This is a genomic window from Rathayibacter sp. AY1F4, assembly GCF_002931775.1.
In the GTDB taxonomy this organism is placed as follows: Bacteria; Actinomycetota; Actinomycetes; order Actinomycetales; family Microbacteriaceae; genus Rathayibacter.
Genome location: NZ_PSVE01000010.1, coordinates 1 through 57,292 on the forward strand (window position 1 = coordinate 1; position 57,292 = coordinate 57,292).

The following is a 57,292-nucleotide window of genomic DNA, read 5'->3' on the forward strand; positions in this document are numbered from 1 at the left end:
CCGGGGGCGGAGGGGCGGCGGGGCGGACGGGCCATGGGCGGGTGCCTCCTCGATCGCGGCGGGGGAAGTGGAGCGGCCCCGGCGCCCGCACCGAGGTGCTGGGCTCCGGGGCCGGTCCGGCGTGCCGAGACTACGCGGAGAAGCGCGGGAAGGCGGAGCGACCCGCGTAGGTCGCCGCACCTCCCAGGATCTCCTCGATGCGCAGCAGCTGGTTGTACTTCGCGACGCGGTCCGAGCGGGCCGGGGCGCCGGTCTTGATCTGGCCGCCGTCCACCGCGACCGCGAGGTCGGCGATGGTGGTGTCCTCGGTCTCGCCGGAGCGGTGCGAGAGGATCGCGGTCATGCCGTTGCGCTGGGCCAGGGCCACGGCGTCGAGCGTCTCGGTGAGCGTGCCGATCTGGTTCACCTTGACCAGGATCGAGTTGCCGGCCTTCTCGGCGATACCGCGGGCGAGGCGCACCGGGTTGGTGACGTACAGGTCGTCTCCGACGAGCTGCACCTTGTCGCCGATGGCCGCGGTGAGGTGGGTCCAGCCGGCCCAGTCGTCCTCGTCCAGCGGGTCCTCGATCGAGACCAGCGGGTAGTTGGCGACGAGGTCGGCGTAGTAGGAGGAGAGCTCCTCGGCCGAGAGCTTCTTGCCCTCGAACGTGTAGGCGCCGTCCTCGTAGAACTCCGAGGAGGCGACGTCGAGCGCGAGCCCGATGTCCTTGCCGGGGGTGAAGCCGGCGGCCTCGACGGCCTTGAGGATGAAGTCGAGCGCCTCGCGGTTGGTGGGCAGGTCGGGGGCGAAGCCGCCCTCGTCGCCGAGGCCGGTGGCGAAGCCGGCCTTCTTCAGCTGCGCCTTGAGCGCGTGGTAGATCTCGACGCCCCAGCGCAGGCCCTCGGAGAAGGACTCGGCGCCGAGCGGGACGGCCATGAACTCCTGGATGTCGACGCCGGTGTCGGCGTGCGCGCCGCCGTTGATGATGTTCATCAGCGGCACGGGCAGGGTGTGCGCGTTCGGGCCGCCGACGTAGCGGAACAGGTCGAGGTCCGACGACTGCGCGGCGGCCTTGGCCACGGCGAGGCTGACGCCGAGGATCGCGTTCGCGCCCAGGCGGGACTTGTTCTCGGTGCCGTCGAGCTCGATCAGCTCGGCGTCGACGAGGCGCTGGTCGGTGGCGTCGAAGCCCTCGATGGCCGGGCCGATCTCGTCGATGACGGCGTCGACGGCCTTCTGCACGCCCTTGCCGAGGTAGCGGTCGGAGTCGCCGTCGCGGAGCTCGTACGCCTCGAACGCGCCGGTGGAGGCGCCGGACGGGACGGCCGCTCGCGAGGACGCGCCGTCCTCGAGCAGGACCTCGACCTCGACCGTGGGGTTGCCACGGGAGTCCAGAATTTCTCGGGCGACGACTGCCTCGATAAGGGCCACAACTATCTCCTCTTGACGGGTGGGCTCCCGGAGACGGGAGCGGTCGGGAAGGAGTCTACTGACCGCCTCCGAAGCGCAGGAGACCGCGGCCGGTCGTAGACTCCCAGGGCCCGATCGCCGGACGGCCCGGGCGCACCCGCCGACCCGGAGGTTCCCCGTGACCACGACCGCCGCCGACCACGTCGACCGTCTCACCGCCGTCGTCCCGGACTTCCCGAGCCCGGGCATCCTGTTCCGCGACCTCACGCCGGTCTTCGGCGACGGCGAGGCCCTGCGGGCGGTGGCCGACGCGCTGATCGAGCCCTACCGCGGCCGGATCGACGCGATCGCGGGCGTGGAGGCGCGCGGCTTCCTGCTCGCCGCGGCGGCCGCCTACTCGGCCGGTCTCGGCGTCGTCACCATCCGCAAGCCCGGCAAGCTGCCGCGGGCCGTGCTGCGCGAGCAGGCGACCCTCGAGTACGGCGAGACGATGCTCGAGGTGCACGAGGACGCGGCGCCCCGCGGCGCGCGCCTGCTGCTGGTCGACGACCTGCTGGCGACCGGGGGCACGCTCGACGCGAGCCGCCGCCTGATCGAGCGCGCCGGGTGGAGCCTCGAGGGGATCGCGGTGGTCATGGAGCTCGACGGGCTCGGCGGCCGCGAGGTGCTGGCCGGCCACCGCGTCAACGCGATCGTCACCGTCTGACCCGGCCCCGTCGCTCCGCTCCCCCTGCCCTCCCCCTTCCCGCGAGACGCCACCCGGGTACGCGACCCGTCGGGCGAGCCCTCGTCGAGTGGCACTTCGCGGGGGAAGGGGCGGAGTCAGGTGAGGGAGAGGGACATCCGGGAGAGGACGAAGGTCTCGAGCACCTGCACGAGCATGTAGAGCACGAGCGAGACGCCGGTCACGAGCACGACCGCCGACCAGACGTCCGCGAACCGGGCCTGGGCGGACCAGGCGTTGATCGCCCCGCCGATGCCCGCACCGGTGGAGAGCCACTCGGCGAGCAGCGCGCCCGTGATCGCTCCGGGCACCGAGATGCGGATCGCGGCGAAGAGCGAGGGCAGCGAGCCGGGGATGGCCACCTTGCGGATCGCGGTGAGAGTGCTGCCGCCGTAGACCGCGACCACGTCGAGCATCTGCGGGGAGGCGTTGTTGAGGCCGAAGGCGATCGTCACCAGCGCGGGGAACAGGACGACGATCCCGCCGATCACCGCGACCGAGGCGATCGAGCCGGTCCCGAAGACGAGGATGATCAGCGGCGCCATCGCGATCAGCGGCACCGAGCGCAGCAGCATCGCGAACGGCATCAGCGCGTGCTCGATGCCCTTCGACAGGCGGAACAGGATCGCGCCGAGAATCGCCACGACCAGGCCGGCCGCGAAGCCGATCAGTGCGTCGCCCATGGTCACGGCGAAGAGGCCGCCCAGCTCGGCGCGGTGCTCCGCGGCCTTCGCATCGGTCACCAGGTGCTGCCAGACGTCCCACGGGCCCTTGACCACGTAGGGCGAGACCCCGCTGAAGAGGACCACGCCGATCCAGATCGCCAGCACGATCACGATCGTCGACAGGGCGACGAGCAGGCTCTTGCGCAGGCTCTTGAGAGTCGCGCCGAGGGCGGCCGTGCGCAGCTGGCGCCGCAGCTCGTCGACCGCGAGGATCGACGTGGCCGTGGACTGCTCCGTGCGGTCGGGGACGGTGGTCGTCATGGTCATGCCCGCTTTCCGGAGGACCAGGGCGCGATGAGGCGCCCGATCAGTCCGACGATGCCGTAGCCGAGGAGCGCGACGCCCGCGCAGAGGAGGAAGAGCGCCCAGACGCGGGGCGAGTTCAGCGAGACCTGCGCCGCGACCAGGATCGGGCCCACGCCCGTCTCGATCTTGCCGAAGTACTCGCCGAGGATCGCGCCGAGGAAGGCCGCGGGCACCGCGATCTGCAGCGCCGACAAGATGTTGGGCAGCGCCGCGATCAGGCGGACCTTGCGCAGCTGTGTGAAGCGCGAGCCCCCGTAGACCGTGACGACGTCGAGCGCCGCCTTGTCGGCCGCCTTCAGCCCGAGCAGGCTGCCGACGACCGTGGTGAAGAACACCGAGAGGCCGGCCAGGAAGATCGCCGTCGCGCTCGCCTTCCCGGGAGCGTCCGCACCACCGAGGATCAGCAGCACGATCGCTCCGATGGCGACGATCGGCACGCAGTAGGTGATGACCGCGAGCTGCGAGACGACCCCCTCCAGCCAGGGCAGGACCAGCACGAGCGCCGAGAGCACCAGCGCGAGGAGGTTGCCCCAGAAGTAGCCGACGGCCGCCTCGCCGATCGTGACGGAGAAGTTGCGCCAGTAGAAGCCGGCGCCGTCCTCCATCGCGGTCTGCACGACCTGCACGGGAGTGGGGACGGGCGCGTAGGTCGCGGCGCCGGTGGGGGCGGTGACGAGCGCCACGATCCACCAGACGGCGACGATCGCGGCGACGCCGATCAGCCCGGTGAGCCACGGAGGCAGGGACAGGGTGCGGCGCGGGGCCGCGGGGAGCGTGGTGGCCACGGTGCCTCCTAGACGCGGTCGTCCGCGGCCGCGCCGCCGTCGCCGAACAGCAGCTCGGAGGCCTGGTCGACGTAGGCGTGGAACTCGGGGGTGCGCTGCATCTCGGGGGTGCGCGGGCGGGGGAGGTCGATGTCGATGATCTCCTTCACCCGTCCCGGGCGCGGGCTCATCACCGCGACGCGGTCCGAGAGGAAGATCGCCTCCGAGATGCCGTGCGTGACGAGGAGCGTCGTGGCGGGCTTCTCGGTCCAGATCCGCAGCAGCTCGAGGTTGAGCTTCTGCCGCGTCATGTCGTCGAGGGCGCCGAACGGCTCGTCGAGCAGCAGGACCTCGGGCTTGAGGATCAGGCACCGCGCGATCGACACGCGCTGGCGCATGCCGCCCGAGAGCTGGGCCGGCTTGGCCTTCTCGAAGCCGCGGAGGCCGACGAGGTCGATCAGCTCGTCGATGTAGGACTGGTCGACGCTCTTGCCCGCGATCTCGAACGGCAGGCGGATGTTCGCCATGACGCTGCGCCACGGCAGGAGCGCGTGGTCCTGGAAGGCGATGCCGAGCTTGTTGTCGCGGCGCAGCTCCTGGGGAGTGCGGCCGTCGACCCGGATGGAGCCGGACGTCGGCTCCTCCAGTCCCGCGAGGATGCGCAGGATGGTCGACTTGCCGCACCCCGACGGGCCGAGCAGGGCGAGGAAGCTGCCCTGGTCGGTGTGGAGATCGGTGTCCTGCAGCGCCGCGACGCTGCGCGAGCCCATCCGGAACGTCTTCGACAGGCCGTGGATCTGGATGCCGGTGCCGCCGGCACCCTGGTCGCGCAGGGTGCCGGCGTCGGTCGTGTCGGTCACGAGTGGTGCCCTTCGTGGATCAGGATCAGGCCGCGTACTTCATCAGCTCGGGGTTCTCCTCGTAGACCTCGTCGAGGAGGGTCAGATCGAAGAGGTCCTCGGCCGTGACGTCGATCCCGGCGCCCGCGAGGGACGCGATGGTCTCGGACTGCAGCGTCTCGGAGATGGTGAAGAGGCCGTTCGAGACCGTCTCGTCCGAGACGACCAGCTCCTCGGCCTGGATGGTGGCGCCCTTCTTGGAGGACTCCTCGTTGAGGCCGAGGTCCTTGCCGTAGTTCTCGACGGCGAGCATCGCGCCCGCCTCCGGGTCGTTGACCGCGTCGGTCCAGCCCTTGATCTCGGCGACGAGGAACGCCTTCAGAGCGTCGCGCTTCTCGGCGATCGCCTGCTCCGACACCGAGAAGGTCTCGGCGACGAAGGGGAGGCCGTTGTCGGCGAAGGGCAGGTTGACGACCTCGTAGCCCTCGGCCGCGACCGTGATGGCCTCGTTCGTCAGGTAGGCGATGAAGCCGTCGACGGTGCCGTTGACGAGGACGGAGGGGTCGTACTCGACGGGGACGACCGTGAGGTCGGACTCGGAGAGGCCGTTCGCGGCGAGCAGCGCCTGGAACAGGGAAGTGTTCGAGGCCTGGACGCCGATCTTCTTCCCGGCGAGGTCGGCCGGAGTGGCGATGTTCCCGGCGGTCTTGATCGAGAGGACCGTGAAGGGGTTCTTCTGGTAGGTCGCGCCGATGATCTTGAGCGGGGCCTCCTGCTGGGCGATCGCGGTGCCGATCGAGACGGCGTCGCTGAGCGCGACGTCCGCGCTGCCCGAGAGGAGCTCGGCCACGCCCGTCGAGGGGCCGGGGGTGAGCGTCACTCCCGCCAGGCCGGCCTCGGTGAAGTAGCCCTTCGAGTCGGCGAAGAACTCGCCCGCGAACTCCTCGTTCTTGATCCAGGAGAGCTGGACCTTGAGGGTGCCGAGGTCGCCGCCGTCCGCGGCGGACGCGCCGGAGGAGTCGGAGGCGCAGGAGGCGAGGACGGAGGCGCCGCCGATCGCGAGGCCGGCGACACCCGCCAGGCGGAGGAGGCTGCGGCGGTCGAAGGCCGGGAGGGAGCGGAGGGGCGACAGGGTCAAGGGGACTCCTCGGGTGGGGATCGTCAGGGCTGCTGCGGTGCGGTGCGCGGGGTCGCGACGGGGTGCCCGTGCAGGCGCGCCAAGCCGCGCCGATCGGGTGCCTCGACGCTATCCGGGGGAGATTTCTCGGGTGTGTCCGCAGATTTCGCGGGTATTAAGGCTCTCACGGATCCGACAAGAATCCGACCAGATCGACATGATCCTCTGACGGATCGGCTGAGACCCTGTTCAGGCCTGACAGGACGGCCCCGTCCCCTCCCCCGGGCGCGGCTCAGCGCGGGCAGCCGGCGACACTCACCCGGCGCCGCCGGCGCGGATCAGCCGAGATCCTTGAAGGAGAGGTCGGCGGCGGAGGCGGCATCGCGCGGAACGAGAGCGAAGCGGGTGAAGCCCGCGGCGGCCGCTCGGTCCAGCAGCGGGGTGAGGTTCTTCGCCCGGCGCTCGAGGCGCACGCGCGAGCCCCGGGCGATCAGCTCCTGCTTGAGCGCGAGCAGCAGCTCGGGCGCCGCGTCGCGCTCGTGGACGAGGACGACGGCGTCGGGGCGCTCGACGACGGCACCGCCGATCAGCTCGACGATCCGCTCGAAGCCGATCGAGAAGCCGCAGGCCGGCACGTCCTGACCGAGGAAGCGGCCGATCATCCCGTCGTACCGCCCGCCTCCGCCGACCGAGGAGCCCGAGGACGGGTGCGCGATCTCGAAGATCGTGCCGGTGTAGTAGCCCATGCCCCGCACGAGCGTCGGGTCGAAGCGGAGCGAGACGCCGGCGGGCAGCGAGCGCAGCGACCGGGCCAGGGTCTCGAGCGCGAGCACCGCCTCCGGGTCGATGCCCTCGGGCAGCACGTCGAGGATCGCGGACTGCTCGAGCGCCACTCCCCCGGCGGCGACCGCCTGCTCGATCCGCGCGAGGTAGCCCCCGAGGACCGCGGCCGCGTCCGGCCCGTCGGCCTCCAGCTCGGCGACGACTCCGGCGGCGCCGATCTTGTCGAGCTTGTCGATCGAGATCAGCGCCGGGCCGAAGCGCTCGGGGGCGAAGCCGCAGTGCTCGAGGATTCCGGTGAGGATGCGGCGGTCGTTGATGCGGATGGTGCAGTCCTGGAGGCCCAGCGCGTCGAGTGCCGCCGCGGTCGCCGTGATGAGCTCGACCTCGGCCAGCTGCCCGGGCTCGCCGATGATGTCGATGTCGCACTGCACGAACTGGCGGTACCGCCCCTTCTGTGGGCGCTCGGCGCGCCACACCGGCGCGATCTGCACCGACCGGAAGACGGCCGGCAGCTCGGCGCGGTGCGAGGCGTAGAAGCGGGCGAGCGGCACCGTGAGGTCGAAGCGCAGGCCGAGGTCGGCGAGGGCGGACGCGTCGTCGACCGCCGCCAGGTCGTCGCGGGTGAGCCCGCGGCGCAGGACGCTGAAGGCAAGCTTCTCGTTGTCGCCGCCGAGCCCGGAGTGGAGGCGGTCGAAGTCCTCGACCACGGGCGTCTCGATCTCGTCGAACCCGTGGGAGGCGTACACGCAGCGGATGACGCCGAGCGCGTGCTCGCGCTTCGCCTTGTCGGCGGGGAGGAAGTCGCGCATGCCGCGGGGCGGGGTGATCGGGGAGGCCATGACGGCGATTCTCCCAGATCGGCCGGGGCGGGCCGGCGGGCGCCTCAGTCCGCGCGCCGCTCCTGCTCCACCGCGCGGATCTCGTCCTGCAGGTCGCGCGTCGCCGTGCGGAGCGCACGCTCGGCGTCGAGCCCCTGGGCGCGGGCGGAGGCGACGATGGCCAGCAGCAGCGGGCCGAGATCCTCCTCCGACTCAATGGGCAGAGGGCCCTGGCCGGCGTCCACGACGCCCAGCGAGGTCGCCTTGCCGATCACCTTGTCGGCGAGCGCGAGGGCGGGCATGCCCTGCGGGATCCCGTCGAGCACGCTCGTGCGGTGCGGCTTCTCGGTGCGCTTGAGCTCGTCCCACACCGCGATGACGTCGTCGGCCGTCTCGGCCGTGGCATCGCCGAACACGTGCGGGTGGCGGCCGACCATCTTGGCGTTCATGTGCGCCGCGACGTCCTCGATGGTGAAGGGCTCGGCGCTCTCGGCCGCCAGGTCGGCGTGGAAGAGCACCTGGTAGAGGACGTCGCCGAGCTCCTCGATCAGGTCGGCCCGGTCCCCCGCCTCGATGGCGTCGACGAGCTCGTGCGACTCCTCGATCAGGTAGCGCACGAGCGACTCGTGGGTCTGCTCGGCGTCCCACGGGCAGCCGCCCGGGGCGCGGAGGACGTGGACGGTGCGGATGAGCTCGTCGAGCCGGGGATGCGCGGTCACCCCGCCATCCTCGCATCCGGTCCGGCCGCCTCCGCTGACATCGGGGCGGCGCGGGCGCCCGGGAGCCTCAGGCCCGCGCGAGACGCCGCCGCGCGACGAGGAGGCAGCCGCCGGCGACGAGCGGCACCGCGGCGAGGAGCCCGGGTGACGCCGCGACGGACACCGCGGTCGAGGCGCTGACCAGTGCACCCGCCAGGTTCCAGAGGACCACCGCGACTCCCGCGCCGTCCCCGATCGGGAGCGGCACCGGGCTGAGCAGCTGCGGCGGCAGCGGACCCCGGGTCGCGTCCATCGCCCGCGCGGCGACGGCGGCGACGGCGGTCGCGGCGGCCACCGGCACCGCCGCGCCCGGGAGCAGCAGCGAGGCGGCGAGGGCGCCGAGCATCGCGACTCCGACCGCGAGCACCAGCGGGAGGACGGCGTGCAGGAGGAGCAGCTCGAACGGGCCGGGGGCGAGGAGCGCCGGCTGTCCCGCTGTCGCGGCGGCGTGACGGAAGCCGTCGCTCCAGACGCCGGCGCCGAGGTAGGCGAGCACGCCCGCCGCGGCGGCCGGGAGCGCGAGGAGGGAGGACGGCACGACCGCGGTGAGCACGGCGGCGGCGCCGGCGGCGGCCAGGGCGACGACCGCGACCGCCGAGCGGCCGGGAGTGCGCAGCGCGCCGATCGCGTCGCGCACCGGCACCGCGAGGGCGAACGGGGAGAGGCGGACCGCTCGGAGCCCCCGCCCGATCGCCGGGAGGGCGCGGTACCCGTCGAGCGACTCGGCGAGGTCGCCCGTCGCTCCGAGCCGGGCGGTCGCCGACCACTGCCGGGCCTGGGCGAGGAGCCGAGGTCCGCGCGCGGCGTCGAGCAGCCGGGGCGCCGCGGCCAGGAGGACCGCGGCCGACGCGAGCAGCACGGTCGCCGCGCGCACCTCCTCCGCTCCGCTCACGGCCGAGGAGAGGAGGCCGCCCGGCGTGGGCCCACCGGGCACGAGGGCCCCGAGGACCGCGAGGGAGGCGAGGATGCCCGCCGCGAGCGCGGGGAGGCGCGAGGGCAGGCACTGACCGGCGAGCCAGGCGACGGCGAGGAGGCCGGCGAACGCGGCGCCGCCGGCGACGGCCGCGAGGAGCGGCGCGGCGGCGGCGAGGGCGAGGAGCGACGCGACGGCGGAGCAGCACGCCACGAGACCGGCCGACGCCCGGACCAGGGGTCGGCGGAGCACCGACCAGCGGCGCAGATCGGTCGCGAGCAGCACGGCCGTGGTGTGCGGCTCGCCCACCGCGGGTCCGCGCACCCGGCCCAGGAGCACGGCGGCGGGCAGGGCGAGACCCGCGGCGAGGGCGATCAGCGGCTCCGGCGCGGCTCCCGCCTCGGCGGCGAGGAGCGCGAGGGCCCGGGCGACGGGGAGGACGACGACGAGGACGGTCATCGCGGCGAGGTAGCCCGCGTAGGCGCGCGGACTCGGCGGAGCCGCGGCGCGGTGCCGGTGCAGAGCCCGCACCTCGGCGACGCGGGCCCCCTCCGCGCGCGTCACGCCCGCTCCAGCTCGACGACCCGCGCGCCCAGGCCCTCGATCAGCACGGGGCTGTGGGTCGCGACGACGAGCGCCCGGGACGCGGCTGCGCGCCGCAGCACCTCCGCGACCAGCGGCACCCGCTCGACGTCGAGCCGCTGCTCCGGCTCGTCGAGCAGCAGCACCGCGGAGGGACGGGCCAGCACGAGCGCGAGAGAGAACAGCTGCGTCTGCCCGGAGGAGAGCTCGTGCGGGAAGCGGCGGGCGAGCGGAGCGAGCGCGAGCGCGTCGAGACCTGCCGCGGCCTCGCGGCGGGCGTCGGCGACCGGCGCGCCCCACGAGACGGCGACCATCGCGAGGTGCTCCTCGAGGGTCAGGTCCCGCTCGAAGGGCGGAGTGCCGATCAGTGCGGCGACGGCGCGGCGGTGGGCGGCGGAGCGCTCCTCCGGGGCGAGCCCGGCCACCGCCACGACTCCCTCGCTCGGAGCGGTGAGGCCGGCGATCACCCGCAGGAGCGTGGTCTTGCCGGTGCCGTTGCGGCCCGTCACCGCGACGCGCTCCCCCGCCTCCACCTCGAGCGAGCACGGGGCGAGCAGCTCGACCCCCGAGGCGCGTACCGCGACCCCGCGGACGGCGACCAGCGGGCCGGCGAGCGGCTCCGGCTCGCGGGGGCGTCGGGCGGCGAGGAGCGGCATGCCCTCCATCCTGCCAGCGGGCCCTCCCGCAGCGGCGACGGCCGCCGGAGCGGGACGGCGCGCCGCCGGGGAGCGCCTCCCCGAGGACCTCAGACGGTGACCGGCTCCGGGAACAGCGCGTCCAGGAGCGACGCCACCCACTGGATGAGCGCCCGGTCGCCGAGCGGGACGCCGTCGAGCACGGGCATCGGCACGACGACCGCGTCGGCCTGCTGCAGGTACTTCGCGGTCGGGTACATCCGGCGCAGGCGCACCTGGATCGAGTCGGGCAGGTGAGCGGGAGCCACGCGGACGTTCGAGCCCATCGCGACCACGTCGCTGAGGCCCGCCTTCTGCGCGCGCATGCGCAGCCTCGACACCAGGATGAGGTTCTCGACCGCCTCGGGCAGCTCGCCGTAGCGGTCGGTCAGCTCCTCGACCACGAGGTCGATGCTCCCCTCCTTCGCCGTCGGCGACGACGCGGCCGACAGCTTCTGGTACGCCTCCAGGCGCAGCCGCTCGCTGTCGACGTACTCCTCCGGGATGCGCGCGTCGACGGGCAGCTCGAGCCGCAGCTCGGTCTGCCCCTCGGCGACCTCGCCGCGGAAGGTGTCGACGGCCTCGCCGATCATCCGCAGGTAGAGGTCGAAGCCCACGCCCTGGATGTGCCCGGACTGCTCGCCGCCGAGGAGGTTGCCCGCACCGCGGATCTCGAGGTCCTTCAGCGCGATCTGCATGCCGCCGCCGAGGTCCGAGTTGGCGGCCAGCGTCTGCAGCCGGTCGTGCGCGGTCTCGCTCAGCGGCTTCGTCTCGTCGTAGAGGAGGTAGGCGTAGGCGCGCTCGCGGCCGCGGCCGACCCGCCCGCGCAGCTGGTGCAGCTGCGAGAGACCGTACTTGTCGGCGCGGTCGACGATCAGCGTGTTCGCGTTCGGGATGTCGAGGCCGGTCTCGACGATCGTCGTCGACACCAGGACGTCGAACTTGCGCTCCCAGAAGTCGACGATGATCCGCTCGAGCTGCGACTCGCTGAGCTTGCCGTGCGCGACCGCGATCCGCGCCTCGGGCACCAGCTCGGCGAGCTGCGAGGCGACGCGGTTGATCGTCGAGACGCGGTTGTGCACGAAGAACACCTGGCCCTCGCGCAGGAGCTCCCGGCGGATAGCGGCCGACACCTGCTTCTCGGAGTAGGGGCCGACGAAGGTGAGGATCGGGTGGCGCTCCTCCGGCGGGGTCGCGAGGGTCGACATCTCGCGGATGCCGGTCACCGCCATCTCGAGCGTCCGCGGGATGGGCGTGGCGCTCATCGAGAGGATGTCGACGTTCTTCTTCAGCGCCTTGAGCTTGTCCTTGTGCTCGACGCCGAAGCGCTGCTCCTCGTCGATCACGAGCAGGCCGAGGTCCTTGAAGACGATGTTGTCGCTGAGGAGCCGGTGGGTCGCGATGACCATGTCGACGGTGCCGTCGGCCAGGCCCTCGATCGTCTCCTTCGACTCCTTCGCGCTCTGGAACCGGCTGAGCGCCCGCAGGTGGACGGGGAAGCCGGCGAAGCGCTCCTGGAACGTCTCGAGGTGCTGGCGGACGAGCAGCGTGGTCGGCACGAGCATCGCGACCTGCTTGCCGTCCTGGATCGCCTTGAACGCGGCGCGCACGGCGACCTCGGTCTTGCCGAAGCCGACGTCGCCCGAGAGCAGGCGGTCCATCGGGATCGGCCGCTCCATGTCGGCCTTGACCTCGTCGATGACGGTGAGCTGGTCGGGGGTCTCGGCGAACGGGAACGCCTCCTCCAGCTCGCGCTGCCAGGGGGTGTCCGGCGGGAACGCGTGCCCGCGGGAGGCCATCCGGGCGGAGTAGAGCTTCACGAGCTCGACCGCGATGTCGCGGACCGCGCGGCGGGCCTTGCTCTTGGCCTGCGCCCAGTCGCTCCCGCCCATCTTGCTCAGCGCCGGAGCCTCGCCGCCGACGTAGCGGGAGAGCAGGTCGAGCTGGTCGGTGGGGACGAGCAGCTTGTCGCCGGGGAAGCCGCGCTTGCTGGGGGCGTACTCGAGCACCAGGTACTCGCGGCGGGTCTTGATCGCGTTGCGGCCCCCGCTGGAGACCTCGCGCTGAGAGAGCTCCACGAACCGGCCGATGCCGTGCGTGGCGTGCACCACGAAGTCGCCGGGCGTGAGCTGCAGCGGGTCGACGACGTTCTTGCGGCGCGACGCGAGCTTCTTCACCGCGCGGGAGTCGTAGCCGACGGTGCGGCCGTAAAACTCCGTGTCGGTGAGCAGGGCGAGCTTCGCCTCCTCCACCTCGAAGCCGTGATCGACGGAGGCCTGGACCACGTAGGCCAGACCCGTCTCGAGCCCGGCGGGGAGGTCGGCGACGATGCGGGCGGCGACCTCGTGCTCGGCGAGGACCTGGTCGGTGCGCTCGACCGTGCCGGTGCCGGGCGCGGTCAGGACCACGGTCCAGCCGTCGGCCAGGCGCGCGCGGACGTGGGCGAGGGCGCCCTCGACGCTCGCTCCGAAGCCGGGGACCGGCTCGCCCTCGACGCGGACGGCGAGGATCTCGTCGATCCCGAGCTCCTCCGGCAGCACCTCGGCCTCGCCCGCGGCGGGGCCCTGGCGGAACGTGCTCATCGTCCACCAGGGGTGGTCGGGAGCGTCGGCGCCCGGGGCGCTGAGCTTCACGGAGTCGCGGAGCGCGCCGAGCGAGATGAACTCGCCCGAGGCGAGGTCGATGGGGGCCTCGGCGCCGGCGGTCGCCGCGCTCCAGGCCGCCTGCAGGAACTCGCGGTTCGTCTCGGCGAGGCTGATCGCCCGCGTCGCCACGCGCTCGGGGGCGAGGACCGCGACGGCCGCCCCCTGGGGGAGGTAGTGCGAGATCGGGACCAGCCGCTCGAGCAGCGCGGGGGCGAGCGACTCCATCCCCTCGACCGGGATGCCCTCGGCGATCTTCGCGAGCATCGCCGACAGGCTCGGGAACTCGTGCAGCATCTCGCGGGCCCGCTGCCTCACCGCGGGCACCAGCAGCAGCTCGCGGCTCGGCGGGAGGACCACCGAGTCGGCCTCGCCCGGGAGCGAGCGCTGATCGGCCACGGAGAAGCCGCGGATGGAGTCGACCTCGTCGCCGAAGAAGTCCACTCGGCTCGGATGCTCGGCCACCGCCGGGAAGACGTCGAGGATGCCGCCGCGCACGGCGAACTCGCCGCGGCGCGTGACCATGTCGACCCGGGCGTAGGCCAGGTCGACCAGCTCGGCCGAGATGCGGCCGAGGTCGTAGCCGCGGGCGCCCTTCACGAGTCGGATCGGCTCGATGTCGGCGAGGTTGTCGGCGACCGGCTGCAGCGCCGCGCGCACGGAGGCGACCACCACGAGGGGCCGCTCGCCGGACCACTGCTTCATCCGCCGCAGCGCGTCCAGGCGCCGCCCCACGATCTCGGCGCTCGGGCTGAGGCGCTCGTGCGGCAGCGTCTCCCAGGCCGGGAACTCGACCACGTCCGCGTCCGGCAGCATGCAGCCGAGGGAGGCGCGCACGTTCTCGGAGTCGCGGCCCGTGGCCGTGACCACCAGCGCCGCCTGCGGGCGTCCCGCCTCCGCGCGCCTCTCGATCAGCCCCGCGAGCAGGGGGACCCGGAGGCCATCGGCCACCGAGAAGTCGGCGTCCCGCACCGCGTACGCGAGAGCATCGTCGAACGTGGAGGCGCGCGACAGCGCCGAGATGATCTCGTTGAGGGGCACGGATCCAGTTTACGGCCGCCCCGCGGGCCGACCGCCGAGGGAAACCCGAACCATCGAGGAAGCCCGGGGCTGCGGTCTCCCTCGCCGTCCGGGGTCCCCTCGGTGGAGGGCGGGTCAGGCGCTGGTGTGGAACTTCAGCTGGGCGGCGGAGAGGCCGGAGTCGGCGATGAGCTCGACGGCGTCGGCGGCGTCCGAGACCAGGATCGGGAGCGCCTCGCGCTCCGGGCCGGCGAAGTCCTTCAGCACGAAGTCGGCGGCCTGCTGGCGGCCAGGCGGGCGGCCGATGCCGACCCGCACGCGCAGGAACTCGGCTCCTCCGGTCGCCGCGAGGATGTCGCGGATGCCGTTGTGCCCTCCGTGACCGCCGCCCTGCTTGAGGCGCAGGCTGTCGAAGGGGATGTCGAGCTCGTCGTGCACGACGATCAGGTGCGCCGGGTCGACCGAGTAGAAGTCGAGCAGCTGCGCCGTCGGCCCGCCGGAGAGGTTCATGAAGCTGTTGGGCTTGCCCAGCACGAGCTTCGGCCCGCCCGGGCGGAGGAAGCCCTCGGCGACCACGGCGTTGGCGCGGTTGTGCCGGCGGAACGAGCCGCCGATCCGCGTCGCGAGCTCGTCGAGCACCATCTGGCCGACGTTGTGCCGGTTGCGCGCGTACTGCGCGCCCGGGTTGCCCAGTCCGACGACCAGCCAGGTGTCACCCATGTCGTTCCTCTTCCTCGGGGGCGGCGGAGGGACTCCCCCGCCGGACGCGGAACGGGCCCGCCGCGGCTGCGAGCGGGCCCGTTCCCGGGGTGGTGCGGACTACTCCGCGGTCTCGGCGACGACGTCGCCCGAGGCCGGGGTCTCGTCGTCCTCGCCCAGGTCCTGCTCGACCTCGGCGGTGACGTTGACGATGAGCACCTCGGCGTCGGTGACCAGCGTGGCGCCCTCGGGGAGCGTGACGTCGGCGGCGGTGATCTGCGTGCCGGCCTCGAGGCCCTCGACGGAGACGACGATGTTCTGCGGGATGCGCGTGGCGTCGACCTCGAGCGAGAGGGTGTTCGACTCGATCGAGACGAGGGTGCCGGGAGCGGCGTCGCCCTCGACGTGCACGGGGATGTCCACCTCGACCTTCTCGCCCTTGTTGATGACGACGAGGTCGATGTGCTCGATGATCTGGCGCACCGGGTCGCGCTGGATGTCCTTCACCAGCGTCGTCTGCGCGGCGCCCTCGATGTCGAGCTCGAGGATCGCGTTCGCCTTGCGGGTGAGGAGGAGCACCTGGTGGCCCGGGAGGGTGAGGTGCTGGGGCTCGGTGCCGTGGCCGTAGAGGACCGCGGGGATCTTGTCCTGCGCGCGGATCTTGCGGGCGGCGCCCTTGCCGAACGAGGTGCGGACCTCGACGACGACCTTGTTGGTCAGTTCAGCCATGATGTTCTCCTTGGGCGGCGCGCACGCCACCGGATCGGGTCGTGGCCTGCGGCCACGGACGGTTTGTCGACTCGAACGCATGTCAGCGTGAGGAGAAGTCCGTGGCGCCCCGTGGGGGCCTCGCCTGCTTCCACCGCGTCGATCACGGATGCACGTGCATCCCTCGCCGAAGTTCAGCTGCCGATCCTACCCGGCATCGCGGCCGCCCGCCAGCAGAGCGGTCGCGCCGCCGGACTCGGAGCCGGACGTCCAGGCGGACCGCCTACCGTGCGGGTATGACGAGCGACGACTTCGGCTCCTACGTCGAGAAGAACGGCTTCCACCGCGACACGAACTACATCCCGACGCGGATCACCGCCGACGGCCGCGACGGGTACCCGGTGGAGGCGGGGCGCTACCGCCTCGTCGTCTCCCGCGCCTGCCCGTGGGCGAACCGCGCCGTGATCGTGCGGCGCCTGCTCGGGCTCGAGGACGCCCTCTCGATGGGCATCTGCGGGCCCACCCACGACAAGCGCAGCTGGACCTTCGACCTCGACCCGGGCGGGGTCGACCCGGTGCTGGGCATCCCCCGCCTCCAGGACGCGTTCTTCGCCCGCTTCCCCGACTACCCGCGCGGGATCACCGTCCCGGCCCTCGTGGACATCCCGAGCGGCCAGGTCGTCACCAACGACTACCCGGTGATGACGCTCGACTTCTCCACCGAGTGGACCGCGTTCCACCGCGACGGCGCCCCCGACCTCTACCCCGAGGAGCACCGCGAGGAGATCGACGAGATCGCCGAGCTGGTCTTCCACGACGTGAACAACGGCGTCTACAAGTGCGGCTTCGCCGGCTCGCAGCGCTCCTACGACCGGGCCTACGACCGCCTCTGGGCGCGGCTGGACTGGCTGGAGGAGCGGCTGAGCACCCGCCGCTACCTGGTCGGCGACACCATCACCGAGGCGGACGTGCGGCTCTTCACGACGCTCGCCCGCTTCGACGCCGTCTACTACAGCCACTTCAAGGCCAACCGGAACCTGCTGTCGGCGATGCCCGCGCTCTGGGGCTACGCCCGCGACCTGTTCGCCACTCCGGGGTTCGGCGACACGATCGACTTCACCCACATCAAGTCGCACTACTACGAGGTGCAGCGGGACATCAATCCGACCGGCGTCGTCCCCAAGGGCCCGGACCTCTCCGGCTGGCTCGTCCCCTCGCGACGCGAGGAGCTCGGCGGCCGCCCGTTCGGCGACGGCACTCCCCCGCCGCCGCCGATCCCGTCGGAGCGCGTCCCCCTCGGCCACGGCGCCTGACCGGTTCCGGTCGCGGTCGTCGCGGCGCGCGCAAGACCGTGCGCGCGCCGCACGACCGATGTGCAGCCGGGAGACGGCTCGGACCCGGGCTCCCCGGAGCGACCCGGGGCTAGCCTTGTCTCGCCCCTGAACGCGAACGTCGAGGAGAACCGTGTCTGACAAGCCCACCGCCACAGCCAACATCGGAGTCGTCGGTCTGGCGGTGATGGGCTCGAACCTCGCCCGCAACCTCGCCAGCCGCGAGGGCAACACGGTCGCGGTGTTCAACCGCTCCTACGGCCGCACCGAGACCCTCATCACGGAGCACCCGGAGGCGGGCTTCGTCGCGTCCGAGACCATCGAGGACTTCGCCGCCTCGCTCGCCACCCCGCGCACCGCGATCATCATGGTCCAGGCCGGCCGCGGCACCGACGCCGTGATCGAGCAGCTGACGAAGGTCTTCGAGCCCGGCGACATCATCGTCGACGGCGGCAACGCGCTCTTCACCGACACCATCCGCCGCGAGAAGGCCGTCCGCGAGACCGGCATCCACTTCGTCGGCACCGGCATCTCCGGCGGCGAGGAGGGCGCGCTCAAGGGCCCGTCGATCATGCCCGGCGGCTCGGTCGAGTCCTACAGGACCCTCGGCCCGATCCTCTCGTCGATCGCCGCGGTCGCCGAGGGCGAGCCCTGCGTCACCCACATCGGCACCGACGGCGCCGGCCACTTCGTCAAGATGATCCACAACGGCATCGAGTACGCCGACATGCAGCTCATCGCCGAGGCGTACGACCTGCTCCGCACCGTCGGCGGACACGAGCCCGCCGCCATCGCCGAGGTCTTCGACGCCTGGAACAAGGGCGACCTCGAGTCGTACCTCATCGAGATCACCGCCGAGGTGCTCCGCCAGGTCGACGCCGACACCGGCAACCCCTTCATCGACGTCGTCCTCGACCAGGCCGGCTCGAAGGGCACCGGCGTCTGGACCGTGCAGAACGCGCTCGACCTCGGCGTCCCCGTCGGCGGCATCGCCGAGGCCGTCTTCGCCCGCGCCGTGTCCTCCCACCCCGAGCAGCGCGAGGCCGTGCAGGCCCGCGTCACCTCGCGCCCGACCCCGGTCGAGAAGTACGAGGGCTTCGAGGACGACGTGCGCGCCGCGCTCTACGCCTCCAAGGTGGTCGCCTACTCGCAGGGCTTCGACGCGATCATCGCCGGAGCCGAGAAGTACGGCTGGGAGATCGACAAGGGAGCGGTCGCCAAGATCTGGCGCGCGGGCTGCATCATCCGCGCCCAGTTCCTCAACCGCATCGTCGACGCCTACGACGAGAACGCCGGCATCACGACCCTCCTCGAGGACCCGTACTTCGCCGAGGCCGTCGCCAACGGCGAGGCCGCCTGGCGCCGCATCGTCTCGACCGCCGCGCTCTCGGGCGTGCCGATCCCCGGCTTCGGCGCCGCGCTGTCGTACTACGACTCGCTCGCCTCCAAGCGCCTCCCGGCCGCTCTCGTGCAGGGCCAGCGCGACTTCTTCGGAGCGCACACCTACAAGCGCGTCGACAAGGAGGGCACCTTCCACACGCTGTGGTCGGGTGACCGCACCGAGGTCGAGCAGGACCCCTCCACGCACTGACCCGCGTCGCACGGGAAGGTGCCCCCGCCCGCAGGATTCTCGGATCCTCGGGCGGGGGCGCCTTCCGCGTTGGGGAGGGAGCTCCCCCGTCGTCAGCGGAGCCAGGCGGTGGCGTCCGGCGGGAGCAGGCGGCCCGTCACCGGGACGCTCGCGAGCAGCAGCTCGCCCTCGGGCAGCTCGACCGGCTCCGCTCCCAGGTTCGTCACCGAGCGCCAGCCGTTCGGGCGGCTGAAGTCGACGACGTCGGCCGCGTCCCCCCGCCACTCCAGGTGCTCCTCCGTCTGCAGCCCGTGCCGGAGCGCCAGCGCCCGGCGGTAGAGCGCGAGCGTCGAGCACTCCGACAGCTCCTCCGCCTCCACGGAGGAGTCGGCGAACCACGCGGGCTGGGGCAGGTGCGCGCCGCCCGGACCGAAGCCGAGCGAGGGCCCGGTGGACTCCCACGGCAGCGGGACGCGGCAGCCGTCGCGGCCGACGTCGACGCCGCCGCTGCGGAAGAAGGTCGGATCCTGCCGGTCGGCGTCGGGGATCCCGGCGACCTCGTGCAGTCCCAGCTCCTCGCCCTGGTACAGGTAGGCGGAGCCGGGCAGGGCCAGCAGGAGCAGGGTCGCGGCGCGGGCGCGTCGCAGGCCCTTCTCGCGGTCGAGGACCGGCTCCGCTCCTCCGCTCAGCAGCCACTGCTTCGCCGGGGCGGTCTCGGCGGCGCCGCGGGGCGGCAGTCCATAGCGCGTCGCGTGCCGGACCACGTCGTGGTTCGAGAGCACCCACGTGGTCGACGAGCCGGACTCCGCGGCGAGCTCGAGGTTGAAGGTGATCAGCCGGCGGAACTCCTCCGCGTCGAGGTCGGCCTCGAGCAGGTCGAAGTTGAACGCCTGGCCGAGCCCCTCCGGGCTCGCGTATCGGGCGCGGCGCGAGGCGTCGACCCACGCCTCCGCCACGGCGGTGCGGGGCGGGTCGTAGGAGTCGAAGAGGGCGCGCCATTCGGCGTAGACCTCGTGCACCTCGTCGCGGTCCCAGAACGGGTGCGATCCGTCCGTGCGCTGCCCCTCGATCTGGGCCGCGGAGGCGAGCGGGGGCGTCAGGTCCTTGACCAGGGAGTGCGCCACGTCGATCCGGAAGCCGTCCACGCCGCGGTCGGCCCAGAAGGCGAGGGTGCGGAGGAAGTCGTCGCGGATCTCGCGGTTCGCCCAGTTCCAGTCGGGCTGCTCCCGGGCGAACAGGTGCAGGTACCACTGGCCGTCGCCGACCGGCTCCCAGGCCGATCCGCCGAAGACGGACTCCCAGTCGCTCGGCGGCTCGGAGCCGTCGGCGCCGAGCCCGTCGCGGAACACGTAGCGCTCGCGCTCGGGCGAGCCTTTCGGGGAGGCGAGCGCCTCCTGGAACCAGGGGTGCAGGTCCGAGGAGTGGTTGGGGACGATGTCGACCACGACCCGGATCCTCGCGTCGTGCAGGCGGGCCGTCATCTCGTCGAACTCGGCGAGCGTGCCGATCCGCGGGTCGACATCGCGGTAGTCGGCCACGTCGTACCCGCCGTCGGCGAGCGCCGACGGGTAGAACGGGCTGAGCCACACCGCGTCGATCCCGAGCTCCCGCAGATACGGGATCCGCTCGATGATCCCCGCGAGATCGCCGATCCCGTCCCCGTTCGCGTCCGCGAAGCTCCGCGGGTACACCTGGTACACCGCCGCCTGCCGCCACCACTGGGCATCCTCGGTCGTGCCGCTCCTGCTGAGTACCGTGTCCGTCACGGGTGTCCTTCCGTTCGTCGTGGTCTGTGGTGTGGTTCTTGCTGATGGGTCAGCCGTCGCGTTCATGCTGATCGAGTAGCCCGCTCAGCGGGCGTATCGAGATCCACCTCCGCCAGGGCTGCTGCTCCGAGGCCGCGTGTCCGGTCACGGTGGGTCTCGATACGCCCCTCCGGGGCTACTCGACCAGCATGTTCGGGGCAGGCTCGTGCGCAGCACGGCACCCTCGCCTCCCGGAGTCGAGCCCGCGGGTCTCGGGGTGGTCGTCTGCACGGCGGAGGAGGGAGGCGTAGCGGAGCTACGGCGACCGACGACAACGCCGCAGACGGCCGCCCCGAGACCCGCGGGCCCTATTTGATGGCGCCTTGGGTGACGCCGGACATCACCCACCGCTGCGTGAACAGGTAGACGATGATCGCCGGTGCCATGGCCATCAGGTAGGACGCGAAAGCGACGTTGTAGTCGTTGCTGAACTGGGTCTGGAAGATCTTCTGGAGCACCGGGAGCGTCTGGAGCGTCGGGTCCGAGGTGATCAGCGACGGCATCATGAAGTCGTTCCAGGAGGCGAGGAAGGCGAAGATGCCGACGGTCGCGCTCATCGGTGCCAGCAGGGGGAACACCAGCCGCCAGAAGACCTGGTTGGTGGTCGCTCCGTCGAGGCGGGCGCTCTCCTCCAGTTCTTCGGGGAGGGAGCGGAGGAATGCTGTGAACAGCATCACGCTGAACGAGAGCTGGAACATGATGTGCAGGATCGCGACGCCGATCGGGTTGTCGAGTCCGGCGAGGCCGGTGAGGGACACCTGCGAGAGAGCGAGCACCGGGAACGGCAGGAACATCGCCGCGAGCAGGTAGAAGAACGACCAGCGGTAGAAGCGGCGGTGCCAGTTGCGGGAGATGGCGTAGGCGGCGAGAGCGGCGAGGACGATGGTGCCGCCGACCGTGATGGCCGAGACGAGGACCGAGATCGCGAAGCCGCGTGGGAAGTCGGTGAGGTTCCAGGCCTGCACGAAGCCGTCGACCGAGAAGGGCGCCGGCAGCGAGAAGGCGTTCCCGTCGACCGCCTGGGCGGTGGTCTTGAAGGCCATCGTCACCGTCACCCAGAGGGGTGCGATCACCGAGAGGGCGCAGACCGCGAGCAGGAGGCTCAGCAGGAGCGCGGAGCGGCGCCGGCGGCGGCCGGGTCGCCGCGCGTCGGCGTCGACGGCGGGGCGGGTGCCCGGGAGGGAGGGGGCGAGGGGGACCTGGCTGGTCATCAGAAGGCCGCCTTTCCGCGCGAGACGCGCAGCTGCACGAGCGCGATCACGAGCGCGATGAGGAAGAAGATCGTGGCGTTGGCCATCTGGTAGGCGTAGTCGCCGCTGGTGAATCCGGAGAAGATCGTCATCGCGACGCTGCGGGTGGAGGTGCCCGGTCCGCCGTCCGTCAGTCCGACGATGATGTCGTAGGCGTTGAGGAAGTTCTTGAAGCCGATGACGAGGTTGATCAGCACGTAGCCGGCGACCAGCGGCAGCGTGATCGAGCGCAGCTGCCCCCAGGCGGAGGCGCCGTCGAGGGCGGCCGCCTCGTAGACGTCACCGGGGATGGAGAGCACTCCGGCGATGTAGATCAGCAACGCTGAAGGGACCGCCTGCCATGCGGTCACGACGACGATCGCGATCCACGCGAGGTCCGGATTCGCCAGCATGCTGCTCGCCAGCGGTGTCGCTCCGATCGACTCGGCGAACGCGGGCAGCGAGTTCGAGAAGAGGAAGTTGAAGACGAAAGCGATGATGATGCCCGACACGACCATCGGCAGCACGAACACCGCGCGGAGGGCGACCTTCCCGCGGATCTGCGCCGTGAGCGCGATCGAGAGCAGGAAGGCGACCACGTTCACCAGGAGCACGGTCACCAGCGCGAATCCGACGGTGAAGCCGTAGGACGCGAGGATCGCGGGGTCGGAGAAGAGGGCGGCGTAATTGGTGAGCCCGATGAACCGCCAGTCGCCGAAGCCGATCGAGTCGGTGAAGCTGAAGAAGATCCCCATCACTGCAGGGAGCGTGATCGCGAGCGTGAAGAGCACGAGCGCGGGCAGCAGGTAGAGCAGGAACGTGCGGTCCGAGCGGTGCCGCTTCGGTGCTCGCGCGGCCGGGCGGCGGGGCGCGGCGGTGCGCTCCGGGGCCCGGACGGGGGTGGAGGTGGCCATGGGTGTCTCGTCTCTGAGAAGGGTCGGATCAGGAGCGGAAGGCGATGCGCGCCCAGTCGGCGTCGATCGTCCGGAGGGTCGCCGCGGGGTCGGAGCCGAGGACCATCCCCTGCACGTAGTTCTGCAGCGGGATGTTCTGCGGCACGAGCTGGGAGGCGCCGAGGCTGAATGCGGCGCGATCGTAGAAGTCCTGGAGCTCGACGAGGGTGGGCTGCTCGACGGCGGGGGCGTCGGTGGTGACTCCGAAGGCGTTGTTGTCGGCGTTGTAGGCGTCGATGATCTCCGGCTGCATCAGGAAGGAGAGGAACTCGCGCGCGGCCTCCTTCTTGCGGGAGGCCTCGGGGATCCACAGCGCGAGGTCGACGTTCACGCGGACCCGGCGCTCGTCAGGATCCTCCGTCATCGGCAGGGGGAACGCTCCGACGGAGAGATCGGGAGCGGTCTTGGCGATCTCGCTGAGCGCCCACGGCCCCTGGAAGTACATGGCCGCCTCTCCGCGGGAGAAGGCGAGGTTGCCGTCGCCGTAGCCGCGGCTGGCGGCGTTGGGGTTGGAGTACGACGCGACCTGCAGCATCTGCTGCATCGGGTCGGCGAAGTCCTTCTCGAACGAGACGGGCGAGCCCGGACCGACGTCGGCCCCCTGCTCCTTCAGCCGGCCGAAGAACGACTCGAGGTCCACCGTGCCTCCGACGGAGTAGTCGAACAGGCCCTGCGAGACCGTCCACGGATCCTTGTAGGTGCTGTAGATCGGCGTGATGCCCGCGGCGGTGAGCGCCTCGCAGACGGCGACGAACTCGGACCAGGTGGTCGGCACGTCCAGGCCCTGCTGGGCGAAGATCTCCCGGTTGTAGAGCACCGCGGCCATCATCAGCGAGTACGGCAGGACGCTGGTGCGGCCGGGGTAGGCGGCGGTCTGCTCGATGAGGGGCTGGAGGTCGGGGTTGATCCGCGCGGCCTCCGGCATGTCGGACAGGTCGCTCAGGGCGCCGCGCTCGACGAAGCGGGCGACCTCGAAGTTGTAGTTCAGGCAGCCGAGGTCCGGCGGGCTGCTGCGGACGAAGCCGGCCGAGAGGTTCGAGGAGAAGTCGTGGACGACGCGGACGCGCGACTGGGCCGCGTGGAAGCGCTCGATGACCTCGTCGAAGTAGCCGATGACCTCGGGCTTGGACTGGAAGAAGGTGATCTCGGTCACGCCGGAGGAGCCGGAGGGCGACGCGCAGGCCGAGAGGCCGAGGGCGGCGGCGGCGGCACCTGCTGCGGCGAGCAGCGATCGCCGGCTCAGGCCGGTGGGGGTGTGAGGGGGCACGTCGTCGTCTCCCGGGTGTCGAGGGAATAATTGCTTCTCCCACTAAATCTAGTGGCAGAATTTAATACGGGATGTACTGTTGCAGCCGATCCGGCCCGGGTCAAGAGGGAGTGTGCCGATGACCGAGAGCACCTTCTCGTCGCAGCGCCGGCGCAGCGCCCTCGAGGTCCTGGACGGCGCATTCAGCGGGGATCCGTTCACCGCCTCCGACCTGATCGCCGCCACGGGGCTCACCCGGTCGACGGTGATCGCCGTCTGCGACGACCTGATCGAGCTCGGCTGGCTCGAGGAGCTGGAGAACCAGCGCGCAGCCGGCGACTACGTCAAGGGCAGGCCCGCCCGGCGCTACGCCCTGCGCCGCCTGGCCGGGGTCGTCGTCGGCGTGGACGCCGGGCAGCACAGTATCGACGTCGTCGTCTCCGATCTCCTCGGCAGCACCGTCGCACGCCGGGTCGAGCCGGTCGACCACGAGCGGATCGAGGACCTCCGGCACGAGCGCCGCCGCGCCGACATCGAGCGCGTCCTCGACCGCGCCCTCCGCGAGGCCGGGGTGGACGACTCCGCTGTGCTGGCCGTCACGCTCGGCGTCCCGGCCCCGGTCGACGCTCTCGGCGCCTCCCCCGCTGACGCCAACGGCTTCTGGGCGGCGATGAACCCCGGTCTGATCGAGCACTTCTCCGCCCGCGGCTGGTCGCCCGTGGTCGACAACGACGCGAACCTCGCGGCCCTCGCCGAGGGCTGGCGCGGCGCGGCCGTCGGCTGCGACGACTACCTCGCCCTGCTGTCCGGGGAGCGCCTCGGCGGCGGCGTCGTCCTCGGCGGCACGCTCCTCCGCGGTGCCCGCGGGCTCACCGGCGAGATGCGCGTCCTCGACCTCGTCGAGGGCGTCGGCTCGGCCGAGGGTCTGGCCCTGCTCGCCCGCACCTGGGCCGGAGAGGAGCTCGCCCGTCGCGACCGCCCGGCCTCCCTCCTCGACCGGTTCGAGCACCCGGGCGCCGAGCAGGTCCTCCACGCCGCGCTCGCCGGTGACGCGCTCGCCGTCGCGGTGGTCGACCGCCTCGCCGACCGCCTCACCCGCATCGCGGCGGCCCTCGTCAACCTGCTCGACGTCTCGCTCCTCGTCGTCGGCGGAGCGCTCGCCTCCTCCGCCGGACCCCTGCTCGCGGAGGTGTCCGACCGGCTCGCATCACACGTGCACGCCCCGGTGCCGCGACTGCTGCCCTCGACTCTGGGCGACCGGGCCGTCGCCCTCGGCGCGGTCCGCGCCGGGCTCGACCGCGTCCGCGCCGATCCGCTGGCCCTCCGGCTCCCCGAGCGGGCGCTCGACGCCCGGGCCGGCTGACCCCTCAGGTCCGGAACGCCCGCGCGATCAGGAGCGCCGCCAGGAGCACCGCTGCGGCGGCCGCCGTGGCCGCCGGGAGGGCGAGCAGGAGCAGCAGCGAGACCGCGGCCGACGCGAGGGCGGGCCCGCTCGCCCCGGCCGCTCCGTGGTCGAGGCGCCGCACGATGGTCGCCACCAGCAGAGCGGCCACGGCGAAGGCGAGCAGCGCGTCGGCGTCGAGGATCACGACCGCGAGCACGGCGACCAGGCAGAGGACGAGCTGGGCCGCCGCCGGCACGCCGGTCCTGCGGTTCCTGGTGGCGAGCACTGCCGGGATCTCCCCTGCGTCGGCGAGACGGACGAGGGCGCGCGCATCCCTCCTCCCGAGGTCGAGGAGCGCGAGCAGGACCGCGATCACCGCGGCGGCCCCGACGAGCCCGGACGCGGGCGTGCCCCGGGTGACAGCGCTCAGGGGGGTCTCCGAGGACGCGAGGACCTCGGGACCGGCCGCCAGGAGCAGACCGGTGCCGAGCGCGGCGGCGGCCGCCGTGGCGATGCCGATGCGCAGCAGGGCGGGGCGGAGAGCCGTCACCGCGCCGGAGCGGGACGTCGGCAGGAGGATGAGGAGCAGCGCCGCGGCGGTGCCGGCTCCCAGCGGCCCTCCGTCGCGCAGCGGGTCGAGCGGCGCGGGGTCCGGAGGGGACGCCAGCACGATCACGGCGGCGGCGGCCAGCAGGACGACGACCGCGCCGACGAGGAGCAGGACCGGGCGAGCGGGGAGGCGCCCGCCGCGCAGGCCGAAGAGCGCGACGGCCACGATCAGCAGGACGGCCAGGGGCCGGGCCGCTCCCCCGAGGACAGACTGGGCCGCGGTCAGGGCCAGCGCGGCCGAGGCGAAGGCGCGCCCGACCATCCCGAGCCACTCGGAGGAGGGGCCGTCGTGGACGGTGCGCCCGGCGTCGGCGACGGCGCTCAGGGCCGCGGCGGCCGCAGCGACGGCGAGCCCGAGGAGCAGCCACCAGCCCGCCGCGGCGGCGGCCGGCGACCAGACCAGGAAGACCGCCGCCAGGGCGAGAGTCGCATCCGAACGCTGGGGCACGGCCTCACCCTAGGCGGTGGAGCCGGGGCGGGACCCGGGTGCGCTCTGCAGGGCGCACCCGGGGCGCGGGGTCCTACGCGTCGCCGTCGAACATCGACGTCACGGAGCCGTCGTCGAAGACCTCGTGGATGGCGCGGGCCAGCAGCGGAGCGATGGGCAGGATCGTCAGGCGGTCCCAGGTCTTCTCCGGCGGCAGCGGCAGGGTGTCGGTGACGACGACCGAGTCGATGAATTCCGAGCTCAGGAGCTCGACCGCCGGGTCCGAGAAGACGGCGTGGGTGGCCGCGACGACCACGCCGATCGCGCCCGCCTTCTTCAGCGCCTCGGCCGCCTTCGCGATGGTGCGCCCGGTGTCGATGAGGTCGTCGACGAGGAGGCAGACGCGGCCCTTCACCTCGCCGACGATCTCGTGGACGGAGACCTGGTTGGCGACCTTCGGGTCGCGGCGCTTGTGGATGATCGCCAGCGGGACGCCGAGCTTGTCGCTCCAGATGTCGGCGACGCGGACGCGGCCCATGTCGGGCGAGACGATGGTGAGGGTCGAGGGGTCGAGCTTCTCGCGGAAGTGCTCGAGCAGCACCGGCATCGCGAAGAGGTGGTCGACGGGGCCGTCGAAGAAGCCCTGGATCTGCGCCGCGTGGAGGTCGACCGACATGATCCGGTCGGCTCCCGCCGCCTTGAAGAGGTCGGCGACGAGGCGGGCCGAGATCGGCTCGCGGCCGCGGCCCTTCTTGTCCTGGCGCGCGTAGGGGTAGAAGGGGGCGACCACGGTGATCCGCTTGGCGGAGGCGCGCTTGAGCGCGTCGACCATGATCAGCTGCTCCATCAGCCACTCGTTGATCGGGGACGTGTGCGACTGGAGGACGAACACGTCGCCTCCGCGCACCGACTCGCCGTAGCGGACGTAGAGCTCGCCGTTCGCGAAGGTCCGCCCCTCGGTCGTGACGAGCTCGGTCCCGAGCTCGTCGGCGACCGCTTCCGCCAGTGCCGGATGCGCCCTCCCCGAGACGAGGACCAGGCTCTTCTTGTTGCTGGCGGTGATGCCGGTCACTGTGCTCCGCTTCCTCCGGTGGGCGCCTGGTCGGATCCGTCGAGATCCGACGCCAGGGCCGCCTCGGCGGCGTCGGCCGCTGCGGTGCCCGGACGGTGGGTCTGCACCCACCCGGCCATGTTGCGCTGCGGAGCGACGGTGATCCCGAGGGCTCCGGCGGGGATGTCCTTGCGGATGACCGTGCCGGCGCCCGTGTACGCTCCGTCACCGATTCTAACGGGGGCGACGAAGACGTTGTGCGACCCCGCACGCACGTGAGAGCCGACGACGGAGGACGCCTTGCTCACCCCGTCGTAGTTGGCGAAGATCGAGCCGGCGCCGATGTTCGACTCCTCGCCGATGACGGCGTCGCCGACGTAGGAGAGGTGCGGGACCTTCGATCCCTCGCCGATGACGGCGTTCTTGGTCTCGACGTAGGTGCCGATCTTGCCGCGGGCGCCGAGCACGGTGCCGGGGCGGAGGAACGAGAACGGGCCGACCTGGGCCTTCGCGCCGATCACGGCGAGCGTCGCGTCGGAGCGCTTCACGACCGCGTCCTCGCCGACCTCGCACGAGTCGAGCGTCGTGTCCGGGCCGATCACCGCGCCGGTCGCGATCACGGTCGGGCCCTTGATCTGCGTGCCCGGGAGGATCTCGACGTCCGGGGCGAGGACCGCGTCCACGTCGATCCAGGTCGTCGCCGGGTCCTGGATCGTGACGCCCTCGAGCTGCCAGCGGCGCACGATACGCGCGTTGAGCTCGAGCGCCGCGGCGGCGAGCTGGGCGCGGTCGTTGATCCCGGCCACGAGCCAGCGGTCCTGCACGGGGACGGCCTCGATCGCGCGGCCGGCGGCCTTGAGCGCGGCGGCGACGTCGGTGAGGTACTTCTCCCGCTGGGCGTTCTCGGTGCCGATCGCGCCGATGACCGACCGGAGCGCGGCCGCGTCGAAGGCGTAGACGCCGGCGTTGATCTCGGTGAGGTCGAGCTCGTCGAGGCTCGCGTCCTTCTGCTCCACGATGGAGGCGAAGGCGCCGTCGCCGCCGCGGACGATCCGGCCGAAGCCGGTCGGGTCCTCGAGCACGCAGGAGAGCATGGTGAGCGCGTTCGCCGCGGCGAGGTGCTCGTCGAGCAGGCGGCGGAGGGTCGGCGCGTCCAGCAGCGGGACGTCGGCGCTCAGCACGACGACCGTGCCGGCGAAGGTTGCCGGGAGCGCCGCGAGGCCCTGCTCGACCGCGCGGCCGGTGCCGGGCGTCTCGTCCTGGTCCACCACCAGCGCGGAGGGGGTGTGCTCGAGGACGGCCTCGGCGACCCGGTCGCGCTCGTGGCGCACCACGGTGACGACGTGCGCCGCGTCGAGCGAGGCGGCCGTGTCGAGCACGTGCCCGAGCAGCGGCCTCCCGGCGAGGCGGTGCAGGACCTTCGGGGTGCGGGACTTCATGCGGGTGCCCTGGCCTGCCGCCAGGATCACGACGGCGAGCGTGCTGTCTGCCATGTTCTTCGCGTTCTCCTCCGTGAGCGCACCATCCTGGTGCCGCTCCGCCACCAGGATTCGAACCTGGACCGGACAGCTCCAAAGGCTGCCGTGCTGCCGTTACACCATGGCGGACCGCGCGATCGCGCGCCGTCCATCCTGCCACCCCCGCGCCCCCGGCCCCGCCTCGGGCGCGGGCGGCCGCCGCTCGGGCGGACGACGGCGGCCCGGGAGGTCCCCGCCTCCCGGCCCGTCCGCCTCCCGGCGTCCCCCGAGCCGCCCAGCCGCCACAATGGACGGGTGAGTGCGAATGACGAGGTCGACGGGATCGTCGACGCCTGGGTCCGGGAGCGGCCCGATCTCGACTTCACGCCGCTCCAGGTGTTCTCGCGGATGCGCCGACTGGCCAAGCAGCTCGAGCGCGCGCGCGGCAGCGCCTTCGGCCGGTCGGAGCTCGAGACGTGGGAGTTCGACGTGCTCTCGGCCCTGCGGCGCGCGGGCGCGCCCTACCGGATGAGCCCCAAGCAGCTCCTCCAGGCGACCATGGTCACCAGCGGCACCATGACCAACCGCATCGACCGGCTGGTCGAGCGCGACCTGGTCGAGCGCCTCGACGACCCGAACGACGGGCGCGGCGTGCTGGTGCAGATGACGCCGTCGGGGCTCGCCCGGGTCGACGCGGCGATCACCCGCCTGGTCGACGCGGAGCAGGAGCTGCTCGGCGCGCTCACCCACGCCCAGCAGGAGCGGCTGGCGCAGCTCCTCCGCAAGCTCTCCCTCGACTTCGGCTGAGCCGGTCGCCCCGGGCCCGCGACGGCGGCCCGCCCACGCGGTACGGGACAGCTGCCGGTGCCGCGGAGAAGAGCGGCGTCAGCCCTCGAGCTGCTCCGAGAGCTCCAGCCAGCGAAGCTCGAGCTCGGCCGTCTCGTCCTCGTAGGCGCGGAGCGAGGCGTTGAGCGCCAGGATGCCGTCGTAGTCGTCCTGGTCGTGCGTCGCCATCTTCTCGTGGACGGTCTTCGTCAGCTGGGTGAGCTTGTGCAGGCGCCGGTCGATCGCCGACACCTCCTTCTCGGCGGTGCGCCGCTCGGCCCCCGCGAGTCCGCTCGCCGGCGCGGCGGAGGAGGAGCCCGACGAGGCCGCCGCGGGCGCGCCCTTCTCGAGCGCGCGGCGCAGGTCGAGGTACTGCTCGACTCCGCCGGGCAGGTGGCGGAACGCGCCGTCCATCACGGCGTACTGCTGGTCGGTGACGCGCTCGAGCAGGTACCGGTCGTGCGAGACGACGAGGAGGGTGCCCGGCCAGGAGTCGAGCAGGTCCTCGATCGCGGCGAGCATGTCGGTGTCGAGGTCGTTGGTCGGCTCGTCGAGGATCAGCACGTTGGGCTCGCTGAGCAGGATGAGCAGGAGCTGGAGCCTCCGGCGCTGACCGCCCGAGAGGTCCTTCACCGGCGTCGACAGCTGCGCGCTCGAGAAGCCGAGCCGCTCGAGCAGCTGGCCCGGGGTCATCTCCTTGCCGCCGATGGAGTAGCTGGTGCGCTGCTCCGCGATGATCTCGCGGACGGGCCGGTGCTGGACCCCGGTCAGCTCGCGCAGCTGCTGGTCGAGGATCGCGACGCGCACGGTGGTGCCGCGCTTCACCCGGCCGCTCGTCGGCTCCACGCTGCCCGCGACCAGGCCCAGGAGGGTCGACTTGCCGGCGCCGTTCACGCCGAGGATGCCGGTGCGCTCGCCGGGCGCGATCCGCCACTCGATGCGGTTGAGGACGGTCCGCTCGCCGTAGCGGACGGTGACGTCGAGCAGGTCGACGACGTCCTTGCCCAGGCGCGAGACGGCGAGCTGCGAGAGCGAGACCGAGTCGCGCACCGGGGGCTCGTCCTCGATCAGCTGGTTCGCGGCGTCGATCCGGAACTTGGGCTTCGCCGTGCGGGCGGGGGCGCCGCGCCGGAGCCAGGCGAGCTCCTTCTTCATCAGGTTCTGGCGCTTGGCCTCCATGGTCGACGCCATCCGGTCGCGCTCGACGCGCTGCAGGATGTACGCCGCGTACCCGCCCTCGAACGGCTCGACGAGGCGGTCGTGCACCTCCCAGGTGGCGGTGCAGATCTCGTCGAGGAACCACCGGTCGTGGGTGACGACCGCGAGCCCGCCCGACGACGCCGCCCAGCGGCGCTTGAGGTGCTCGGCGAGCCAGGCGATGCCCTCGACGTCGAGGTGGTTGGTGGGCTCGTCGAGGAAGACGACGTCCCAGTCGCCGACGAGCAGCTTCGCGAGGGCGACCCGGCGCCGCTGGCCGCCCGAGAGGGAGCCGACCACTCCGTCCCAGGGGACGTCGCGCAGCAGGCCCGCGATCACGTCTCGGGTGCGCGCATCGCCTGCCCACTCGTGCTCCTGGAGCCCGCCGACGACGGCCTGGGCGACGGTGAGGTCCTCGTCGACCGTGTCGGCCTGGTCGAGCATCCCGAGCGTGACGCCGCGGCGGTGCGTGACGCGGCCGCTGTCCGGCTCGATGCGCTGCGCGAGCAGGCGCAGGAGGGTCGACTTGCCGTCGCCGTTGCGTCCGACGATCCCGATGCGGTCGCCCTCCTCGATCCCCAGAGAGACGTCGTCGAAGATCACGCGTGTGGGGTACTCGAGTCGCAGCGCCTCGGCGCCCAGCAGATGTGCCATAGGGATCCAGCCTAGGCGGTGCCGCCTGAGCGGTCCGCCGCGGGTCGATCACAGTGCGGCCGGGTCGCGGCCCCCGGACCTCAGCCCGCGGGTGCCGGCTCCGAGACGGACACCGAGCGGCGGTGCAGTCCCGTGGCACCATCAGGAGCGGGCGGGCGCTCGACCGTGGTCTGCACCGTGCCGTCCGCGTCGGTGGCGCGCACGGTCACGACGTGGTCGCCGACCGTCGCGTCCCACTCGAGGACCCACTGGATCCACGTGTCCGCGGTGACCTGCTCGGCGAGGCGCGCCTCCTGCCAGGCGCCGCCGTCGATCTGCACCTCCACCTTCGCGATGCCGGTGTGCGGCGCCCAGGCGACTCCCGCCACGGCGACCGTCCCCGCCTCGACGGGCTGGCCCTGGCGCGGCACATCGATCCGCGACTCGATCTTGATCGGACCGCGCTCGGTCCAGCCGCGCGTCGACCAGTACGCCAGGTCCTCCGCGAAGGTCGTGACCTTCAGCTCGACGACCCACTTCGTCGCCGAGACGTAGCCGTACAGGCCGGGGACGACCATCCGGACGGGGAAGCCGTGCTCGACCGGGAGCGGCTCGCCGTTCATCCCGACGGCGAGCAGGCTCGCGCGGTCCTCGTCCTGCAGCACGTCGAGCGGGCTGGAGGCGGTGAAGCCGTCGATGCTCCGCGAGAGCACCATGTCGGCGCCGGCGGTCGGCCGGGCGCGGGCCAGCAGCTCGCGGATCGGGTAGCCCAGCCAGAGGGCGGTGCCGATCAGGTCGCCGCCGACCTCGTTGGACACGCAGGACAGGGTGACCAAATGCTCCTCGAGCGGCAGTGCGAGCAGCTCGTCCCAGGTGATCTCGATCTCCTCCTCCACCATGCCGGTGATCTTCAGCGACCAGTCGGCGGGCTCGACCGACGGCACCGAGAGCGCGGTGTCGATCCGGTAGAACGAGGAGTTGGGAGTGACGTAGGAGCTGATGCCGTCGATGTCGTCGAGCACGGCGCCGGCCGGGACGGGCGCGGCGGCCGAGGCGGGAGCCGGCAGGGACACGGCCTCGCGCACGGCGGTGACGGCGGCGGAGGCGGACGTGAGGAAGCGGGCGCCGATGCCGGCGGCGACCGCGGCGACTCCGGCGATCCCGACCAGGCGGAGGAACGACCGGCGGTCCGGGGAGCCGCTCTCGCGCTCCTCGTGCCAGCCGCGGAGGCGGACGGAGGCCGAGCGGAGGACGGCGGCGCCGGCCACCATTCCCACGACGCTCGGCGCCGCGTCGATCCCGGAGGCGCCCTCGCGGCTGACGGCGGCGAGCGCACCGGCGCCCGCGACGACGGCCAGCAGCAGCACGCCGAACGGCGGGCGGCGGTACTCGAGGACTCCCGCGCCGACGGCCAGCAGCGCGATCGCGAGGCCGATCGAGACCAGCAGCACGAGCTTGTCGCCGGTGCCGAAGAGCGCGATGACCGTGTCCTTCACGCCCGGGGGCACGATGTCGATGACGAAGCCGCCGACCGCGACCAGCGGACTGCCGCCCGCTCCGGTGAAGACCGCGACGACCTCGGCGGCCGCGAGGGCGACGACGGCGGCCACGATCCCGGAGAGGATCGCGAAGAGGGTGGCTCGGCGGGACATGAGCGGCACTCTAAGCCACGAGGTCGGAACTTCTCTGCGGACCGTCTGTGGAGGGCGCAGGGCGCGGGGCTCGCGCGCCCCGCTCCGGAGGCACCGCCTCCGCGACTAGGTCGAGAGCAGGCGCGCCCCGTGGACCGGGCCGGAGACCCGCACGGCGCTCAGCCGCGCGGAGCTCAGCTCGCGCTGCAAGTCGGCCGCCGCATCGGCGTCCGGAGCGAGGAACGCCACGGTCGGTCCGGACCCCGAGACGAGGCCGCCGAGCGCTCCGCGGCCCTCGCCGAGCTCGAGGATGCGGGCGAGCCCGGGCTGCAGGTGCAGCGCCGGCGCCTGGAGGTCGTTGTGCATCGCGTCGGCGAGCATGGCGGCGTCGCCGGCGCGGAGGGCCTGCAGCACGTTCGGATCGATGGCGGGGGTCGCCGAGATCGGGCGGAAGTCGTGCAGGTGGCGCTCGCGGTGCCGGTCGAGCTCGCTGTAGACCTCGGGGGTCGACAGGCCCTCCTCCGAGAGGACCAGCACCCACTCGAAGCGGCCCTTGGCGAGCGCCGGGCTCAGTTCGTCGCCTCGGCCGACTCCGATCGCGGTGCCGCCGGTGAAGGAGAAGGGGACGTCGGCGCCGAGGCTCGCGGCGATGCCGAGCAGCTGCTCCCTCGTGCACGCCGTGCCCCAGAGCGCGTCGCAGGCGAGCAGGGTCGCGGCCGCGTCGGCCGAGCCGCCGCCCATGCCGCCGGCGATGGGGACGTTCTTCTCGATCTCGAGGTGCACGCCGCCGCGGTAGCCAGTCGCCCGGGCGAGCGCCCGAGCCGCCTTGATCGCGAGGTTGGAGCCGTCGACGGCCAGGCGGGAGGTGTCGATCGAGCCCGAGAAGGAGACCGAGAAGTCGGCCGCCTCCTCCGCGAACACGTCCTCGTAGAGGGAGAGCGACTGGAACGCGGTGGCCAGCTCGTGGTACCCGTCGTCGCGCACGGCGCCGACCTTGAGGAACACGTTGATCTTGCCTGGCGCCCGCGCGTGGACCCGATTCGACGTCGCGCGGTGGGCCATGCATCCACGCTACAGGGTGGCGGAGGCGCCCTCGTCCGCACCCGGGGCGGGCTCCCCGTCGCCGTCCGCGTCGTCCCCGTCGGTCTCCGCCAGCGACCCGTCGGGCACCGCCGCGCCGCGCACGGGGACCCGCGCCGGATCGAGCTCGCGGCCCAGGCGGACGAAGGCGGCGACGTCCAGCTCCTCGCCGCGCGCGGTCTGCGGGACGCCGGCCCGCTCGAGCGCGACGATCGCCGCGGCGCTGTCGCCGAAGAGGGTCGCGAGCGACTGGCGGAGCATCTTCCTCCGCTGCGCGAACGCCGCGTCGACGACCGCGAAGACGGCGCGGCGCAGGGTCTCGTCGCCCGGCTCCTCGCCGCGGTCGAACGCGACGAGCACGCTGTCGACGTTCGGCACCGGCCAGAAGATCTGACGCGAGACCGCGCCGCCCGTCGTCCAGGAGCCGAACCACGCCGCCTTGACGCTCGGGCCGCCGTAGACCTTGGAGCCGGGACCGGCGGCGAGCCGGTGCCCGACCTCGGACTGCACCATCACCACTCCGGACCGGATGCTGGCGAAGTGCTCGAGGAAGTGCAGGAGCACCGGCACCGAGATGTTGTACGGGAGGTTGGCGACGAGCCGGACCGGCTCCCCCGGCAGGTCGAGCACCTTCATAGCGTCGGCGTGCACGACCGCGAGATCGGCGCCCGGCGCCAACAGCTCGACGGTGCGCGGCAGCTGCTCGGCGAGGCGCCCGTCGATCTCGACGGCCACGACCTGCGCGCCCGCCTCGAGCAGGCCGAGGGTCAGCGATCCGAGGCCGGGGCCGATCTCGACGACGGTCTCCCCCGGGCGCACCCGAGCGAGCTTGACGATGCGGCGGACCGTGTTGGCGTCGTGCACGAAGTTCTGGCCGAGCTTCTTGGTCGGCGTGACGTCGAGCAGGCCCGCGAGGTCGCGGATCTCGGCCGGGCCCAGCAGGCGCGGGATCGCGGCGGCCGTCGGCTCGGCGGCGTGGCGGCCGCTCATGCGAGGGGTCCGACCGGCTCCGTCGGCTCGGAGCCGACCTCGCCGCCCCACTCGCCGTACACGGCCTCCGTGTTCGACGCGATCGTCGCGGCCAGGTGGCCGACGTCGGTCTCGAGGGTCGCGGCCATCGAGCGCAGGGTGTGCGGGAGGAGGTAGGGCGCGTTCGGGCGGCCGCGGAAGGGCGACGGAGTGAGGTACGGCGCGTCGGTCTCGACCAGGATGAGGTGCCGCGGGGTCGCGACGAGCGCCTCCCGCAGCGGCTCGGCGTTCTTGAACGTCACGGTGCCGGCGAAGGAGAGGTACCAGCCCTCGTCCGTGCACATCCGCGCCATCTCCGCGTCCCCGGAGAAGCAGTGGAAGACGGTGCGCTCGGGGGCGCCGACGCGGCGCAGGGTGTCGATGACCTCGCGGTGCGCGTCGCGGTCGTGGATCTGCAGCGCGAGGTCGTGCTCCTTCGCGATGCGGATGTGCTCCTCGAACGAGCGGAACTGCGCGGCGCGGCCGCTCTCGCCGGTGCGGAAGAAGTCGAGCCCGGTCTCGCCGATGGCCCGCACCCGCGGCTGCTCGGCCAGCTCGGCGATCACGGCGAGGGCGGCGTCGAGCTCGCCGCGCTCCTCCAGCTCGGGCGCCTCGTTGGGGTGGATCGCGACGGCGGCCAGCATGCGCGGCTCGCTCGCCGCCTGCTCGGCCGACCAGCGGCTCGTCTCGACGTCGGTGCCGACCTGGACGACGCCGCGGACGCCGACGGTGGAGGCCCGGTCGAGCTGCTCGCGGTGGTCGAGCGGCTCGAGGCCGTCGGCGATCTCGAGGTGCGTGTGGTTGTCGTAGACGGGGACGACGAGCGCCTCGGGCAGCGGCGGGTACGTCAGGTCGCGGCCGGACGAGGCCTCGCGGGAGCGGACGTGCTGGCTGTCGGTCATGCGCTCCAGGCTACCGGGAGGGCTCGCGGGGGCCGGAGTCCCGGGCCGACGAGGGCCGAGAGGCGGCCGCTGAGGCGCCCTGAGCGGATCGGGTCAGCACCCGATCGGATCGGGACAGCCCGCCTCCCGCACCGCCGGGAGGCTGGAGCCATGACAGACACCGAGCTCCTCGCCCCTTCCGCATCCGGCTCCCTCGCCGGACGCCACGCCCTCGTCACCGGATCCTCGAGCGGGATCGGCGCGGCCATCGCCCGCCGCCTCGCCGGGGCCGGCGCTCACGTCCTCGTGCACGGACGCGACCCCGAGCGGGTCGGGTCCGTCGTCCGCGGCATCCGCGCCGACGGGGGCACCGCCTCCGCGCTCGTCGCCGACCTCGCGGGCACGCCGGAGGAGACCCGCGCCGTCGCCGCCCGGGCGCTGACCCTCCTCGACGGGCGGATCGACGTCCTCGTCAACAACGCCGGAGTGTTCCCGGTGGGGCCGACCGCCGACCTCAGCGACGCCGATGTCGAGTCCCTCCTCACCACGAACATCCGCGTGCCGCACCAGCTCGTCGCGGCGATCGCCCCGGCCATGGCCGAGCGCGGGAGCGGAGTGGTCGTCAACATCACCTCGTGGATGGGACGGGTGGGAACGCCCGGGACCGCGCTCTACCCCGCGACCAAGGCGGCGCTGGAGCACCTCACGCGGGCGTGGGCGGCCGAGTACGGCCCGAGCGGCGTGCGCGTGGTCGCCGTCGCGCCCGGCGCGACTCTCACGCCCGGCAACGAGCACGCCGCGGCGATCCTGGAGCAGATGACCGCGTCCGCCCCCGCCGGCCGGCCCGGACGTCCGGACGAGATCGCCCTGGCCGTGCGCTGGCTCGTCTCGGACGAGGCCTCGTACGTCCACGGCACGACGCTCGACGTCGACGGAGGCATCGTCGGCGCCCGCGTCTGACGCCGCGTCACGCGCCGCTCGGAGTCCCCGCGACAGCGCCCGCCGCTCAGTGGATCTGGACGAGCGGCCCGGGGTGGAGCGCAGCGTCGGCCGCGGGGGTCGTCTCGTAGGCGCGGCGGTAGTCGCGCCCGAAGTGCGACGCGCTCGCGTAGCCGACCGCGGCCGCGGCCTGCGCGGCGGTGTCGCCCCGGACCAGGAGCAGTCTCCTGGCCTCCCCCAGGCGGAGCCGCCGCAGGTAGCCCAACGGCGACATCCCGGTCAGCTCGCGGAAGCGGCGGGTGAGCGTGGGCACGCTGGTGCCCGCCTCCGCGGCGAGCGCGCCGAGGGTCCAGCCGCGCGAGAGCGACGCGCTCATCGCCTCGACCGCACGGGAGACGGCCTCCGAGCGGACGGTGCTGGACGCGGCCAGCAGCCGGGGCGCCTGGTCCGTCTGCAGCAGCCGCAGCACGAGCTCGCGCGTGATCGCGGGGGCCAGCACCGGGATGTCGGCGGGGGCGTCGAGCAGACGGAAGAGTCGGCGCAGCGAGTCGGCCATCTCCTCCGTGACCGTGCCGATCCGCGGGGCGGGAGCCCGCGGGGCCGTCCGGGGGGCGAGCGCCGCGATCTCGGCCACCACGAGCGGGTCGAGATGCCAGTTGGCTGACAGGAAGTCGCCGCGGTCGCCGGTCTCCACGACGGCCGCCACCACCGGCAGATCGACGGGGGTGATCAGGAAGCGGCCGGCGCCCCACCGCTCGTCGGAGTCGCCGACCACCGAGCGCTTCCGGCCGGCCAGCACCAGGCTGAGGGTCGGCGGGAACCGGGTGTAGACGAGCTCGGTCGGAGCGGTCACCCGGTGCAGGCGCAGGGCGAGCGCGGCGGCGCGCTCCGGGTGCCCGACGTGGCGCCGGGTGAGCTCGGCCGCCTGCTCGAGAGCGTCGAGGACCTCGCGCGTCATCAGCGCCCCGCCGTCCCCGGAGCGGAGGACCGCTCGCACCCGGCCCCTCGCGTTCGGATCGCGGTCATCGGGCACTCTCCTGCGGATCCTCCGTCGGCGACTCCAGGCCGCGCGACTGCTCCGTCCACGGGTCGAGGCGCGGCCGTCAGGACGCGGGAGCCTCGATGCGCGGGAAGAGCGCGGCGAGCGTCCCGACGGTCGTGCCGACGGGGAGGACCGCCCACCGGCCCGCCTCGCGGATCGGCTGCGCGGTGAGGGCGCCGAGCGACTCCGTCACGCCGAGCGCCTCCCAGAGGGACGCCGTCGCGCGCGGCACGACCGGCGAGAGCAGCACGGCCAGAGCGCGGAGCCCCTCCGTCGCGGTGTAGAGCACCGTGCCGAGGCGCTCGCGCTCCTCGCGCTTGGCGAGTGCCCACGGCTCCTGCTCGGTGATGTAGCCGTTGAGCTCCTCGACGATGCTCCACACGGCGGTGATCGCGTCGTGGATCGCGAGCGCGTCGATCGACCGGTCGGCCGACGCGGCGGCCTCGGCGACGATGCGCTGCACGCGCTCCTCCGCCTCGGTCGGCTCGCCCGGCGCAGGCACGACGCCGTCGTAGTAGCGGTGCAGCATCGCGACGACCCGCGAGGCGAGGTTGCCGAAGCCGTTCGCGAGCTCGGACTGGTAGCGCGCCGACAGGTCCTCCCACGAGAACGAGCCGTCCTGGCCGAAGGTGATGGCCCGGAGGAAGTAGTAGCGGAAGGCGTCGGAGCCGAAGGTGTCGGTGATCTGCTCGGGCGCGATGCCGGTGAGCTTCGACTTCGACATCTTCTCGCCGCCGACCAGCAGCCAGCCGTGGCCGAACACCTGCCGGGGGACCTCGAGGCCCGCGGCCATGAGCATGGCGGGCCAGATCACCGCGTGGAACCGCAGGATGTCCTTGCCGACGATGTGGGTCGCGGGCCAGCGGCGCTCGAACTCCGCCTCGTCCTGGCCGTAGCCGACCGCGGTGATGTAGTTGAGCAGCGCGTCGAACCAGACGTAGACCACGTGCGAGTCGTCCCACGGGACCTTCACGCCCCAGTCGAAGCTGGAGCGGGAGATCGACAGGTCGGCCAGGCCCTGGCGGACGAAGCTGACGACCTCGTTGCGCGCCGACTCGGGCTGGACGAAGTCGGGTCGCTCCTCGTAGAGCGCGAGCAGCCGCTCGGTGTACTCGCTCATCTTGAAGAAGTAGTTCTTCTCCTTCAGCAGCTCGACCGGCTTCGAGTGGATCTTGCAGACGTACTGGCCTGCGTAGTCGCCGGTGCCCTCCTCGAGGTCGGACAGCTGCTTGTACTCCTCGCAGCCCACGCAGTAGTAGCCCTCGTACTCGCCGGTGTAGATCGCGTCCTCGTCGTACAGCTTCTGCAGGAACTTCTGGACGTTGACCTCGTGCCGCGCGTCCGTGGTGCGGATGAAGTCGTCGTTGGCGATGTCGATGGTCTCGAGCAGCGGCTGCCAGGCGGTCCTCACGAGGCGGTCGGCCCACTCCTGGGGGGTCGTGCCGTTGGCGGTGGCGGTGCGGAGGATCTTCTGGCCGTGCTCGTCGGTGCCGGTCAGCAGCCAGGTGTCGTCGCCCGCCTGGCGGTGCCAGCGGGTGAGCACGTCGGCGGCGACCTCGGTGTACGCGTGCCCGATGTGCGGGACGTCGTTCACGTAGAAGATCGGGGTCGTGAGGTAGAAGGAGGCGCCGTCGGACATGGCGACCATCCTATTCACCGCGCGGCACCGCTCCCGGCGTGTGACGGAGGCCGTGGACGACCGGCCGCGATCGCCGCCGGGGAGGGAGCCCTCAGCCGCGGCGGGAGGCGAGCGCCGCCTCGTAGAGCGCGCGGCGCGAGAGCCCGGTGATCTCGGCGACCTCGGCCGACGCCTCCTTGAGCCGCGATCCGGCCTCGACGCGGGCCAGCACGTCGGCCAGCGCGTCCCCGAGCGACGCCTCCCGCGCGGGGGCTCCCTCGACGACCAGGCAGATCTCGCCGCGCAGGCCGTCGGCCGCCCACTCGGCCAGCTCGGCCGCCGTGCCGCGCCGGACCTCCTCGAACATCTTGGTGAGCTCGCGGCAGACGACGGCGCGCCGCTCGGGGCCCATCGCCTCGACCAGGTCGGCGAGCGCGTCGCCGATCCGGTGCGGGGACTCGAAGAAGACCATGGTGCGCCGCTCGTCGACGAGCGCCCGGAAGGTCGAGACCCGCTCGCCGTGCCGACGGGGCAGGAACCCCTCGAAACTGAAGCGGTCCGTCGGGAGCCCGGACACGGCGAGCGCCATCAGCACCGCCGAGGGACCGGGCAGCGCGGTGACCGCGACTCCCGCCGCCACCGCCGCCTCGACCAGGTGGTAGCCCGGGTCCGAGACCGTGGGCATGCCCGCGTCGCTCAGCACGAGCAGGTCCTCCTCGCGGGCCAGCTCCACCAGCTCGGCGGCGCGCTCGCGCTCGTTGTGGTCGTGCAGCGCGTAGAGGGCGGGCCGGTTCTCGACGCCCAGGGCGCGCATCAGCTGGATGGTCACGCGCGTGTCCTCGGCGGCGACGTGGCGGGCGGAGCCCAGCGCCTCCACGAGCCGGCGGGAGGCGTCGCCGAGGTTTCCGATGGGAGTGCCGGCGAGGATGATCATGCCGCCAGTCTCCCAGGCCGGGTCCGGGGCCTCCCGCCGCGGATCGCCGCCGTCCCGGGAGGAGGCGCCCCGTTAGCATGGCCGGGTGACGGACCGACCGCAGCGCGACTTCGACGACCTGCTCCTGGACGCGGCGGGATCGGCGCGCTCGGTCCCGGTGGAGCCCGCCGAGGCGTCCGCACCGCGCGAGCGCACCCCGCTCCCGGACGTGCCGCGCGGCTCCTGGTTCGACGACCTGCACACCCGGCTCGTCGCCTCCCTTGCGCGCCGCCGGCTGTACGAGCTCGGACTGCCGCTGCTGGTGGTCGCCCTGGCCGCGGTGCTGCGGCTGTGGAACCTCGGCCACCCGCGCTCGCTCGTGTTCGACGAGACCTTCTACGTGAAGGACGCCTGGACCCTCTGGAACCTCGGGTTCGAGGGCGCCTGGCCCGAGGACCCGGACCCCGGCTTCGCGGCCGGCGACGTGGACACCTTCACGGGGGCGCCGTCCTTCGTGGTGCATCCGCCGCTGGGCAAGTGGATCATCGGGCTCGGGATGGGCGTGTTCGGCGCGGACGACAGCGTCGGCTGGCGCGTCGGGACCGCCGTCGTGGGGATCCTCGCCGTCGCGCTGGTGATCGTGATCGGCCGCCTCCTGTTCCGCTCCACCCTCCTCTCCTCCTTCGCGGGGCTGATGCTCGCGCTCGACGGCCACGCGATCGTGATGTCGCGGGTGTCGCTCCTGGACGGGATCCTGATGTTCGTCGCGCTCTGCGGGGTCGCGGCGGTGCTGCTGGACCGGCGCTGGGCCGAGCTGCAGCTGGCGCGGAAGGTGGCGGCGGGAGCGCTGCCGAGCTGGGGGCCGGTCCTGTGGTGGCGGCCCTGGCTGCTCGCGGCCGGCGTGCTCTTCGGCCTCGCCGCGGGCGTGAAGTGGACGGGTGTCTACTTCCTCGCGGCGTACGGCGTGTACGCGGTTGTCGTCGACGCGCTGATGCGGCGCCGTGCGGGCGTGCCGTTCTGGGGCAGCGGCGCGATCCTCAAGCAGGGTCCGGTCACCTTCCTCCTGGTCGTGCCGATCGCCCTGATCGCCTACCTCGTCACCTGGACGGGCTGGCTGCGCACCTCCGGCGGATGGGCCCGGCAGTGGGCGTCGGAGGCCCCCGGCAACGCCTGGACCGGGGCTCTGGCGTGGGTGCCGGACTGGGCGCAGAGCCTCTGGCACTACCACGTGCAGATGTACGACTACTCGATCAACCTGCGGGCCTCGCACCCCTACGAGGCGAACCCGCTCACCTGGCTGCTCATGCTCCGGCCGACCAGCATGTACTTCGTCGACCAGGCGACGGGCGTCGACGGCTGCACCGCCGCACGCTGCGACGAGGCGATCACCTCGGTCGCCAATCCGCTCATCTGGTACGCCGGAGTCCTGGCGCTGGTGTACCTCCTCTACCGGCTCGCGCGGTACCGGGAGTGGCGCGCCGGCTTCGTGCTGATGGGGATCGTCGCGGGCTACCTGCCGTGGCTGCTCTACCTCGACCGCACGGTGTTCCAGTTCTACTGCGTCGTCTTCGAGCCCTACATGATGCTGGCGCTGGCGCTGACGGCCGGGATCGTGATCGGGAGTCCGGGCGACGAGCGGAGGCGGCGCACCCGCGGCGTCCTCGTGGTGCTCGTCTTCGCGGTGGCGGCGGCGGCGCTGACGGCCTACTTCCTGCCGCTCTGGATCGGCGCGCAGACGTCCTTCACCTTCTGGCAGGCCCACATGTGGCTGCCCTCGTGGGTCTGATCCGGCGGCTGGGCCCGGGAGTCGCGGCCTGCGCCGTCGCGGCGGTGATCGCGGCCCTGCTGCACGCGACGGTGCCGGCAGTGCCGATGCTGACCGCGGCGGTCGCGCTCGGGATCCTCGTGGCGCAGCTGCCCGCGGCGCGCCCCCTGCTGAGCGGGGCGCTGGCGCCGGGCCTGAAGTTCTCGTCCCGCTCGCTGATGCGCACCGGCATCGTCCTGCTCGGGCTGAAGCTCTCGCTGATCGACATCGCTGCGCTGGGCTGGGGCGCGATCCTGGTCGTCGTCGGGATCGTCCTGGCCACCTTCGGCCTGACCTGGGCGCTGGGCCGGGCGCTCCGGCTGCCCGGGCAGGAGCCGCTGCTGCTCGCGGCGGGCTTCTCGATCTGCGGGGCCTCGGCGATCGGCGCGATGGCCGGAGCGACCCGGGCGAAGGAGCAGGAGCAGGCGACTCCGGTCGCGCTGGTGACGCTCTGCGGCACGCTCGCGATCGCGGTGCTCCCCGCCCTGCAGCAGCCGCTCGGGCTCTCCGACGTGCAGTTCGGGCACTGGGTCGGCGCCTCGGTCCACGACGTGGGCCAGGTGGTGGCGACGGCCCAGGTGGCGGGAGCGTCGGCGCTGGCCGTGGCGGTCGTGGTGAAGCTGACCCGAGTGGTCATGCTGGCGCCGATGGTCGCGGTGGCGGCGGCGGTCACGAGGCGCGGCGGCGGGACCGGCGGGACGCGCCCGGCGATCGTGCCGCTGTTCGTGGTCGGGTTCCTCGCCGCGGTGCTGCTGCGCACACTCCTCCCCCTGCCGGAGGGACTGCTCGCCGCCGCCGACACCGCGCAGACCTGGCTCCTCGCCGCGGCGCTCTTCGCGCTCGGCAGCGCCGTCCGGGTGCGCGCGCTCGTGACGACGGGGTGGCGTGCTCTGCTCGTCGCCCTGGTGTCGTGGGCGGCGATCGCGGCGATGGGACTGGCCGCGGTGCAGCTGGCGCTCTGATCGGCGCTCCGATCCGCTCGACCGCTCCGTCGCGCACGGTCGCTCTGCACTGCGGGGCCGCTCTGTTACGCGATGCGTCGCTCCGGCGCGGCGGTGTCGGCGGCTCCCGCTAGCGTCGATCGCATGGCAGATCGTGAGTACGGCTTCAAGACGCGTGCGATCCACGCGGGCAACATCCCCGATGCGGTGACGGGCGCCCGCGCTCTGCCGATCTACCAGACCAGCGCCTTCGTCTTCGACGACACCTCCGACGCCGCGGCCCGCTTCGCGCTGCAGAAGTACGGCAACGTCTACTCGCGCCTGTCGAACCCCACGGTCGCCTCCTTCGAGGAGCGCGTCGCGAGCCTCGAGGGCGGCCTCGGCGCCGTCGCCACGGCCTCCGGGCTCTCGGCGCAGTTCATCACCTTCGCGGCGCTCGTCGGCGCGGGCGACCACGTGGTGTCCTCCGCCAACCTCTACGGCGGATCGATCACCCAGCTCGACGTCACGCTCCGCCGTTTCGGAGTGGACACCACCTTCGTCCGCTCGAGCGACCCGGCCGACTACGCGGCGGCGATCACCGAGAAGACCAAGGTGCTCTACGCCGAGACGATCGCGAACCCCTCCGGCGAGATCGCCGACATCGAGGGCCTCGCCGCGGTCGCGCACGCCGCCGGCATCCCGCTGATCATCGACTCCACGGTCGCCACGCCCTACCTCGTCCGCCCGATCGAGTGGGGCGCCGACATCGTCATCCACTCGGCCACCAAGTTCCTCGGCGGACACGGCACCACGCTCGGCGGCGTCGTCGTCGAGTCGGGGCGCTTCCACTACTCCCCCGAGAGGTTCCCGCTGCTGCACGACCCGGTGGCCTCCTACGGGGACCTGTCGTGGGACGGCAACTTCGGGGAGTACGGCTTCCTCACGCGCCTGCGCGCGGAGCAGCTGCGCGACATCGGGCCGGTCCTCGCTCCGCACTCCGCGTTCCTGCTCGCCCAGGGCGTCGAGACGCTGCCGTACCGGATCCAGGCGCACGTCGACAACGCGCGCCGCGTCGCCGAGTGGCTCGACGCCGACCCCCGCATCGAGGCGGTCTACTGGGCCGGGCTGCCCGCGCACCCGCACCACGACCGCGCGCAGAAGTACCTGCCGAAGGGACCGGGCTCGGTCTTCAGCTTCGTGGTCAAGGGCGGCCGCGCCGTCGGCCAGACCTTCATCGAATCGGTCGACCTCGCCAGCCACCTCGCCAACATCGGCGACGCCAAGACGCTGGTGATCCACCCCGCCTCGACCACCCACGCCCAGCTCACCGAGGACCAGCTCCTCCACGCGGGCGTCCTCCCCGGACTCGTCCGCCTCTCCGTCGGCATCGAGGACGCGGACGACATCATCTACGATCTCGACCAGGCGCTCGCCCGCGCGGTCGAGGAGCACGGCACCCCCGACGCTCCGACCGAGCTCCCCGAGGACACGACCACCACCCTGCACACCCCGGCCGTGGAGGTCTGAGCATGAGCACCACCGACACCGCCGACACGGTCGTCCAGCTGTCCAACGGGCTGAGCTGCTCGGTCCCGGCGAACTCGCCGCTGGCGAAGATGCTGCGCTCGCAGCGCACCTGGGTGGGCCCCGACGCCCGCAGGCGACTCGACATCCTCCGCCGCGCGAAGACCGTGGCGATCGTCGGCGCCTCGCCGAACCCGGCCCGCTCCTCCTACTTCGTCGCCACCTACCTGCAGCAGTCGAGCGACTACGAGCTCTACTTCGTGAACCCGAACGCCACCGAGATCCTGGGGCAGCCGGTCTACCGCAGTCTCGCCGAGCTCCCGGTCGTGCCCGACATCGTCGACGTGTTCCGCAAGGCGAGCGACATCCCCGCCGTGATCGACGACGTCCTCGCCGTCGGCGCGCCCACGGTCTGGGTGCAGCTGGGGATCTGGAACCAGGAGGCGGCCGAGTACGGCGAGTCGAAGGGCCTGACCGTCGTGATGGACCGCTGCATCAAGGTCGAGCACGCCCGCTTCCACGGCGGCCTGCACCTGCTCGGCTTCGACACCGGCCAGATCTCGGCGCGCAAGACGCTGCGCTGATCCGCCGCCGACCCTCGTCGACGCCGGATCTCCGTGGCGCTTCGTCGCGGGCGCGGCTCGAGCGGCGCACTCCGCCGGCCCCGGCGTAGTCTCAGTGGATGAGCGCCTACGTCTCCGTCCTCGACCTGTTCAGCGTGGGGATCGGCCCGTCCAGCTCGCACACCGTCGGACCGATGCGCGCCGCCCTCGCCCTCGCCGAGCGGATCCGCGACGCCGGGCTCCTCGGCCGCGTGAGCCGGGTGGGCTGCACCCTCTACGGCTCGCTCGGCTCCACCGGGATCGGCCACGGCACCCCCGACGCGGTGGTCGCCGGTCTCGCCGGCCTGGACCCCGAGACGTGCGACCCTGCGCTGGTGCGCGGGGCCTGGCAGCGCCTCGACGCGGAGGGGACGATCCTCCTGGCCAGCGAGCAGCGCCTCGCGATGACGCCCGACGACGTCGTCTTCGAGCCGCGCACGAGGCTGCCGGAGCACCCGAACGCCCTCACCTTCAGCGTCTGGGTCGGCGACGACGCGCTGCCGGTGTGGGAGGAGACCTACTACTCGATCGGCGGCGGCTTCATCCGGCGCGCGGGCGAGCGCGCCGAGCTGGCTGCGCTGGCCCCGCACCCCTACCCCTTCGTCTCCGGGCTCGACCTGCTGGCGACCTGCGATCGGACCCGCTCCGGCATCGCCGAGATCGCCGCCGCGAACGAGCGCGCTCTGCACCCCGGGGTCGACATCGACGCCCGCCTCGACGCGATCTGGGACGCCATGGCCGCCTGCGTCGAGCACGGCCTGGCGACCGACGGCGTGCTGCCGGGCGGCCTGGGCGTCCGCCGCCGCGCCTCGGTGCTGCGCGAGCGCCTCGAGGCCTTCGAGGAGGACCCGCTCGACCGCGCCCGCGCGACCTCGGTGGAGTGGCTCCACGCCTTCGCCCTCGCGGTGAACGAGGAGAACGCCGCAGGCGGGCGCGTCGTGACGGCTCCGACGAACGGAGCGGCGGGCATCATCCCCGCCGTCGGGCACTACTACCTCCGCTTCGTCCCGGGCGCCGATCGCGCGGGGCTGCGCCGCTTCCTCCTCACCGCCACCGCGATCGGCTCGCTCTGCAAGACGAACGCCTCGATCTCCGGTGCGGAGGCGGGCTGCCAGGGCGAGGTCGGCTCGGCCTGCGCGATGGCCGCCGGAGCGCTCTGCGCCGTGCTCGGCGGCAGTCCGCGCCAGGTCGAGAACGCGGCCGAGATCGCGATGGAGCACCACCTCGGACTGACCTGCGACCCGGTCGGCGGGCTCGTGCAGATCCCCTGCATCGAGCGGAACGCGATCGCCTCCTCCACCGCCGTGAGCGCGGCCCGCCTCGCGCTGCACGGCGACGGCGACCACCGCGTCTCGCTCGACGCGGTCATCGAGACGATGCGCCAGACCGGCATCGACATGTCGTCGAAGTACAAGGAGACGAGCGAGGGCGGCCTCGCGGTCAACGTCATCGAGTGCTGAGCGCCCGTGGCGTCCGTGACCGTGCGTGACGCACGGGGGCGCACATGTCGGCGGTCGCGCCTAGCGTGGGGCGGGTGAGCACCTCCTCCGTCCCGTACCTCGCCCGGCCGATCGTCTCGACCCAGTGGCTCGCCGACCAGCTCGGCCGCGAGCACCTCGTCGTCGTCGACGCCAGCGTGCTGCTCGTGCCCGGCTTCGACGGGCGGCCCGGCTACCTCAGCGGCGACGAGCAGTACCTCCTCGAGGGGCATGTCCCCGGCGCCGTGTTCGGCGACCTGCTCGAGCAGCTGTCCGATCCGGCGGCTCCCCTGCCCTTCACCCGGCTCGACCCGGAGCGCTTCGCCGCCGCGACCGCCGCGCTCGGCATCGACGACGACTCGGTGGTCGTCGTGTACGACTCCGCGGTCGGCCAGTGGGCCTCGCGGCTGTGGTGGCTGCTGCGCTCGGCCGGGCACGACGCCGTCGCGGTGCTCGACGGCGGGCTCCCGGCCTGGCGGCGGGAGGAGCGCCCGATCGAGACGGGGCACGTCGAGCCCGCGGTGAGCGGAGGCATCGGCGTGCGCGAGGAGCGGCCGCTCTGGATCGACAAGGCCGGCGTCGAGAGCGTCGTGCGCGGCGAGGCTCCCGGGGCGCTGGTCTGCGCGGACCCGCCGAAGGAGTTCACCGGGGAGGAGGGGCGCCGACCCCGCCTCGGACACCTGCCGGGCTCGCGGAGCGTCCCCGCCGGGCGGCTCGTCGACCGGGCCGACAACACGCTCCTGCCGCCGGAGCGGCTGCGGTCGCTGTTCGGAGACGCTCTCCAGGCCGAGCGGATCGTCCTCTACTGCGGCGGCGGGATCGCCGCGACGGCCGATGCGCTCGCACTGGCGGTGCTCGGAGTCGACACGGCGGTCGTCTACGACGGCTCGCTCAACGAGTGGGCCGCCGACCCCGAGGCGCCGCTGGTGGTCACGGCCGCGTGAGCAGCTCCTCCGGGAGGCGGGTCGTCGGTAGGGCGCAGACGAAGGCCTCGCAGGAGTAGGCGGTCGGCAGCCCCTCCCGCGAGATCCGCCCCTCGAACAGCTCGAAGCCCGCGTCCGCCCAGTCCCGGGCGCCCTCGTCGGACACGCCGACCAGCACGCCGATCCCGGCGGACCGGGCGCCCTGCACCGCCTCCGCCGCTCCGGGGCCCACGACGACCAGCTGCCGCACCGGGCGAGCCAGCCGCGAAGCGAGCCCGAGCACGGCGCCGAAGCCCATCGGCTGGCGGACCGCGCCCGGAGCGATCGAGGCGACGACCGCCTCGGCCGCCTCCCGGTAGCGCTGCGATCCGGTGAGCAGGTACAGCTCGTGCGCCGCGTCCGCCGTCGCCGACAGGCCGGAGGGGGAGGCGCCCTCGGAGGGATCGGCCGCGAGCAGGAGTCCCCGCGCGGTCAGCGCCGGGTCTCCTCCCCCGGGCAGCGCGAACGGCAGCGGGCCGTCGGCCGCGTCGAGCGCGCCGTCGATCAGGGTGCGCGCCGCGACCGCGTAGCGCGGGCGGCCCTCCGCCAGGGCGAGCTCGAGGAGCCCGCCGGCCAGCATCCCGAGGTCCTCCAGCGCCGGGCGGGCCACGGAGACGGCACCGTCGAGGGAGGCGCGCACCGCGACGCGGCCGCCGACGAGGTGCCGCTGCAGCACCGCGTCCGCCGCGCGCCGGGCGGCGTCGATCCACTCCTCCCGTCCGAGCACGCGTCCGGCGCGGGCGAGCGCGCGGATCGCCAGGCCGTTCCAGCCGGTGACGACCTTCTCGTCGAGAGCGGGAGGCGCGAGGCGGGACCGGTCCTCGGCGAGGTAGTAGCCGCCCTCCGAGCGCTGGCCGTCGACGATGCTCTCCGAGTCCTGCGCCGATGCGAAGCCGCCGCCCGGCCGCTCGAGAGTGTTCAGGAGGAACGCGGCGACGCCCTCCGCGATCCCGGTCAGCTCCTCCACCCGGGCGCCGTCGTGCCCGAGCAGGACGGCCGCGACGTCGAGCAGCTGCGCGTTGTCGTACAGCATCCGCTCGTAGTGCGGATCGCTCCAGTCGGCCTGCGTCGCGTAGCGGAAGAAGCCCCCGTCGCGGTCGCGGAGAGGGGACGCGCCCAGCGCGAGCAGCGTGCGCTCGGCGAGCGCCGCTCCCGAGGGCCGCGAGGCCAGGAACCCGAGCACGGGAGCCACCGGGAACTTCGGGGCGCCGCCGAAACCGCCGTGCACCCGGTCCTCCTCGTCCGCGAGTGCGCGGACGGCGCCGTCGAGCTCGGCGTCGCCGGGCAGCGCGGAGTCGGCGGGCAGCGCCGCGGTCGCCTCGCGCAGAGCCGCGGCCAGGCCCCCCGCCGTCGCCTGCACCTCGTCGCGCCGCAGCCGCCACGCCTCCGAGACCGCGTCGAGGACGTCGGAGAAGGCGGGCACGCCGCCGACGGCGCGCGGCGGGAAGTAGGTGCCGGCGAAGAAGGTCTCGCCGGCGGGGGTGGCGAAGGCCGTCAGCGGCCAGCCGAGCTGCCGGGTGAACGCGCTCGCGGCCGTCAGGTAGGCCGTGTCGACGTCCGGGTGCTCCTCGCGGTCGACCTTCACCGCGACGAAGTCCGCGTTCAGCCGCGCGGCGAGCACCGGATCCGAGAACGACTCCCGCGCCATCACGTGGCACCAGTGGCAGGTGGAGTAGCCGATCGACACCATCACCGGGACGTCGCGGCGCACCGCCTCGGCGAACGCCTCCTCGCCCCAGGGGAACCAGTCGACCGGATTGTCCGCGTGCGAGCGGAGGTAGGGGCTGACACTGGAGCGCAGACGACCGGCCATGCGCTCCACGCTAGACGCGGGCGGAGCCTGCGGTCAGGGGGTTGCCGCGGACGGAGGGTCAGGAGGTCCGCGGGGCGCCGACGTCCGCGGGTCTCCCCCGCCGCCGGGCCGCCCGGCCGCTCAGCGCTCGAAGAACCAGCCCGACGGCCGCTCCGTGCCGCGCACGACCGTGCCGCCTCCGCCGCTCCCGCCGCGACGGCCCACCGCCAGGTAGGCGAGGCTGCCGATGAACGGCGCGATCACGATGAACGCCACCCAGGAGACCTTCGCGACCTTCGAGAGCCTCGGGTTCGACAGCACGCCCCTGATCGCGAAGAGCAGCAGCACGATGTTCAGCACGACCAGCAGGGACTGCGGATTCATCGGGGTGCTCCACGGGATCGTGCGCCGCGGACGACCGGCGCCGGAGCGCCCGACCGGGCAGGGTGGCCCGCGATGTTTCACGAGACAGGGCATTGTCGCACGCGGCGTAGGATGGAGGGCTCATGTCAGACGTGCTCAGCATCCGCTACCCGCCCGAACTCCCCGTGTCGGCGCGGCGCGAGGACATCGCCGCCGCGATCCGCGACCACCAGGTGGTCATCGTCGCCGGCGCGACCGGATCGGGCAAGACGACCCAGCTGCCGAAGATCTGCCTGGAGCTCGGCCGCGAGAGCATCGCGCACACGCAGCCCCGGCGCATCGCCGCGCGCACCATCGCCGAGCGCATCGCGGAGGAGCTCGACGACGAGGTCGGCGGGCTGGTCGGCTACCAGGTCCGGTTCACCGACAAGGCGTCCGCCTCGACGCGGATCAAGCTGATGACCGACGGCATCCTGCTCAACGAGATGAACCACGACCGGATGCTCAGCCGGTACGACACGATCATCATCGACGAGGCGCACGAGCGCAGCCTCAACATCGACTTCCTCCTGGGCTACCTGCACCGCCTGCTGCCGCAGCGCCCCGACCTGAAGGTGATCATCACCTCGGCGACGATCGACCCGCAGAGCTTCGCGGCCCACTTCGCCGACGCCGCCGGCGAGCCCGCGCCGATCATCGAGGTCTCCGGCCGCACCTACCCGGTCGAGATCCGCTACCGCCCGCTGGTCGCCGAGGAGCCGGAGGAGGACGACGACACCGACGTCCCCGACGCGACGAGCGGCAGCCGCGACCTGATGACCGGCATAGCCGACGCCCTGGCCGAGCTGGCGCGCGAGGATCCGGGCGACGTCCTGGTGTTCCTCTCGGGCGAGAACGAGATCCGCGACGCCGAGGACGCCATCCGCGGTCGGAACCTGCCGGGCACCGAGGTGCTCCCCCTCTACGGGCGCCTGTCGGCGGCCGATCAGCACCGCGTCTTCGAGAAGGGGCGCACCCCCGGCGTCCGCCGCCGCGTCGTGCTCGCGACCAACGTGGCGGAGACGAGTCTCACCGTCCCCGGGATCCGCTACGTGATCGACGGCGGTACGGCCCGCATCTCGCGCTACAGCGCGCGCTCGAAGGTGCAGCGGCTGCCGATCGAGGCGGTGTCGCAGGCCTCCGCGAACCAGCGCTCCGGCCGCTCGGGCCGCACCAGCGCGGGCATCGCGATCCGCCTCTACTCCGAGGAGGACTACCTCCGCCGCCCCGAGTACACCGATCCCGAGATCCTGCGCACGGGCCTGGCCGCGGTCATCCTGCAGATGATCTCGCTCGGACTGGGCGACATCGCCTCGTTCCCGTTCCTCACTCCGCCCGACTCCCGCGGCATCAAGGACGGCCTCGACCTGCTCACGGAGCTCGGCGCCCTCCGCGTCCCCGGCTCCCCCTCCGCCGCCTCCGCCGCGCCGCGAGACGCCGCTCCGGTGCGCGGCACGCCGCCGAGCGCGCACTCGAGTGGCGTCCCGCGCAAGGGGGCGGAGGCCGCGCCGCAGCTCACGCGCATCGGGCGCGACCTCGCGCGGCTCCCCATCGATCCGCGCTTCGGCCGGATGGTGATCGAGTCGCGCCGCCACGGCGTCAGCCGCGAGGTGATGGCGATCGTCGCGGGCCTCACGATCCAGGACGTCCGCGAGCGCCCTCTCGAGCGCCGCGCACAGGCCGACCAGCAGCACGCGCGGTTCGTCGATCCCACCAGCGACTTCCTCACCCTGCTGAACCTCTGGAACTACGTGGAGGAGAAGCAGGAGGAGCTCTCCTCGAGCGCCTTCCGGCGCCTGTGCAAGGCCGAATACCTCAACTACCTGCGCGTGCGCGAGTGGCAGGACGTGTTCCGCCAGCTGCGCCAGCTCGCGCGCCCCCTCAAGCTCGAGCTGGGCGAGCCGAAGGTCGACCCCGACGGGATCCACCGGAGCCTCCTGGCCGGCCTGCTCTCGCACCTGGGCATCAAGGACACCACCTCGCAGCAGGCGCAGCGCGCGGCGAAGAGCCGCGAGCGTCAGAACGTGCAGTACATCGGCGCCCGCAACGCGAAGTTCTCGATCTTCCCCGGCAGTGCCCTGGCCAAGAAGCTCCCCGACGCGGTGATGAGCGCCGAGCTGGTCGAGACCAGCCGCCTCTTCGCCCGCTCGAACGCCGCGATCGATCCGGCCTGGGCCGAGGCGATCGCGGGCGACCTCGTGAAGCGGCAGTTCAGCGAGCCGCACTGGGAGAAGGCGCAGGGCGCAGCCGTCGCCTACGAGAAGGTCACCCTCTTCGGCGTGCCGATCATCGCCCGCCGCCGCGTCCAGTTCTCGCGGATCGACGCCTCGTACGCCCGCGAGCTGTTCATCCGGCACGCCCTCGTCGAGGGCGAGTGGGAGTCGCGCCACGCCTTCGACCGCAAGAACCGGGCCCTGCGGGCCGAGCTCGAGCGGCTGGAGGAGCGCACGCGCCGCCGCGACCTGCTCGTCGACGACGAGGCCGTGTTCGACTTCTACGACCGCCGACTCCCCCGCGACATCACCTCGGTGCGCTCGTTCGACTCCTGGTGGCGGACGACCCAGCACGACGAGCCCGACCTGCTGACGATGACGCAGGAGACGCTCCTCCCCGAGGACGCGGAGCAGATCGACGAGACCGCGTTCCCCACGCAGTGGCGCCAGGCCGACCAGCGCTTCCGCCTCTCGTACCGGTTCGAGCCGGGGACGGAGGAGGACGGAGTGACGGTGCACGTGCCGCTCGCCCTCCTGCCCCGCGTGACGCCCCTCGGCTTCGACTGGCTGGTGCCGGGGCTCCGGGCCGAGCTGGTCACCGCAATGATCAAGGCGCTGCCCAAGCACCTGCGCCGGAACGTGGTGCCCGCGAACGACTGGGCGCGCAAGCTCACCGCGTCCCTGCCGCACGACGTGCCGAACCCGCCGACGGAGTCGTTCGCGGCGACCCTGGCCGGAGCGATCCGCCGCGAGGCCGGCGTGGTGGTGCAGCCCGAGGACTTCGACCTCGAGCGCATCCCCTCGCACCTGCGGGTCACCTTCGCCGTCGCCGACGAGCGGGGGCGCACGGTCGCCGCCGGCAAGGAGCTCGCCCCGCTGGCCGAGCGCCTGCGCGGCCGGGTCCGCGACGAGGTCGCCCGCGTGGTCGAGGCCCGGGTCCCCGACGCGCTCGAGCGCCGGGGCCTGAAGACCTGGGACATGCCGGAGCTGCCCCGCGTCACCGACACCCGGCAGGGCGGGAACACCATCCGTGCCTACCCCGCCCTGATCGACGACGGCGACTCGGTCTCGATCCGCCTGCTCGCCACGGCCGAGGACCAGGCGCGCGAGCACCCGAGAGGCGTCCGCCGCCTCCTCCTGCTCGCGACGCCGAGCCCCGTCGCCTACGTGCAGCAGCACCTCACCTCGAACGAGAAGCTCGTGCTCGCGCAGAGCCCGTACCAGAACACGACCGCGCTCTTCACCGACTGCCTGCTCGCCTGCGTCGACGCGGTCCTCTGGCGGATGAAGCCCGACGGGATGCTCTTCCTCCGCGCCGAGTTCGACGCCGTGCGCGACCGGACCTCGGCGAGCGTCATGGACGCGATGTTCGAGACCGTGAAGACGGTCACGACGATCCTCACCACCGCCCGGGGCGTCGAGAAGGCGCTCAAGGCCTCGACGAGCATGGCGCTCCTGCCCGCCCTCACGGATGCGCGGGAGCAGCTCTCGGGCCTGGTCTACCCGGGCTTCGTCTCGGCGACCGGAGTGGAGCGGCTGCGGCACCTCCCGCGCTACCTCGGCGGGATCACCGAGCGCTTCGGCAAGATCGCCGAGAACGTCGGGCGCGACCGCGTCTGGCTGAACGAGGTGCAGGCGGCCCAGGAGCTCTACCGCTCGGCAGGCGGCGTCGTGCCGCTGCCCGCGCACGCCCCGGAGCGGATCGCGCGCGCCCGCTGGATGATCGAGGAGCTGCGGGTGAGCTTCTTCGCGCAGTCGCTCGGCACCGCCGAGAGCGTGTCGCTGCAGCGGATCCGCAAGGTGCTGGCCGGCTGACGCGCCTCTCCGCCGAGGGAACCGCGACCCGTCGAGGGGCCCTCGGGCAGCGGTCTCCCTCGACGAACCGCAGTCCCCTCCGGAGCGCTAGTGTCGTCCGGTGGGCAGCTACACCGATCTCCTGAAGACCCCCGGGGTGGGGCGCATCATCCTCGCGCAGCTGACCGCGCGCTTCCCGTTCGGGATGCTCTCGCTGGCGTTCCTCCTGCACGTGGAGCGGGTGCACCACTCCTACGCCGCCGCCGGCCTCGTGCTCGGCTCGATGTCGATCGGGCAGGCCATCGCCGGGCCGCTGACCAGCCGCCTGATGGGGCGGCTCGGGATGCGCCGCGTGCTGACGATCACCCTCGTGGTCTGCGCGGGCGCGATCATCGCGATGGCCGTGCTCCCGCTCGAGGTGTGGCAGTTCGTCGTGATCGGGTTCGTCGCCGGCCTGAGCATGCCGCCGGTGCAGCCGGCCGTGCGGACCATCTACCCCAAGATGGTCACCAGCTCGCAGCTGACCCCGCTCTTCTCGCTCGACGCCTCCGCTCAGGAGATCATCTGGGTGCTCGGCCCGGTGCTGGCGACGCTCGTGTCGATCCAGGTGTCGACGGTCGCGGGCATCCTGACCGCCGCCGCGTTCCTGATCGGCGGCGGGATCTGGTTCATCGCCTCGCCCGAGGTGGGCCGCGTCCGCATCCCGCGCTCGAAGCGCCGCCTCGGCGTGGTGCTCACGAAGCCCCCGGTGCTGCTGGCCACGGTCGTCGGCTTCCTCCTGATCGGCGCCTGCTCGGCGGTCGAGGCGGGCGTGGTCGCGGTGTTCGGCGAGGGCGGAGTCGAGTCGGGCGTCGTGCTCGCCGTGTTCGCGGCGGGCTCCCTGGTCGGCGGCCTCGCCCTCGGTCACATCCCGATCAGCCGGTGGGCGACCGCGCGGCGGATGCTGATCGTCACGGTCGGCATGGGCCTGGCGGCGGTCTCGACCGACTTCTGGTGGCTGTCCGTCACGCTGTTCCTCGCCGGCATCGGCATCGCCCCCGCTCTCGCGGCGCTGTTCGCGATCACCGCCTCGAGCGTGCGCTTCTCGGACACGGCGGAGGCCTACGGCTGGGTCGGCACCGGTCAGCTGATCGGCGCGGCGCTGGGCTCCGCGATCGCCGGCGTGCAGATCGACCAGGCCGGGCCGACCGCCGCCATCGTCGTCGCCGCCGCCTTCGCCCTGGTCGGCTTCCTGGTGCCCCTGCTCGGCCGCCGGTACCACCCGGATCTCCGCGGGCGCGACGCCAGCCCGCTGCCCGACACCGAGCCGGTCACCCTGCCCTCCTAGGCCGCCACCCCGGTTGTCCGGCGCCTGTCGGGCACTCTAGGGTGAAGGCCCACGACTGCGAGGGGGCGGCATGGGACTGCGGGAGGACGCGGAGGAGCTGGTGCGCGAGCACCGGCGCGCCGCCGCCCGGACCGACCTCCTCGACCCCTGGTCCGATCCGGAGACCCCGGAGTGGTGCACCGAGCTCGCCGCCGCGCTCTGGCAGGGGTCCTTCCGCCCGAGTCCCGTCTACTTCCGCCGCGAGGAGTCCTCGCACGCCTGGCGCGGCCCGCACTCGACCCGCCTGCACCACCTCGGCTACGGGTGGCAGCTCACCGCGCACCGCGAGCAGCACGGAGTCGTCGCCTCCGAGACGGCGGTGGTCCTCGAGACGGGCTCCCTCTGGCGCGGACTCGGCATCGGCCGGCGCCCCGTGCGCGCGCTCCGCGGCCGGCTCGGCGTCGAGGGCCTGCAGGCGGGCCACGACGTGCACTTCGCCGTGCGCGGCATCGACGAGCGCAGCGACGCGGAGCGCGCCGAGCGGCGCCTCCTCTTCGGGGTGGCCGGTCTCGCGGCGCTGATCGAGGACGACGTGCACGTGGGACCGCACGGCGAGCTCGACTGGAGCGTCTGAGGCGCATGCCAGCATGGGAGGCATGAGCGTCCCCCTGATCCCCCTCAACGACGGCCGCGCGATCCCCCAGCTCGGGCTCGGCGTCTACAAGATCGGCGACGAGGAGGCGGCCCGCACGGTCGCCGTCGCCCTGGAGGCCGGCTACCGGCACGTCGACACCGCCACCCTCTACGGCAACGAGCGCGGAGTCGGCGAAGGGATCTGCGCGAGCGGCCTCCCCCGCGAGCAGGTCTTCGTGACGACCAAGGTCTGGAACGACGACCACGGCTTCGACGAGACGCTCGCCGCCTTCGACCGGAGCCTCGAGCTGCTCGGCACCGACTACGTCGACCTCTACCTCGTGCACTGGCCGATCCCCTCGCGCGACCGCTACGTCGACACCTACCGCGCCCTCGAGCGCCTGCAGAGCGAGGGGCGGGCCCGCTCGATCGGCGTCTCGAACTTCGCGGAGGAGCACGTGCAGCGCCTGCTCGACGAGACGGGAGTGGTGCCGGCGATCAACCAGGTCGAGCTGCACCCGCGGCTGCCCCAGGAGGAGCTGCGCACCTTCGACGCCGCCCACGGGATCGTCACCGAGGCGTGGTCGCCGCTGGCCCGCGGGCGCCTCCTCGACGAGCCGGCCCTGGCCCGCATCGCCGCGAAGCACGGCGTCTCGCCGGCGCAGGCGGTGCTGCGCTGGCACGTGCAGCTCGGCGTCGTCGCGATCCCGAAGTCGGTGACGCCGGAGCGGATCCGCGAGAACCTGGACGTCTTCGGCTTCGCCCTCGACGACGAGGACCTCGCCGCGATCGCCGGGCTCGCGACCGGTGAGCGCACCGGCCGCGACCCGCGCTTCGACTGAGGCTCCGGCGATGACGGCGGGCAGGGTCCTGCTCCTGCACGGCCTGGGCGGCTCGGGCCGCACCTGGTGGCGGCTGAGCCGCGAGCTGACTGCGGCGGGCTGGAGCGTCTCCGCTCCCGACCTGCGCGGACACGGCGACGGGCCGCGCGGCGGCTCCTCCCGCCACGACGCCTACGCCGACGACGCCCTCGCGCGGGGACCGTTCGACCTCGTCGTCGGGCACTCGCTCGGCGGAGCGGTCGCGGTGCGCGCCGCCGCCCGCGACTCCGGCTGGGCGGGGCGCCTGGCGCTGCTGGACCCGGTGCTCCGGCTCGCCCCGGAGCAGCGGGCCGCCGTCCGCGCGGGCGAGCTCGCCGGTCTCGCGGTCTCGGCCGAGGAGCTCGCCGTCGCGCAGCCGCTCTGGGACGAGCGGGACCGGGTCGAGAAGCTCGCCGCGGTGCGGGCCGCCGATCCGGCCGCGGTCGCCGCGACGATCGACGACAACGACCCGTGGGACCTGCTCGCGGACCTGCCGGGCCTCCGCCCGCCGGTCCTCGTGCTGGCCGGCGACCCGCAGGTCGAGACGCTGCTCCCTCCCTCCCTCGCCGCCCTGGTGCTGCGCGCGAATCCGCGCATCCGGTACGCGGTCGTGGCGGGCGCAGGTCACAGCCCCCACCGCGACCGTCCGGAGGAGACGCTCGCGATGCTCCGCGAGTGGGCCGAGAGCCCGGCGACGGCCTGACCGAC

The 57,292-nt window shown here is 73.0% G+C and carries 46 protein-coding genes and 1 tRNA gene; 17 read left to right on the forward strand and 30 right to left on the reverse strand.

Annotated elements, in window-relative coordinates; all coding sequences use genetic code 11:
* Nucleotides 1–130 precede the first annotated feature (130 nt).
* Nucleotides 131–1,411, reverse strand: coding sequence for a phosphopyruvate hydratase (eno, locus tag C5C59_RS07900; RefSeq protein ID WP_104222361.1), 1,281 nt, complete (start codon nucleotides 1,409–1,411; stop codon nucleotides 131–133).
* Nucleotides 1,412–1,568: 157 nt separating this feature from the next.
* On the opposite strand from eno, the gene C5C59_RS07905 reads away from it, so the two are divergent.
* Nucleotides 1,569–2,096 carry an adenine phosphoribosyltransferase gene (locus C5C59_RS07905; protein WP_104239005.1) on the forward strand — a complete coding sequence of 176 codons (528 nt, stop codon included), beginning with the start codon at nucleotides 1,569–1,571 and terminating at the stop codon, nucleotides 2,094–2,096.
* A gap of 116 nt (nucleotides 2,097–2,212) precedes the next feature.
* Here C5C59_RS07905 and C5C59_RS07910 read toward each other — a convergent pair whose 3' ends face one another.
* The 11 genes from C5C59_RS07910 to C5C59_RS07960 form a co-directional block, all read right to left on the reverse strand.
* Nucleotides 2,213–3,106, reverse strand: coding sequence for an ABC transporter permease (locus C5C59_RS07910; protein WP_104222359.1), 894 nt, complete (start codon nucleotides 3,104–3,106; stop codon nucleotides 2,213–2,215).
* Entirely contained in the window at nucleotides 3,103–3,930 is an 828-nt protein-coding gene (locus C5C59_RS07915) for an ABC transporter permease (protein ID WP_258059477.1), read from the reverse strand. Before C5C59_RS07915 ends, C5C59_RS07910 begins: the two co-directional genes overlap by 4 nt.
* Nucleotides 3,931–3,938: 8 nt before the next feature.
* Entirely contained in the window at nucleotides 3,939–4,679 is a 741-nt protein-coding gene (locus C5C59_RS07920; RefSeq protein ID WP_104222373.1) for an ABC transporter ATP-binding protein, read from the reverse strand.
* Between the two features lie 115 nt (nucleotides 4,680–4,794).
* A complete protein-coding gene (locus tag C5C59_RS07925; RefSeq protein ID WP_258059873.1) occupies nucleotides 4,795–5,886 on the reverse strand; it encodes an ABC transporter substrate-binding protein in 1,092 nt (363 codons plus the stop codon).
* A gap of 317 nt (nucleotides 5,887–6,203) precedes the next feature.
* Nucleotides 6,204–7,487, reverse strand: coding sequence for a histidine--tRNA ligase (gene hisS / locus C5C59_RS07930; RefSeq protein WP_104239003.1), 1,284 nt, complete (start codon nucleotides 7,485–7,487; stop codon nucleotides 6,204–6,206).
* Nucleotides 7,488–7,531: 44 nt separating this feature from the next.
* Nucleotides 7,532–8,185 carry a MazG family protein gene (locus C5C59_RS07935; RefSeq protein ID WP_104239002.1) on the reverse strand — a complete coding sequence of 218 codons (654 nt, stop codon included), beginning with the start codon at nucleotides 8,183–8,185 and terminating at the stop codon, nucleotides 7,532–7,534.
* Between the two features lie 67 nt (nucleotides 8,186–8,252).
* Entirely contained in the window at nucleotides 8,253–9,701 is a 1,449-nt protein-coding gene (locus tag C5C59_RS07940) for a hypothetical protein (RefSeq protein ID WP_104239001.1), read from the reverse strand.
* The gene (locus C5C59_RS07945) at nucleotides 9,698–10,375 is read right to left on the reverse strand and encodes an ATP-binding cassette domain-containing protein (protein ID WP_104239000.1); all 678 of its coding nucleotides are present in this window, start codon (nucleotides 10,373–10,375) and stop codon (nucleotides 9,698–9,700) included. Before C5C59_RS07945 ends, C5C59_RS07940 begins: the two co-directional genes overlap by 4 nt.
* An 89-nt stretch (nucleotides 10,376–10,464) precedes the next feature.
* Nucleotides 10,465–14,076 (reverse strand): transcription-repair coupling factor, encoded by a 3,612-nt coding sequence (mfd, locus tag C5C59_RS07950; RefSeq protein WP_104238999.1) that lies wholly within the window; start codon nucleotides 14,074–14,076, stop codon nucleotides 10,465–10,467.
* Between the two features lie 114 nt (nucleotides 14,077–14,190).
* The gene (gene pth / locus C5C59_RS07955; protein ID WP_104238998.1) at nucleotides 14,191–14,775 is read right to left on the reverse strand and encodes an aminoacyl-tRNA hydrolase; all 585 of its coding nucleotides are present in this window, start codon (nucleotides 14,773–14,775) and stop codon (nucleotides 14,191–14,193) included.
* Between the two features lie 99 nt (nucleotides 14,776–14,874).
* Nucleotides 14,875–15,483, reverse strand: coding sequence for a 50S ribosomal protein L25/general stress protein Ctc (locus tag C5C59_RS07960; protein WP_104238997.1), 609 nt, complete (start codon nucleotides 15,481–15,483; stop codon nucleotides 14,875–14,877).
* Nucleotides 15,484–15,758: 275 nt separating this feature from the next.
* Between C5C59_RS07960 and C5C59_RS07965 the strand changes: the two genes are divergently transcribed.
* Together C5C59_RS07965 and gndA are read left to right on the forward strand one after the other, a co-directional pair.
* The gene (locus tag C5C59_RS07965) at nucleotides 15,759–16,775 is read left to right on the forward strand and encodes a glutathione S-transferase family protein (RefSeq protein ID WP_104226929.1); all 1,017 of its coding nucleotides are present in this window, start codon (nucleotides 15,759–15,761) and stop codon (nucleotides 16,773–16,775) included.
* Nucleotides 16,776–16,926: 151 nt separating this feature from the next.
* Nucleotides 16,927–18,384 (forward strand): NADP-dependent phosphogluconate dehydrogenase, encoded by a 1,458-nt coding sequence (gene gndA / locus C5C59_RS07970; RefSeq protein ID WP_104233684.1) that lies wholly within the window; start codon nucleotides 16,927–16,929, stop codon nucleotides 18,382–18,384.
* A gap of 92 nt (nucleotides 18,385–18,476) precedes the next feature.
* Here gndA and C5C59_RS07975 read toward each other — a convergent pair whose 3' ends face one another.
* From C5C59_RS07975 to C5C59_RS07990, 4 genes are all read right to left on the reverse strand, one after another.
* Nucleotides 18,477–20,195 carry an alpha-amylase family glycosyl hydrolase gene (locus tag C5C59_RS07975; RefSeq protein ID WP_104238996.1) on the reverse strand — a complete coding sequence of 573 codons (1,719 nt, stop codon included), beginning with the start codon at nucleotides 20,193–20,195 and terminating at the stop codon, nucleotides 18,477–18,479.
* A gap of 281 nt (nucleotides 20,196–20,476) precedes the next feature.
* On the reverse strand, nucleotides 20,477–21,379 hold the full coding sequence (locus C5C59_RS07980; RefSeq protein ID WP_104238995.1) for a carbohydrate ABC transporter permease: 903 nt from the start codon (nucleotides 21,377–21,379) through the stop codon (nucleotides 20,477–20,479).
* Nucleotides 21,379–22,311 (reverse strand): carbohydrate ABC transporter permease, encoded by a 933-nt coding sequence (locus C5C59_RS07985; RefSeq protein ID WP_104238994.1) that lies wholly within the window; start codon nucleotides 22,309–22,311, stop codon nucleotides 21,379–21,381. The genes C5C59_RS07980 and C5C59_RS07985 overlap by 1 nt, the downstream gene beginning before the upstream one ends.
* Before the next feature lie 28 nt (nucleotides 22,312–22,339).
* Nucleotides 22,340–23,617, reverse strand: coding sequence for an ABC transporter substrate-binding protein (locus tag C5C59_RS07990; RefSeq protein ID WP_104238993.1), 1,278 nt, complete (start codon nucleotides 23,615–23,617; stop codon nucleotides 22,340–22,342).
* 118 nt (nucleotides 23,618–23,735) lie between these two features.
* Between C5C59_RS07990 and C5C59_RS07995 the strand changes: the two genes are divergently transcribed.
* Complete coding sequence (locus C5C59_RS07995; protein ID WP_104238992.1) at nucleotides 23,736–24,959, forward strand: ROK family protein; 1,224 nt, start codon at nucleotides 23,736–23,738, stop codon at nucleotides 24,957–24,959.
* Nucleotides 24,960–24,963: 4 nt separating this feature from the next.
* On the opposite strand, the gene C5C59_RS08000 is transcribed toward C5C59_RS07995, so the two are convergent.
* The 4 genes from C5C59_RS08000 to C5C59_RS08015 all read right to left on the reverse strand — a co-directional run bounded on the left by C5C59_RS08000 (nucleotide 24,964) and on the right by C5C59_RS08015 (nucleotide 28,674).
* Entirely contained in the window at nucleotides 24,964–26,037 is a 1,074-nt protein-coding gene (locus tag C5C59_RS08000) for a hypothetical protein (RefSeq protein WP_104238991.1), read from the reverse strand.
* A gap of 73 nt (nucleotides 26,038–26,110) precedes the next feature.
* Complete coding sequence (locus C5C59_RS08005; protein WP_104233686.1) at nucleotides 26,111–27,088, reverse strand: ribose-phosphate diphosphokinase; 978 nt, start codon at nucleotides 27,086–27,088, stop codon at nucleotides 26,111–26,113.
* Entirely contained in the window at nucleotides 27,085–28,560 is a 1,476-nt protein-coding gene (gene glmU, locus C5C59_RS08010; protein WP_104251258.1) for a bifunctional UDP-N-acetylglucosamine diphosphorylase/glucosamine-1-phosphate N-acetyltransferase GlmU, read from the reverse strand. Before glmU ends, C5C59_RS08005 begins: the two co-directional genes overlap by 4 nt.
* 42 nt (nucleotides 28,561–28,602) lie before the next feature.
* Nucleotides 28,603–28,674 (reverse strand) — tRNA-Gln (locus C5C59_RS08015).
* Nucleotides 28,675–28,839: 165 nt separating this feature from the next.
* On the opposite strand from C5C59_RS08015, the gene C5C59_RS08020 reads away from it, so the two are divergent.
* Nucleotides 28,840–29,331, forward strand: coding sequence for a MarR family winged helix-turn-helix transcriptional regulator (locus C5C59_RS08020; RefSeq protein ID WP_104222340.1), 492 nt, complete (start codon nucleotides 28,840–28,842; stop codon nucleotides 29,329–29,331).
* A gap of 78 nt (nucleotides 29,332–29,409) precedes the next feature.
* Here the strand turns inward: C5C59_RS08020 and C5C59_RS08025 are convergent, their stop codons facing one another.
* The 5 genes from C5C59_RS08025 to C5C59_RS08045 form a co-directional block, all read right to left on the reverse strand.
* Nucleotides 29,410–31,200 carry an ABC-F family ATP-binding cassette domain-containing protein gene (locus C5C59_RS08025; protein WP_104237680.1) on the reverse strand — a complete coding sequence of 597 codons (1,791 nt, stop codon included), beginning with the start codon at nucleotides 31,198–31,200 and terminating at the stop codon, nucleotides 29,410–29,412.
* 80 nt (nucleotides 31,201–31,280) lie between these two features.
* Nucleotides 31,281–32,831, reverse strand: coding sequence for a molybdopterin-dependent oxidoreductase (locus C5C59_RS08030; protein WP_104237681.1), 1,551 nt, complete (start codon nucleotides 32,829–32,831; stop codon nucleotides 31,281–31,283).
* Nucleotides 32,832–32,936: 105 nt separating this feature from the next.
* Complete coding sequence (locus C5C59_RS08035; protein WP_104222334.1) at nucleotides 32,937–33,872, reverse strand: 4-(cytidine 5'-diphospho)-2-C-methyl-D-erythritol kinase; 936 nt, start codon at nucleotides 33,870–33,872, stop codon at nucleotides 32,937–32,939.
* Between the two features lie 9 nt (nucleotides 33,873–33,881).
* The gene (gene rsmA / locus C5C59_RS08040; protein ID WP_104237682.1) at nucleotides 33,882–34,880 is read right to left on the reverse strand and encodes a 16S rRNA (adenine(1518)-N(6)/adenine(1519)-N(6))-dimethyltransferase RsmA; all 999 of its coding nucleotides are present in this window, start codon (nucleotides 34,878–34,880) and stop codon (nucleotides 33,882–33,884) included.
* Nucleotides 34,877–35,800 (reverse strand): TatD family hydrolase, encoded by a 924-nt coding sequence (locus C5C59_RS08045; RefSeq protein WP_104237683.1) that lies wholly within the window; start codon nucleotides 35,798–35,800, stop codon nucleotides 34,877–34,879. The genes rsmA and C5C59_RS08045 overlap by 4 nt, the downstream gene beginning before the upstream one ends.
* A 150-nt stretch (nucleotides 35,801–35,950) precedes the next feature.
* On the opposite strand from C5C59_RS08045, the gene C5C59_RS08050 reads away from it, so the two are divergent.
* A complete protein-coding gene (locus C5C59_RS08050; RefSeq protein WP_104226925.1) occupies nucleotides 35,951–36,739 on the forward strand; it encodes an SDR family NAD(P)-dependent oxidoreductase in 789 nt (262 codons plus the stop codon).
* 46 nt (nucleotides 36,740–36,785) lie between these two features.
* On the opposite strand, the gene C5C59_RS08055 is transcribed toward C5C59_RS08050, so the two are convergent.
* From C5C59_RS08055 to rsmI, 3 genes are all read right to left on the reverse strand, one after another.
* On the reverse strand, nucleotides 36,786–37,751 hold the full coding sequence (locus C5C59_RS08055; RefSeq protein ID WP_258062654.1) for an AraC family transcriptional regulator: 966 nt from the start codon (nucleotides 37,749–37,751) through the stop codon (nucleotides 36,786–36,788).
* 70 nt (nucleotides 37,752–37,821) lie between these two features.
* Nucleotides 37,822–39,399: a methionine--tRNA ligase gene (gene metG / locus C5C59_RS08060; protein WP_104237684.1), complete on the reverse strand. Its 1,578-nt coding sequence runs from the start codon at nucleotides 39,397–39,399 to the stop codon at nucleotides 37,822–37,824.
* Between the two features lie 91 nt (nucleotides 39,400–39,490).
* Nucleotides 39,491–40,312, reverse strand: coding sequence for a 16S rRNA (cytidine(1402)-2'-O)-methyltransferase (gene rsmI, locus C5C59_RS08065; RefSeq protein ID WP_104237685.1), 822 nt, complete (start codon nucleotides 40,310–40,312; stop codon nucleotides 39,491–39,493).
* 85 nt (nucleotides 40,313–40,397) lie between these two features.
* Between rsmI and C5C59_RS08070 the strand changes: the two genes are divergently transcribed.
* The 6 genes from C5C59_RS08070 (at nucleotide 40,398) to C5C59_RS08095 (ending at nucleotide 47,566) form a co-directional block, all read left to right on the forward strand.
* Entirely contained in the window at nucleotides 40,398–42,077 is a 1,680-nt protein-coding gene (locus C5C59_RS08070; protein ID WP_258062655.1) for a dolichyl-phosphate-mannose--protein mannosyltransferase, read from the forward strand.
* Nucleotides 42,068–43,057: a YeiH family protein gene (locus C5C59_RS08075; RefSeq protein ID WP_258061304.1), complete on the forward strand. Its 990-nt coding sequence runs from the start codon at nucleotides 42,068–42,070 to the stop codon at nucleotides 43,055–43,057. The genes C5C59_RS08070 and C5C59_RS08075 overlap by 10 nt, the downstream gene beginning before the upstream one ends.
* A gap of 123 nt (nucleotides 43,058–43,180) precedes the next feature.
* Nucleotides 43,181–44,545: an O-acetylhomoserine aminocarboxypropyltransferase/cysteine synthase family protein gene (locus tag C5C59_RS08080; RefSeq protein WP_104237687.1), complete on the forward strand. Its 1,365-nt coding sequence runs from the start codon at nucleotides 43,181–43,183 to the stop codon at nucleotides 44,543–44,545.
* 2 nt (nucleotides 44,546–44,547) lie between these two features.
* Entirely contained in the window at nucleotides 44,548–45,126 is a 579-nt protein-coding gene (locus C5C59_RS08085) for a CoA-binding protein (RefSeq protein WP_104237688.1), read from the forward strand.
* Between the two features lie 98 nt (nucleotides 45,127–45,224).
* A complete protein-coding gene (locus C5C59_RS08090) occupies nucleotides 45,225–46,604 on the forward strand; it encodes an L-serine ammonia-lyase (RefSeq protein WP_104237689.1) in 1,380 nt (459 codons plus the stop codon).
* A gap of 74 nt (nucleotides 46,605–46,678) precedes the next feature.
* Nucleotides 46,679–47,566, forward strand: coding sequence for a sulfurtransferase (locus tag C5C59_RS08095; protein ID WP_181134859.1), 888 nt, complete (start codon nucleotides 46,679–46,681; stop codon nucleotides 47,564–47,566).
* On the opposite strand, the gene C5C59_RS08100 is transcribed toward C5C59_RS08095, so the two are convergent.
* Complete coding sequence (locus C5C59_RS08100) at nucleotides 47,553–49,397, reverse strand: thioredoxin domain-containing protein (RefSeq protein ID WP_104237691.1); 1,845 nt, start codon at nucleotides 49,395–49,397, stop codon at nucleotides 47,553–47,555. The two genes, C5C59_RS08095 and C5C59_RS08100, sit on opposite strands and share 14 nt — an antisense overlap.
* 120 nt (nucleotides 49,398–49,517) lie before the next feature.
* Nucleotides 49,518–49,760: a PLDc N-terminal domain-containing protein gene (locus tag C5C59_RS08105; RefSeq protein WP_160033960.1), complete on the reverse strand. Its 243-nt coding sequence runs from the start codon at nucleotides 49,758–49,760 to the stop codon at nucleotides 49,518–49,520.
* 122 nt (nucleotides 49,761–49,882) lie between these two features.
* On the opposite strand from C5C59_RS08105, the gene hrpA reads away from it, so the two are divergent.
* From hrpA to C5C59_RS08130, 5 genes are all read left to right on the forward strand, one after another.
* Nucleotides 49,883–53,806: an ATP-dependent RNA helicase HrpA gene (gene hrpA / locus C5C59_RS08110; protein ID WP_104237692.1), complete on the forward strand. Its 3,924-nt coding sequence runs from the start codon at nucleotides 49,883–49,885 to the stop codon at nucleotides 53,804–53,806.
* 100 nt (nucleotides 53,807–53,906) lie between these two features.
* Complete coding sequence (locus C5C59_RS08115; protein WP_104237693.1) at nucleotides 53,907–55,112, forward strand: MFS transporter; 1,206 nt, start codon at nucleotides 53,907–53,909, stop codon at nucleotides 55,110–55,112.
* 70 nt (nucleotides 55,113–55,182) lie between these two features.
* Nucleotides 55,183–55,725 carry a hypothetical protein gene (locus C5C59_RS08120; protein WP_104226914.1) on the forward strand — a complete coding sequence of 181 codons (543 nt, stop codon included), beginning with the start codon at nucleotides 55,183–55,185 and terminating at the stop codon, nucleotides 55,723–55,725.
* A 22-nt stretch (nucleotides 55,726–55,747) separates the two neighbouring features.
* Complete coding sequence (locus tag C5C59_RS08125) at nucleotides 55,748–56,566, forward strand: aldo/keto reductase (RefSeq protein ID WP_104237694.1); 819 nt, start codon at nucleotides 55,748–55,750, stop codon at nucleotides 56,564–56,566.
* Between the two features lie 10 nt (nucleotides 56,567–56,576).
* Nucleotides 56,577–57,287 carry an alpha/beta fold hydrolase gene (locus C5C59_RS08130; RefSeq protein ID WP_146082804.1) on the forward strand — a complete coding sequence of 237 codons (711 nt, stop codon included), beginning with the start codon at nucleotides 56,577–56,579 and terminating at the stop codon, nucleotides 57,285–57,287.
* The last annotated feature ends 5 nt before the right edge of the window (nucleotides 57,288–57,292 follow it).

What these genes read in the sequence shown, in the direction of transcription:
- C5C59_RS07910 (WP_104222359.1), bottom strand. Translation starts at nt 3,106, where the DNA reads ATGACCATGACGACCACCGTCCCCGACCGCACGGAGCAGTCCACGGCC.
- C5C59_RS07920 (WP_104222373.1), bottom strand. Translation starts at nt 4,679, where the DNA reads ATGGGCTCGCGCAGCGTCGCGGCGCTGCAGGACACCGATCTCCACACC.
- hisS (WP_104239003.1), bottom strand. Translation starts at nt 7,487, where the DNA reads ATGGCCTCCCCGATCACCCCGCCCCGCGGCATGCGCGACTTCCTCCCC.
- C5C59_RS07945 (WP_104239000.1), bottom strand. Translation starts at nt 10,375, where the DNA reads ATGCCGCTCCTCGCCGCCCGACGCCCCCGCGAGCCGGAGCCGCTCGCC.
- pth (WP_104238998.1), bottom strand. Translation starts at nt 14,775, where the DNA reads ATGGGTGACACCTGGCTGGTCGTCGGACTGGGCAACCCGGGCGCGCAG.
- C5C59_RS07960 (WP_104238997.1), bottom strand. Translation starts at nt 15,483, where the DNA reads ATGGCTGAACTGACCAACAAGGTCGTCGTCGAGGTCCGCACCTCGTTC.
- C5C59_RS07965 (WP_104226929.1), top strand. Translation starts at nt 15,759, where the DNA reads ATGACGAGCGACGACTTCGGCTCCTACGTCGAGAAGAACGGCTTCCAC.
- C5C59_RS07975 (WP_104238996.1), bottom strand. Translation starts at nt 20,195, where the DNA reads ATGAACGCGACGGCTGACCCATCAGCAAGAACCACACCACAGACCACG.
- C5C59_RS07980 (WP_104238995.1), bottom strand. Translation starts at nt 21,379, where the DNA reads ATGACCAGCCAGGTCCCCCTCGCCCCCTCCCTCCCGGGCACCCGCCCC.
- C5C59_RS07985 (WP_104238994.1), bottom strand. Translation starts at nt 22,311, where the DNA reads ATGGCCACCTCCACCCCCGTCCGGGCCCCGGAGCGCACCGCCGCGCCC.
- C5C59_RS07995 (WP_104238992.1), top strand. Translation starts at nt 23,736, where the DNA reads ATGACCGAGAGCACCTTCTCGTCGCAGCGCCGGCGCAGCGCCCTCGAG.
- glmU (WP_104251258.1), bottom strand. Translation starts at nt 28,560, where the DNA reads ATGGCAGACAGCACGCTCGCCGTCGTGATCCTGGCGGCAGGCCAGGGC.
- C5C59_RS08025 (WP_104237680.1), bottom strand. Translation starts at nt 31,200, where the DNA reads ATGGCACATCTGCTGGGCGCCGAGGCGCTGCGACTCGAGTACCCCACA.
- C5C59_RS08030 (WP_104237681.1), bottom strand. Translation starts at nt 32,831, where the DNA reads ATGTCCCGCCGAGCCACCCTCTTCGCGATCCTCTCCGGGATCGTGGCC.
- C5C59_RS08035 (WP_104222334.1), bottom strand. Translation starts at nt 33,872, where the DNA reads ATGGCCCACCGCGCGACGTCGAATCGGGTCCACGCGCGGGCGCCAGGC.
- rsmA (WP_104237682.1), bottom strand. Translation starts at nt 34,880, where the DNA reads ATGAGCGGCCGCCACGCCGCCGAGCCGACGGCCGCCGCGATCCCGCGC.
- C5C59_RS08045 (WP_104237683.1), bottom strand. Translation starts at nt 35,800, where the DNA reads ATGACCGACAGCCAGCACGTCCGCTCCCGCGAGGCCTCGTCCGGCCGC.
- C5C59_RS08050 (WP_104226925.1), top strand. Translation starts at nt 35,951, where the DNA reads ATGACAGACACCGAGCTCCTCGCCCCTTCCGCATCCGGCTCCCTCGCC.
- metG (WP_104237684.1), bottom strand. Translation starts at nt 39,399, where the DNA reads ATGTCCGACGGCGCCTCCTTCTACCTCACGACCCCGATCTTCTACGTG.
- rsmI (WP_104237685.1), bottom strand. Translation starts at nt 40,312, where the DNA reads ATGATCATCCTCGCCGGCACTCCCATCGGAAACCTCGGCGACGCCTCC.
- C5C59_RS08080 (WP_104237687.1), top strand. Translation starts at nt 43,181, where the DNA reads ATGGCAGATCGTGAGTACGGCTTCAAGACGCGTGCGATCCACGCGGGC.
- C5C59_RS08085 (WP_104237688.1), top strand. Translation starts at nt 44,548, where the DNA reads ATGAGCACCACCGACACCGCCGACACGGTCGTCCAGCTGTCCAACGGG.
- C5C59_RS08090 (WP_104237689.1), top strand. Translation starts at nt 45,225, where the DNA reads ATGAGCGCCTACGTCTCCGTCCTCGACCTGTTCAGCGTGGGGATCGGC.
- C5C59_RS08100 (WP_104237691.1), bottom strand. Translation starts at nt 49,397, where the DNA reads ATGGCCGGTCGTCTGCGCTCCAGTGTCAGCCCCTACCTCCGCTCGCAC.
- C5C59_RS08105 (WP_160033960.1), bottom strand. Translation starts at nt 49,760, where the DNA reads ATGAATCCGCAGTCCCTGCTGGTCGTGCTGAACATCGTGCTGCTGCTC.
- hrpA (WP_104237692.1), top strand. Translation starts at nt 49,883, where the DNA reads ATGTCAGACGTGCTCAGCATCCGCTACCCGCCCGAACTCCCCGTGTCG.
- C5C59_RS08120 (WP_104226914.1), top strand. Translation starts at nt 55,183, where the DNA reads ATGGGACTGCGGGAGGACGCGGAGGAGCTGGTGCGCGAGCACCGGCGC.
- C5C59_RS08125 (WP_104237694.1), top strand. Translation starts at nt 55,748, where the DNA reads ATGAGCGTCCCCCTGATCCCCCTCAACGACGGCCGCGCGATCCCCCAG.
- C5C59_RS08130 (WP_146082804.1), top strand. Translation starts at nt 56,577, where the DNA reads ATGACGGCGGGCAGGGTCCTGCTCCTGCACGGCCTGGGCGGCTCGGGC.